59 protein-coding genes and 4 tRNA genes (1 of these 63 running past the window's edge) are annotated in these 57,671 nt (G+C 29.2%); 30 read left to right on the top strand and 33 right to left on the bottom strand.

What is annotated here, in order from left to right:
* The 3 genes from rpmI to HRT41_14490 form a co-directional block, all read right to left on the bottom strand.
* On the bottom strand, window positions 1–87 hold the 5' portion of the coding sequence (rpmI, locus tag HRT41_14500) for a 50S ribosomal protein L35 (protein NQY25230.1). The gene continues 111 nt to the left of window position 1, outside the view; the window shows 87 of its 198 coding nt (coding positions 1–87); it begins with the start codon at window positions 85–87; its stop codon lies beyond the left edge, outside the window.
* Between the two features lie 162 nt (window positions 88–249).
* Window positions 250–759, bottom strand: coding sequence for a translation initiation factor IF-3 (locus HRT41_14495; protein ID NQY25229.1), 510 nt, complete (start codon window positions 757–759; stop codon window positions 250–252).
* A gap of 26 nt (window positions 760–785) precedes the next feature.
* On the bottom strand, window positions 786–2,594 hold the full coding sequence (locus tag HRT41_14490) for a threonine--tRNA ligase (protein ID NQY25228.1): 1,809 nt from the start codon (window positions 2,592–2,594) through the stop codon (window positions 786–788).
* Window positions 2,595–2,714: 120 nt separating this feature from the next.
* On the opposite strand from HRT41_14490, the gene HRT41_14485 reads away from it, so the two are divergent.
* The 3 genes from HRT41_14485 to HRT41_14475 all read left to right on the top strand — a co-directional run bounded on the left by HRT41_14485 (window position 2,715) and on the right by HRT41_14475 (window position 5,182).
* On the top strand, window positions 2,715–3,230 hold the full coding sequence (locus HRT41_14485) for a hypothetical protein (GenBank protein ID NQY25227.1): 516 nt from the start codon (window positions 2,715–2,717) through the stop codon (window positions 3,228–3,230).
* Window positions 3,231–3,264: 34 nt separating this feature from the next.
* The gene (locus tag HRT41_14480; GenBank protein NQY25226.1) at window positions 3,265–4,596 is read left to right on the top strand and encodes a fibronectin/fibrinogen-binding protein; all 1,332 of its coding nucleotides are present in this window, start codon (window positions 3,265–3,267) and stop codon (window positions 4,594–4,596) included.
* 184 nt (window positions 4,597–4,780) lie between these two features.
* Entirely contained in the window at window positions 4,781–5,182 is a 402-nt protein-coding gene (locus tag HRT41_14475) for a hypothetical protein (GenBank protein ID NQY25225.1), read from the top strand.
* Window positions 5,183–5,517: 335 nt separating this feature from the next.
* On the opposite strand, the gene HRT41_14470 is transcribed toward HRT41_14475, so the two are convergent.
* From HRT41_14470 to HRT41_14425, 10 genes are all read right to left on the bottom strand, one after another.
* Window positions 5,518–5,925, bottom strand: a complete 408-nt coding sequence (locus HRT41_14470; GenBank protein ID NQY25224.1) for a hypothetical protein — start codon at window positions 5,923–5,925, stop codon at window positions 5,518–5,520.
* A gap of 160 nt (window positions 5,926–6,085) precedes the next feature.
* Window positions 6,086–7,297 (bottom strand): acyl-CoA synthetase, encoded by a 1,212-nt coding sequence (locus HRT41_14465; GenBank protein ID NQY25223.1) that lies wholly within the window; start codon window positions 7,295–7,297, stop codon window positions 6,086–6,088.
* Window positions 7,278–9,401: a hypothetical protein gene (locus HRT41_14460; GenBank protein ID NQY25222.1), complete on the bottom strand. Its 2,124-nt coding sequence runs from the start codon at window positions 9,399–9,401 to the stop codon at window positions 7,278–7,280. The genes HRT41_14465 and HRT41_14460 overlap by 20 nt, the downstream gene beginning before the upstream one ends.
* Window positions 9,388–9,855, bottom strand: coding sequence for a hypothetical protein (locus HRT41_14455; GenBank protein ID NQY25221.1), 468 nt, complete (start codon window positions 9,853–9,855; stop codon window positions 9,388–9,390). The genes HRT41_14460 and HRT41_14455 overlap by 14 nt, the downstream gene beginning before the upstream one ends.
* 1 nt (window position 9,856) lies before the next feature.
* Window positions 9,857–10,384: a hypothetical protein gene (locus tag HRT41_14450; protein NQY25220.1), complete on the bottom strand. Its 528-nt coding sequence runs from the start codon at window positions 10,382–10,384 to the stop codon at window positions 9,857–9,859.
* Entirely contained in the window at window positions 10,385–11,080 is a 696-nt protein-coding gene (locus HRT41_14445) for an SDR family oxidoreductase (protein NQY25219.1), read from the bottom strand. It abuts the gene before it with no gap.
* 9 nt (window positions 11,081–11,089) lie between these two features.
* On the bottom strand, window positions 11,090–12,610 hold the full coding sequence (locus tag HRT41_14440) for an aromatic amino acid lyase (protein NQY25218.1): 1,521 nt from the start codon (window positions 12,608–12,610) through the stop codon (window positions 11,090–11,092).
* Window positions 12,607–13,467, bottom strand: a complete 861-nt coding sequence (locus HRT41_14435; GenBank protein ID NQY25217.1) for a lysophospholipid acyltransferase family protein — start codon at window positions 13,465–13,467, stop codon at window positions 12,607–12,609. Before HRT41_14435 ends, HRT41_14440 begins: the two co-directional genes overlap by 4 nt.
* Window positions 13,468–14,172, bottom strand: coding sequence for a glycosyltransferase family 2 protein (locus HRT41_14430; protein NQY25216.1), 705 nt, complete (start codon window positions 14,170–14,172; stop codon window positions 13,468–13,470).
* Window positions 14,162–14,479: a hypothetical protein gene (locus HRT41_14425; protein ID NQY25215.1), complete on the bottom strand. Its 318-nt coding sequence runs from the start codon at window positions 14,477–14,479 to the stop codon at window positions 14,162–14,164. The genes HRT41_14430 and HRT41_14425 overlap by 11 nt, the downstream gene beginning before the upstream one ends.
* A gap of 116 nt (window positions 14,480–14,595) precedes the next feature.
* On the opposite strand from HRT41_14425, the gene HRT41_14420 reads away from it, so the two are divergent.
* The 14 genes from HRT41_14420 to HRT41_14355 all read left to right on the top strand — a co-directional run bounded on the left by HRT41_14420 (window position 14,596) and on the right by HRT41_14355 (window position 23,963).
* Entirely contained in the window at window positions 14,596–14,847 is a 252-nt protein-coding gene (locus HRT41_14420) for an acyl carrier protein (protein NQY25214.1), read from the top strand.
* Window positions 14,834–15,946 carry a beta-ketoacyl-[acyl-carrier-protein] synthase family protein gene (locus HRT41_14415; protein NQY25213.1) on the top strand — a complete coding sequence of 371 codons (1,113 nt, stop codon included), beginning with the start codon at window positions 14,834–14,836 and terminating at the stop codon, window positions 15,944–15,946. Before HRT41_14420 ends, HRT41_14415 begins: the two co-directional genes overlap by 14 nt.
* Complete coding sequence (locus HRT41_14410; GenBank protein ID NQY25212.1) at window positions 15,946–16,587, top strand: beta-ketoacyl synthase chain length factor; 642 nt, start codon at window positions 15,946–15,948, stop codon at window positions 16,585–16,587. Before HRT41_14415 ends, HRT41_14410 begins: the two co-directional genes overlap by 1 nt.
* Window positions 16,584–16,943 (top strand): hypothetical protein, encoded by a 360-nt coding sequence (locus HRT41_14405; GenBank protein NQY25211.1) that lies wholly within the window; start codon window positions 16,584–16,586, stop codon window positions 16,941–16,943. Before HRT41_14410 ends, HRT41_14405 begins: the two co-directional genes overlap by 4 nt.
* A gap of 10 nt (window positions 16,944–16,953) precedes the next feature.
* Window positions 16,954–17,721, top strand: coding sequence for a MipA/OmpV family protein (locus HRT41_14400; GenBank protein ID NQY25210.1), 768 nt, complete (start codon window positions 16,954–16,956; stop codon window positions 17,719–17,721).
* Between the two features lie 72 nt (window positions 17,722–17,793).
* Window positions 17,794–18,552, top strand: coding sequence for a phosphatidate cytidylyltransferase (locus HRT41_14395; GenBank protein NQY25209.1), 759 nt, complete (start codon window positions 17,794–17,796; stop codon window positions 18,550–18,552).
* The gene (locus HRT41_14390) at window positions 18,549–19,616 is read left to right on the top strand and encodes a 1-deoxy-D-xylulose-5-phosphate reductoisomerase (protein NQY25208.1); all 1,068 of its coding nucleotides are present in this window, start codon (window positions 18,549–18,551) and stop codon (window positions 19,614–19,616) included. The genes HRT41_14395 and HRT41_14390 overlap by 4 nt, the downstream gene beginning before the upstream one ends.
* Complete coding sequence (locus HRT41_14385) at window positions 19,606–19,884, top strand: hypothetical protein (GenBank protein NQY25207.1); 279 nt, start codon at window positions 19,606–19,608, stop codon at window positions 19,882–19,884. The genes HRT41_14390 and HRT41_14385 overlap by 11 nt, the downstream gene beginning before the upstream one ends.
* Entirely contained in the window at window positions 19,881–20,312 is a 432-nt protein-coding gene (locus tag HRT41_14380; protein NQY25206.1) for a DUF1566 domain-containing protein, read from the top strand. Before HRT41_14385 ends, HRT41_14380 begins: the two co-directional genes overlap by 4 nt.
* A complete protein-coding gene (locus HRT41_14375; protein ID NQY25205.1) occupies window positions 20,312–20,857 on the top strand; it encodes an alpha/beta hydrolase in 546 nt (181 codons plus the stop codon). Before HRT41_14380 ends, HRT41_14375 begins: the two co-directional genes overlap by 1 nt.
* 91 nt (window positions 20,858–20,948) lie before the next feature.
* Window positions 20,949–21,941, top strand: a complete 993-nt coding sequence (gene tsaD / locus HRT41_14370) for a tRNA (adenosine(37)-N6)-threonylcarbamoyltransferase complex transferase subunit TsaD (protein NQY25204.1) — start codon at window positions 20,949–20,951, stop codon at window positions 21,939–21,941.
* Window positions 21,941–22,261 carry a translation initiation factor SUI1 gene (locus tag HRT41_14365; GenBank protein NQY25203.1) on the top strand — a complete coding sequence of 107 codons (321 nt, stop codon included), beginning with the start codon at window positions 21,941–21,943 and terminating at the stop codon, window positions 22,259–22,261. Before tsaD ends, HRT41_14365 begins: the two co-directional genes overlap by 1 nt.
* A 17-nt stretch (window positions 22,262–22,278) precedes the next feature.
* Window positions 22,279–23,664 carry an NAD(P)H-hydrate dehydratase gene (locus HRT41_14360; GenBank protein ID NQY25202.1) on the top strand — a complete coding sequence of 462 codons (1,386 nt, stop codon included), beginning with the start codon at window positions 22,279–22,281 and terminating at the stop codon, window positions 23,662–23,664.
* Window positions 23,655–23,963 carry a divalent-cation tolerance protein CutA gene (locus HRT41_14355; protein ID NQY25201.1) on the top strand — a complete coding sequence of 103 codons (309 nt, stop codon included), beginning with the start codon at window positions 23,655–23,657 and terminating at the stop codon, window positions 23,961–23,963. The genes HRT41_14360 and HRT41_14355 overlap by 10 nt, the downstream gene beginning before the upstream one ends.
* Window positions 23,964–24,000: 37 nt before the next feature.
* Here HRT41_14355 and HRT41_14350 read toward each other — a convergent pair whose 3' ends face one another.
* The 3 genes from HRT41_14350 to HRT41_14340 form a co-directional block, all read right to left on the bottom strand.
* On the bottom strand, window positions 24,001–25,143 hold the full coding sequence (locus HRT41_14350; GenBank protein NQY25200.1) for an aminotransferase class V-fold PLP-dependent enzyme: 1,143 nt from the start codon (window positions 25,141–25,143) through the stop codon (window positions 24,001–24,003).
* Window positions 25,136–25,393: a hypothetical protein gene (locus HRT41_14345; GenBank protein ID NQY25199.1), complete on the bottom strand. Its 258-nt coding sequence runs from the start codon at window positions 25,391–25,393 to the stop codon at window positions 25,136–25,138. The genes HRT41_14350 and HRT41_14345 overlap by 8 nt, the downstream gene beginning before the upstream one ends.
* Before the next feature lie 73 nt (window positions 25,394–25,466).
* The gene (locus HRT41_14340) at window positions 25,467–26,366 is read right to left on the bottom strand and encodes a helix-turn-helix domain-containing protein (GenBank protein ID NQY25198.1); all 900 of its coding nucleotides are present in this window, start codon (window positions 26,364–26,366) and stop codon (window positions 25,467–25,469) included.
* A 210-nt stretch (window positions 26,367–26,576) separates the two neighbouring features.
* Here HRT41_14340 and HRT41_14335 point away from each other — a divergent pair, with 210 nt between their 5' ends.
* The 10 genes from HRT41_14335 (at window position 26,577) to HRT41_14290 (ending at window position 32,860) form a co-directional block, all read left to right on the top strand.
* Window positions 26,577–27,554, top strand: coding sequence for a tetratricopeptide repeat protein (locus HRT41_14335; protein NQY25197.1), 978 nt, complete (start codon window positions 26,577–26,579; stop codon window positions 27,552–27,554).
* 9 nt (window positions 27,555–27,563) lie between these two features.
* Window positions 27,564–28,244, top strand: coding sequence for a hypothetical protein (locus HRT41_14330; protein NQY25196.1), 681 nt, complete (start codon window positions 27,564–27,566; stop codon window positions 28,242–28,244).
* 639 nt (window positions 28,245–28,883) lie between these two features.
* Window positions 28,884–29,693 (top strand): hypothetical protein, encoded by an 810-nt coding sequence (locus tag HRT41_14325; GenBank protein NQY25195.1) that lies wholly within the window; start codon window positions 28,884–28,886, stop codon window positions 29,691–29,693.
* A gap of 145 nt (window positions 29,694–29,838) precedes the next feature.
* Window positions 29,839–30,177 carry a hypothetical protein gene (locus HRT41_14320; protein ID NQY25194.1) on the top strand — a complete coding sequence of 113 codons (339 nt, stop codon included), beginning with the start codon at window positions 29,839–29,841 and terminating at the stop codon, window positions 30,175–30,177.
* Between the two features lie 69 nt (window positions 30,178–30,246).
* The gene (locus HRT41_14315; GenBank protein NQY25193.1) at window positions 30,247–31,455 is read left to right on the top strand and encodes a hypothetical protein; all 1,209 of its coding nucleotides are present in this window, start codon (window positions 30,247–30,249) and stop codon (window positions 31,453–31,455) included.
* 1 nt (window position 31,456) lies between these two features.
* Window positions 31,457–32,356, top strand: a complete 900-nt coding sequence (locus HRT41_14310) for a DUF2817 domain-containing protein (protein NQY25192.1) — start codon at window positions 31,457–31,459, stop codon at window positions 32,354–32,356.
* A 147-nt stretch (window positions 32,357–32,503) separates the two neighbouring features.
* Window positions 32,504–32,581 (top strand) — tRNA-Pro (locus HRT41_14305).
* Window positions 32,582–32,596: 15 nt separating this feature from the next.
* Window positions 32,597–32,673: transfer RNA gene (locus tag HRT41_14300), tRNA-His, on the top strand.
* A gap of 24 nt (window positions 32,674–32,697) precedes the next feature.
* Window positions 32,698–32,774 (top strand) — tRNA-Arg (locus HRT41_14295).
* 10 nt (window positions 32,775–32,784) lie between these two features.
* Window positions 32,785–32,860: transfer RNA gene (locus HRT41_14290), tRNA-Lys, on the top strand.
* A gap of 350 nt (window positions 32,861–33,210) precedes the next feature.
* On the opposite strand, the gene ggt is transcribed toward HRT41_14290, so the two are convergent.
* The 10 genes from ggt to HRT41_14240 all read right to left on the bottom strand — a co-directional run bounded on the left by ggt (window position 33,211) and on the right by HRT41_14240 (window position 43,107).
* A complete protein-coding gene (ggt, locus tag HRT41_14285) occupies window positions 33,211–34,908 on the bottom strand; it encodes a gamma-glutamyltransferase (protein ID NQY25191.1) in 1,698 nt (565 codons plus the stop codon).
* Between the two features lie 175 nt (window positions 34,909–35,083).
* Window positions 35,084–35,911: a GGDEF domain-containing protein gene (locus HRT41_14280; protein NQY25190.1), complete on the bottom strand. Its 828-nt coding sequence runs from the start codon at window positions 35,909–35,911 to the stop codon at window positions 35,084–35,086.
* A gap of 134 nt (window positions 35,912–36,045) precedes the next feature.
* Window positions 36,046–38,520, bottom strand: coding sequence for an MMPL family transporter (locus HRT41_14275; GenBank protein ID NQY25189.1), 2,475 nt, complete (start codon window positions 38,518–38,520; stop codon window positions 36,046–36,048).
* Complete coding sequence (locus HRT41_14270) at window positions 38,520–39,086, bottom strand: ABC transporter substrate-binding protein (protein ID NQY25188.1); 567 nt, start codon at window positions 39,084–39,086, stop codon at window positions 38,520–38,522. Before HRT41_14270 ends, HRT41_14275 begins: the two co-directional genes overlap by 1 nt.
* Before the next feature lies 1 nt (window position 39,087).
* The gene (locus tag HRT41_14265; protein NQY25187.1) at window positions 39,088–39,891 is read right to left on the bottom strand and encodes a VacJ family lipoprotein; all 804 of its coding nucleotides are present in this window, start codon (window positions 39,889–39,891) and stop codon (window positions 39,088–39,090) included.
* Window positions 39,892–39,934: 43 nt separating this feature from the next.
* Window positions 39,935–40,630 (bottom strand): hypothetical protein, encoded by a 696-nt coding sequence (locus HRT41_14260; GenBank protein NQY25186.1) that lies wholly within the window; start codon window positions 40,628–40,630, stop codon window positions 39,935–39,937.
* Between the two features lie 40 nt (window positions 40,631–40,670).
* Window positions 40,671–40,976 (bottom strand): DUF59 domain-containing protein, encoded by a 306-nt coding sequence (locus tag HRT41_14255; GenBank protein NQY25185.1) that lies wholly within the window; start codon window positions 40,974–40,976, stop codon window positions 40,671–40,673.
* The gene (locus HRT41_14250) at window positions 40,960–42,210 is read right to left on the bottom strand and encodes a hypothetical protein (protein ID NQY25184.1); all 1,251 of its coding nucleotides are present in this window, start codon (window positions 42,208–42,210) and stop codon (window positions 40,960–40,962) included. Before HRT41_14250 ends, HRT41_14255 begins: the two co-directional genes overlap by 17 nt.
* A 5-nt stretch (window positions 42,211–42,215) precedes the next feature.
* Window positions 42,216–42,560: a hypothetical protein gene (locus HRT41_14245; protein NQY25183.1), complete on the bottom strand. Its 345-nt coding sequence runs from the start codon at window positions 42,558–42,560 to the stop codon at window positions 42,216–42,218.
* Between the two features lie 73 nt (window positions 42,561–42,633).
* Window positions 42,634–43,107, bottom strand: coding sequence for a hypothetical protein (locus tag HRT41_14240; protein NQY25182.1), 474 nt, complete (start codon window positions 43,105–43,107; stop codon window positions 42,634–42,636).
* 495 nt (window positions 43,108–43,602) lie between these two features.
* Here HRT41_14240 and HRT41_14235 point away from each other — a divergent pair, with 495 nt between their 5' ends.
* Window positions 43,603–44,604 (top strand): tRNA pseudouridine(13) synthase TruD, encoded by a 1,002-nt coding sequence (locus tag HRT41_14235; protein ID NQY25181.1) that lies wholly within the window; start codon window positions 43,603–43,605, stop codon window positions 44,602–44,604.
* 22 nt (window positions 44,605–44,626) lie between these two features.
* Here the strand turns inward: HRT41_14235 and nirD are convergent, their stop codons facing one another.
* From nirD to HRT41_14205, 6 genes are all read right to left on the bottom strand, one after another.
* Complete coding sequence (nirD, locus tag HRT41_14230; GenBank protein NQY25180.1) at window positions 44,627–44,935, bottom strand: nitrite reductase small subunit NirD; 309 nt, start codon at window positions 44,933–44,935, stop codon at window positions 44,627–44,629.
* Window positions 44,932–47,406, bottom strand: coding sequence for an NAD(P)/FAD-dependent oxidoreductase (locus HRT41_14225; GenBank protein NQY25179.1), 2,475 nt, complete (start codon window positions 47,404–47,406; stop codon window positions 44,932–44,934). The genes nirD and HRT41_14225 overlap by 4 nt, the downstream gene beginning before the upstream one ends.
* A complete protein-coding gene (locus tag HRT41_14220) occupies window positions 47,403–49,694 on the bottom strand; it encodes a nitrate reductase (GenBank protein ID NQY25178.1) in 2,292 nt (763 codons plus the stop codon). The genes HRT41_14225 and HRT41_14220 overlap by 4 nt, the downstream gene beginning before the upstream one ends.
* Window positions 49,691–51,277 carry a dimethyl sulfoxide reductase anchor subunit gene (locus HRT41_14215; GenBank protein NQY25177.1) on the bottom strand — a complete coding sequence of 529 codons (1,587 nt, stop codon included), beginning with the start codon at window positions 51,275–51,277 and terminating at the stop codon, window positions 49,691–49,693. The genes HRT41_14220 and HRT41_14215 overlap by 4 nt, the downstream gene beginning before the upstream one ends.
* A gap of 85 nt (window positions 51,278–51,362) precedes the next feature.
* Window positions 51,363–52,988, bottom strand: coding sequence for a protein phosphatase 2C domain-containing protein (locus tag HRT41_14210; GenBank protein ID NQY25176.1), 1,626 nt, complete (start codon window positions 52,986–52,988; stop codon window positions 51,363–51,365).
* Window positions 52,989–54,269, bottom strand: coding sequence for a NarK/NasA family nitrate transporter (locus tag HRT41_14205; GenBank protein ID NQY25175.1), 1,281 nt, complete (start codon window positions 54,267–54,269; stop codon window positions 52,989–52,991).
* Window positions 54,270–54,575: 306 nt separating this feature from the next.
* On the opposite strand from HRT41_14205, the gene HRT41_14200 reads away from it, so the two are divergent.
* Complete coding sequence (locus HRT41_14200) at window positions 54,576–55,550, top strand: acyl-CoA desaturase (GenBank protein ID NQY25174.1); 975 nt, start codon at window positions 54,576–54,578, stop codon at window positions 55,548–55,550.
* Window positions 55,551–56,058: 508 nt separating this feature from the next.
* Window positions 56,059–57,369, top strand: a complete 1,311-nt coding sequence (locus HRT41_14195; GenBank protein NQY25173.1) for a diguanylate cyclase — start codon at window positions 56,059–56,061, stop codon at window positions 57,367–57,369.
* 104 nt (window positions 57,370–57,473) lie between these two features.
* On the opposite strand, the gene HRT41_14190 is transcribed toward HRT41_14195, so the two are convergent.
* Window positions 57,474–57,671: winged helix-turn-helix transcriptional regulator (locus HRT41_14190; GenBank protein ID NQY25172.1), on the bottom strand; the 198-nt coding region annotated here is incomplete at its 5' end.

Genomic DNA, 57,671 nt, shown 5'->3' with positions numbered 1-57,671 from the left:
TCTAAAAGCAGATCCTCTTTTAATAGAACCATTTTTCTTTACTTTAAATCTTTTTAAAGCGCCACTATTAGATTTCATCTTTGGCATTTTAGCTTCCTTATTTAAATTTGCATTTTCCATATATTTAGAAAAAGTTTGTCATTGTACTTAAATTTAATTTAAAGAAAGGTTAAATAAAGAATATTTGTTAATTTTTATCAAACAGAGGCAAACCCTGTTTAATAAAATGAAGTAGTAAGAAGAGTAAAACTAGTTTTTAGTATTTTCGTCTTTTTTAGGAAGAGTAAGCATATTTACATATCTACCTTCTAATCTTGGCATTTTATCCATAGTAGCTAAATCTTCTACCATTGGCCATACTCTTTTAAGAACATCAACACCCGCTTGTGGATGAGCCATTTCTCTACCTTTTAAAAATACTCTAAACTTAACATGATGTCCAGCTTCTAAGAATTCACGTGCATGTTTAACTTTATAAGAAATATCATTGTCAGCAATTTTAACAGAAAGTTTAATCTCTTTTACTACGATCACTTTTTGGTTTTTTCTTGCTTCTTTTTTTCTTTTTTCTTGTTGGTATTTAAATTTACCGTAATCCATGATTTTTGCAACTGGTGGTTTACCATCTGGCGCAATTAATACTAGGTCTAAACCTTGTTCATCAGCAATGTTTAATGCTTCTCTTGTTGGAATAATTCCATAATTTTCACCATTATCACTTGTACATCTTACTTCTACAGCTCTGATGTCCTCATTCATTATTGCGTCGTTTTTTTTACCTCTACTCAAATTCTACTCCCGTTTTTTAATTCTTTTACTAAAGACATAAATTCATCTCTAGTCATGTTTGATTGTTCTCTGGTTCTTCTGTTTCTTAAAGCTATTGTTTTATTAGTAACTTCTTCATCTCCAAGAACAACTATCATTGGTACTTTTCTTTTCTCTGCCATTCTAACGCGCTTATTCAAACTTTCGTTCATAGAATAAATTTCGCCATCAATGTCATTGTAAACCAGTTCTTTATTTAACTCTTTCGCATACTCTACATGAGGTTCCGCGATTGGGATAAAAATAACTTGCGTTGGTGCAATAGGAAAAGGAAATTCTCCCGCACAATGCTCAGTTAAAATCCCAATAAATCGTTCAAAAGAACCTAAAATGGCTCTGTGAATCATTACTGGCTGTTCTTTTTCACCTTCTGCATTAATAAATTGTGCATTAAATCTCTCAGGTAAGTTCATATCAACTTGAACCGTACCACACTGCCATTGTCGTCCAATAGCATCAGTGATTTTAATATCAATTTTAGGACCATAAAATGCTCCTCCACCTTCATCAATACCATATTCAATATTGTTTTCAGTAAGTGCATCAATAATTCCAGCAGTTGTTTTCTCCCAGAATTCATCACTCCCAATTGCTTTTTCGGGTCTTGTTGAAACTTCAATTGAATATTTAAAATCAAACATCTTCATTAAAGCATCAACAAATTCTAACACTTCAATGATAACATCTTTAATTTGATTTTCCATACAAAAAATATGTGCATCATCTTGAGCAAATTCTCTTACTCTAAATAATCCATGCATAGATCCAGACATTTCATGTCTGTGAACTACTCCGTATTCAAAATATTTCATTGGTAAATCTTTGTAAGAAACCAATTTATTTTTGAATATTTGTATATGACCTACACAGTTCATAGGTTTTAAACCATATTCTTGATCATCTATGGTTGTAAAATACATATTTTCTTTATAATTCTCATAGTGACCAGATGTTTTCCACATATCAGATTTTAAGATTTCAGGTCCACGTACGGGTTGATACCCTCTTACTCTGTGGGCAGTATACAAAATATGCTCTAATTTAGAACGTAGTCTTGCACCATTTGGTAACCATAAAGGCAAACCAGCACCTATTTCATCATTGAAAGCGAATAATTCTAATTCTGTACCTAGTTTTCTATGGTCACGTTTTTTTGCTTCTTCTAACATTCTTACATAATCATGCATTTGTTTTTTATCAAAAAAAGCAATTCCATAAATTCGTGTAATCATTTCGTTTTTTTCATCACCACCAAGATAAGCACCAGCTACTCTTATTAGTTTGAAGGTTCGAATCATTCTTGTATTGGGTAAATGTGGTCCACGGCAAAGGTCTTCAAAATCACCTTGGGTATACATAGTCAATGTATCGTCTGTAATTCTTTTGATTACTTCTAGTTTTAATTCATCGTTAGCAAATTTTTCAAAAAACGTATCTCTTGAAATCTCTGAACGTGTAATAGGAAGTCTTGCATTTGCAAGTTCTTTCATTTTCTTTTCAATTTTAATTAAATCATCATCTGTAATTTTAGATTCAACTTTAAAATCGTAATAGAATCCTTCTTTAATTACAGGACCAACAAAGAATTTAGCATCTTTGTATAACTCTTTTATCGCTTGTGCCATTAAGTGAGCACAGGAGTGTCTAAGAATTTCGAGTGATTCAGGTGAGTTGTCAGCTCTTACTTCCTCTCCTGTGATGTTTAAAGCTTCTGCAGTTTGAAGATCATATATTTGACCTTCGCTTAAAATACCTATGGGTTCCAATCATTTCCTTTTTTATAATAAAATCTGTATATGTTATCTTAATTGGACTTAAAAGTATTATTAAGTGAATTATAATTCTTGAATTTATAGCACATAAAGTAAAAAATGCTAAAATCATAAATGATTTTAAACCTATCAAAAATAAAAACAGAAGCTTTATTATTGTTTTGTAAAGATTTAATACGTCATTATATTAATGAAAGACAAAATACCTTTGAGGTAAACGATGATATTCTTACTTATATGAGTAAAACTTCAAGTGAAATGCTTGTGCAGATGGAGTATATGACTTACCCCAATGATTATTATTTAAAAAATGCAAAAAACTTTAGAATTAAGGCTGTTTTAGCTGCTTATAATCTAATCAATAAAGAAGTAAGTAAAGTTTTGGAAAAAGAAAAAGAATTTAATCCTTCTATGTTTTATTTCTCACTTTTAGCTATGTGGTTCAAAGAATTGAATCATGAATCCAGGTCAAAAGAGTATATGTACTTTATTATTTATCCTTATTCTATAATATACGATAAATTATTAGTAAATATAGAAGATGAAAAATTTAAAGCTTTAAATATAAACATGTTAGAAGCAGCAGAAAAAGTAATACTACAACTAGAACAAATGTCCTTTCGACATTAAAACATATAAACATACAAATACATAAAGAATAAAAATGAAATATTACATATTAAAAGAATTGGTTACTTATTTAAAAGACAAGTGTACTGCTATTAAAGTGATTAAACGAATTGAAAACAATACAATTATAGTTGAGTTCAATAATCAAAATAACATTTTTTTTGATTTAACTAAAGGGAATTCTTTAGTATATAAAAAGAATGAACAACGTTACTCTAAAAAAGATTTTAATGCACCCTTCGATAATATCCTGTTAAAGCGTTTTTACAATGCTAAAATTAGAGATATCACTTTACACAATGATGATAAAATCATTCGTTTTTATGTGGATTCAAAATCTTCATATAAAGAAGAAAAAACAATGCTACAACTTGAGTTTACAGGAAAACATACGAATATTATAATAACAGATGAAAATCTTATTATTTTAGAAGCGCTTAGGCATATTGATGAGTTTTCTTCTTCTCGTGTTGTAAAAGTAGGGGAGAAACTAGAAGAAGTTCCAAAAGCATCTTACATTCCTAAAATTGAAGAAATAAAAGACTTAGAAGAACTTTTATACGAGACGTACTCAAAAAAAGAAGAACTTAATTTAAACAATTTAAAAAAAGTAAAACTTTCTGGCCTTAATAAAAATGCCAATAAAATGCAAAAGTTACTAAATACACTTGAAAAAGAAGAAGTTCTAGAAGAAAAAGCCAAGGCTTTGTATGAAAAAGGGAATCTTATTTTCTCAAACCTTCATTTGATTAAACCTTATGCAAAAAGTATAGAAGTATATAACATGCAAGGTGAGCTAACAACACTTGATTTAGATAATAATGAAGCAAGTCCAAGTGTATACGGAAATAAATTGTTTAAATTAGCAAAAAAAACAAAAAGAAAAGCTCAAAGCATTTCCATAGAAAAAAACAATATTGAAGAAAAACTTTCTTTTTTTAAACGTATGATTCTTAATATTCAAAATGCAAAAAATATAGATGAGTGTGAATTTTTATTGCCCAAAAAAGAAAAGAATCAAAAAAGAACAAAAAAAGAACAACCTTATGAAGCTTTCTTTTTTAATGGTTTTAAAATTATGTTGGGTACAAGTGAGAGAGAAAATATTTATTTACTCAAAAACTCAAAAGCAAGTGATTTTTGGTTTCACCTAAAAGACAGACCTTCCGCCCATGTTTTTGTACAAAACACCAAAAAAACCATCCCCGAAGAAGTAATTATAAAAGCAGCCCAACTGTGTGCCAAGTTTTCCCTAGATTATGAAGGAAGATATGAAGTAGATTACACCCAAAGAAGAAACGTAAAAATTCAATCTGGCGCAAATGTTTTATACAATCCTTACACAACAATAGTAATAAATATCTAATTTAGATATTTGTTTCTTTTCTTAGAAACTATTTATATCTTCACTTAATGTAGAAAAAATCGAATAAACCTTTAATCTTCGTTTAGTAAAATAAACAGTCTTTTACTTATCAAACTATAATAAAATTAATGACTTATATAGATTATTGACGCTACTATACGGTAATAAATAAAAAAGGCAAAAAATGAACAGTATTGTGAAATTAAATATTTTAGGCATTATCTTAAGTATCGTATTTGTTGGCTGTGGAGCTTCTTCGGTTTATAATGTAATGAAGTCCGAAATAAAACAAAAAGTTAGTCAAGAAAACGTATTCAATGCGATTAAAAAAGCCGGATATTCAAAAGGTTGGGTGGTGAAAAAAGTTGAGACAGGATTGGCTAAAGCAGTGCTTCATTACGAAAATAGCAAAGCCGTTGTAGAAATTCCTCATAGCTCTAATACTTTTTCTATTAATCATGTAAGTAGTGTTAATTTAGATCATAATAAAACAAAAGGAACGATTCACCCAAAGTACAATAAGTGGGTTCAAAAATTTGAGAATGCTATTAATCATGAATTAAAGTCAATCGCAAACAAAAAATAAAAATGTTTATAATAAGTTCCTTAAATACGAAACATATAGTGTGCCAAGTTTTCCCTAGATTATGGGGAAGATACGAAATAGATTACACCCGAAGAAGAAACGTAAAAATTCAAAATGGTGCAAATGTTTTATACACTCTGTACACGACAATAGAGATTACTATAGAATAAAAAAAATGAAGATATTCAGAACTTAGGTATTTTTGTATAGTAGTTGTAAGTTTGTTGTGTTAAATATTAGTCATATTTAACACAACAACACCTTTCAATTTTTTAAGTATAGTGAGTAAATCAAAATATGCTTAACTTACAAATGATAGATAAAATTTTATCTTATTATTTTGACATTATTTCAGAGTCTTTTTTCAGATGCTCATCAATACTACTTTCCAACTTTTGAACCCATTTATTATAATTCTCATGTATGGTACCTTCTGAAGGTTTATAAGATAAGTTTTGCCCACCTATATATGTAATACTATACTCTTTCTCATTAAAAGTGATTTTTACTTTTGCTTCATGTACTCGAATATAAAGTATTGCAATAGCTTCATTCTTTCCTGTTCTCTTTATCTGCCAGGTAAGAGATTCTGCGGCAGTTTCAATAGATTTATAAATAGAATCCATACTTTCAGTGGATTTTGTTATTTTACTTTTCTCAACATTATATATTGGGGCTGGACATCCAGTCATAATTAATGCTACTAAAACCAGAAAACTACTTAACTTCATTATTCTTTTCATTCTTACTCCTAAAAATTTTAAATTAGTAGTATTATAATAGGTAATTAATTATAATAATATTAATTTTTATTTAAAAAGTAAAATTACTATTCAAATTCTAAAATTATTGATGAAAAAAGTACATCTATCAAATCAATCTTGAATTAGATTTAAACTAAAACTAAAATACAAGTTTTTTCCCAAGCGAAGAAACTTGAATCTTGTCTACAAATTTTAATTCAATTGAAAATTTTATATTTGACAACTCATTTTTTAAGATTTGTTTGATTTCTTTTATTAAAAAACTTTTTTTACTCTCAAGAGTAATTACTAAACTCTCTCCTCTTAATTCTTCTTTTTGTGATTTTATAGTTACCAGTGCTTTATTTATACCTGGAGTATCTTCTAAAATATTTTCTATTTGTACTGTTGAGTATCTTTTTCCTGCTACTTTAAATATTTGTGAACTTCGTCCAACAAGTTTAAATTTATCTTCTTTAAATTCTACATAATCAAATGTTTGTATTTTTTGTTTTGTGTTTTTAAAACTATCTTCAAAAAGAATATTAGAAACAAAAGGCGAGTGTATTGTAAGTTCATTGTCTTTATTAGCACTTGTTATCACTTTTTCTAAGGGAGTCCACAATTCCTCATCATTGTATTTATAAGCTATTCCACCCGTTTCTGTTGAACCAAAGAGTTGAATAATATCACAAGAGAATTTTTTGTTAAATTCTAAAGCCGTATCTTTAAATAAAGGAGCAGTTGATGAAAGAAAAATAGATTTACTTAAATCCTTGCTTTGATTTAGTCTGTTTAAAGATTTAATGTATAAAGGGGTTGTAACAACCAAAGAGTTATCATCAATAAGATCAAGCAAATCATGAGGTAAAAAATGCTCTTTTAGAACTATGTCTATATCATTAATCAAAGGATACATAAAGCCCATTAGAGAGCCATAGAAATGAACAAAAGGAACGCTTACAATTACTCTTTTAATAGTGTATTTTTTAAAAAGTTTTGTTAATACCTCCAGTTCTTCTAAAAAGTTTTCTTTGTTTTTTAATGCGGCTATTGGAAATCCAGTTGTACCTGAAGTAAAGAATAAAAAAGAGAAATCATAAATATCAAAAATCGTTTTATTTTTTTTACTGTCTTCAAAATTAGAAATATTTAATGCTTCAATTTTTTTTGCAATGGATTTATTACTTTTGTCGTATAAAATGCTTTTTGCATTTGAGAAATGAGATTTAAACATATTAAGAGCATTTTGTTCTTTATTAGTAGAAGCAATATAAGAACATGTATTTTCTAAGTTTTTATCGTAAAAGTTTTCTTTATTTATTATGTGCTCTTGACAACTACCATCGTCGTTATAAACCTTCAGTATCATTAAAAACCTTTTTTGAATTGAGTAATAAAAGTAGTATAGAGACTATACCTACACTTGCCACTGTTCCAAGTGAATACAGTGCAGTAATATTAGAAAATACCAAGACTCCAAAACCACAAAAAGTGGAAAGTAAAGAATATACTATTGCTTTTTTTGTTGATGAACTTACTTGTTTAGAACTCATATAAATTCCAAAATCTATACCAATGGCTAGAATAATAAAAAGCATTAATAAATGTAAAATATTGAATAAGAAGAAAATAGAAAACAATAAACACATAGCTAGAGGAAAGAGTATGTAATTAATAGCAATAAAGTAACGTTTTTTTGCAGTAAAAACAAGCATAAGAAGAATAAAAACTAAGCTGCCTGCCCCTAAAAAGGAAAGTTCCGTATATACTCTTTTTAAATCTTTTATAAATAAGTGTTTAAGAGAAAGCTCATGATAAACAATATTAGCAGCTAACTCTTTTTTTATAGGACTAGGAAGATAAGCATAAGAGTAATAGGTATGCTTATAATAACGTACTTCAAGTTGCATCTTTTTTATGTCATTTTTCTCAAAAGTTGGAGCTTCTGTTTTTAAGATATAGGCCTTAGAAAAGAAGTCTTCTTGAAAACCTAAAAATAGTGCTTCTTTTTTTACTTGCTCTTTTAAACTCAGTAAATAATTATCTTTTAAAAAAGTCTTTTTTTCAATAAATTCTTGGGGACTTAAAACAATACTTAGGGGAATATAAGCTTGTGGGTAGGTTTGTTTTAGTGAATAAGCAATATTCGTAAGCTCATTTAAAGAACTGGCCTCAAATAATATGGGGCTTTGCTCTTTTGTATTTAATTTTTTTGCAAAAAAATCACGTTTTATATCCAAGCTTGTATTGTCTACATCTAAGTTTTTAATGTTTAGGTCAAATTCTATGTTGAATAAAGAAACACTTATAATCAAAAGTGAAAAGAATGTAATTAGAGAGGGTCTAAGATAGTGCTTTTGTGCATTCTGTTTAAAGGGAAGACCTTTGGCTCTTTTTTTAAATGTAATATATGGAAATAAAAATGTAAAGTGTAAATATGCAAAGAATAAAGAAAGTGCTGAAAAGATACAAATTTGTTTGAGCAAAGAAAAATCAACAAAAGAAAGAATAAGAAAAGCACCAATACTTGTTAAAAAGCCAAAGAAAACGGATTTATTGAATTTTTTCTTTTGATGATAATAATCATGCATGTAATGATGAAACATATAATCAATAGAAACGCTAGAGATTGAAACAGCAAAAACTAAAACAAAAATAGATATTTCTCCAAAAAGTTCTGTTGTAAAAAACAGGGCTAAAAGGATGGAAGAACTAAGAGTTAAAAAAGTATTAAACAAAAGTTTTGGACTTTTTAAGATGAATAAATATAAAGATAGGAGTAGTACAGAAGCAAAGAGAAGAATTTTATTTACATCTTCTTTTATAATTCTGGAATTTTCAACAAAATAAAAGATAGGAGAGAAAATAAGAGTATCATTTTTTATAATACTATGTATTTGATCATATACCCTTTCATATTCCTCTAAAGTATTAAGAGAAGAAGAAAGATTAAAAATACTAAAATAACCATAGTTTTCTAAGATTAAATGCTTGTTTTTAAGATTTATATTTTTTTGTATTTTAACTGCATATAAATTTAAGGGGTCTCTTTCTTGGGTGAAAAAATAAAAAGGATCTAAAAGCATCTGCTCTTTTATTGTAGAAAGTTTTTTATTAATGTTAATAGGCGAGAGAGCGTCTTTATTGATAGTATTTTTGTAAAAAGAATAGTCTTCTAAATGTTTTTTTAGTTTTAGCGCTGAGGTGTTTTTTGCTAAAGATAAACCCTTGATTTTTAAGAGTTCTTTTTCTATCTCTTGTATATTTATTAAGTCTTTTTCATCAAAACCTTTTATGCTCAGAAAAAGTTTTTTATTGTTTTTGAATTGATTAAATTCTTTGAGAAGTTCTTTTTTATGGCTGTTAGGAAGAACACTTTCTAGGTTAGTAGAAATATATGAAAAAGAATCCTTAGCAAGGAGGAGAGCAAAGATAAAAATAATTAGACATAAATAGTTTTTAATTTTCAACAATATTAATCCTATTTTTATTAACAAAATAAATATTCAAATATATAAGTTTTTTACCATCTTTTTTATATTCAATTTTTTTTATAATACCTTCTAAAAATTCCTTGGGTTGAAGTAGTATATGGGAATTTTTACTAAGTATAAAATTCTTTTTTAAGCTTTGTTCATCATCGTTAAAAATAGCTTGTATTAAAGATAAAAAAATACTTAGCTCTATTTTGTCTTGTTTATCATAAATAAAATCTCTTTTTTCTGTACTTATAATTATTTTACTAGGAGTTAAATGTACCGTTTTATTGTCATTTTCATAGTATAAACTCATTTTGTTTTTTTCAAAACTTAGCTTACCTTTACTTATGACTGTTCTATCAAAAGCACTTAAATATTTATTTTGAGTAAATTCAATGTTTTGTGAAAAAATATTTGTACATAAAAATAATAGTAAATACTTATACATTTTAATCCTTTTTTAAATAAAAAAATCTGTGTACTACTTGAAGTAAAGCAGCCGCTAAAAAAACAAAAATCCAAAGAAAACTTGAGTAAAAAAGCCAATAGTTTAAATTATTATGTTGAAGTACGAATAGATGTAAACTTATATTAATTACAGAAATAAAGCACCAGAAAAGTGTACATTTCTGTATATATTCTTTTTCTTTAGGCCCCACTTTTTTTTTAATTTTATCTAAAAAGATAAAAATGAAAGAATTTTTACTGTGATAAGAATAAAACATAAAAATAGAAATTAAAACAGAAATTATTAAGGGCAAAGCTTTTAAAAAATAAAAATGGTTAATAAAATAAGCCATAATAGAAACAAATAAATAAAATAATGGGAAGATAGTTTCTTTTAAAGGTTTTTTATAAAGGCTGATTAACCAAAGAAGAGAAAAGCTAAAAAGAACTAATGCTACTTTTTGTAATTCGAAATTTTGTAAAGCATAAAAAACAAAAGGAGCATATAAAATAGAAAATATTAGATTCATTTATCTAACCAAACCACCAGAAATATTTAAAACTTCTCCACTTACGTATGTTGCTTCGACCCCAATAAAGTAAGCACATTTAGCTACTTCTTGGGCTTTACCAAAACGTTTTAAAGGAATACTCTTTTTAAGTTCTTTTTTCTTGGGTAAGTTTTCTGTCATTTCTGATTCAATGATTCCTGGGGCCAGCGCATTAACTCTAATATTGTATCTTCCTAATTCGGCACAAAGTGTTTTTGTAAAAGCAATAACAGCACCTTTAGAAGCTGAATAATTGGCTTGTCCTTCGTTTCCAACTAAACCAGAGATAGAAGCAATATTTACAATACTTCCTTTTTTTTCCATAATCATATTTTTACTTAAAATTTTTGTTATATAAAACAAAGCATTTACATTAGTATGCATTACATCTTCAAAATCTTCATCTTTCATAAAAAAGAACAAACTGTCTTTTATAATACCTGCATTATTAATTAATACATCTACTTGAATATTTTCTAAGGCTATTTGAATGCTTTCTTTCTTTTTCATATCAAAGTACACAAGCTCTCCTGCTTCAATACTCTCAAGTAATTCTTGCGCTTTTTTTTGATTATTAAAATAATGAATATAAACAAAAAAGCCCTTATTATCAAATTCTTCTACAAGTTTTTCTCCAATAGAACCAGTAGCTCCTGTTATTAATACTTTTTGCATTTTTTTACTTTATATGAATTTTGCATTTTTAAGTAAGACTTTGATATTTTTAATATCAAAGTCCATACGTCTGTCTTCTAGTAAGGGTTCAATAATTTCTCTTATCTCATCATGTATATTTTTTAAATGGGGAGATACTTTTTCTTTTCCTCTAATATCAACTGCCTGGGCCATTCCAAGAAAAGCAATAGCTAACATATTATGTAAATCTGGCATCATTTTTGCAAAATCAAGTGCTGCTGTTGTTCCCATAGAGACTTTATCTTGATTCAGTGATTCAGTAGGTCGTGAATGAATAGAAGCAGCTGTTGTATTTTTAATAACATCAGCACTTAAAGAACTAAGTGAAATTTGCATGGCTTTAAATCCATGATAATATGGCTCTTTTGATAATTTAAGATTTTCTCCTAAACCTCTATTAAATTTATGATCAACTAAGAGTGCAAATTCTTTGTCTAATAAATCTGCCAAGTTAGCCGCACATATTTTTAAGGTGTCCATTGCATGTGCCACATAACCTCCATAAAAATTTCCAGAGGTATAAATTCGTTGATTTTCTCCATCAATTAAGGGATTATCATTTACTGAGTTGATTTCTGTTTCTACCCAGTTTTTAGAAATAAGAAGATTGTCTCTAATTACTCCTAAAACTTGTGGCGCACATCTCATAGAGTAGGTATCTTGAATATTTAAATCATTATCATTAAAAAATTTATCGTATCTGTCATCTCTTCCATGGGTTAAAGAAGAACCTTCAATTTTTCGTTTAATATTTTTTGCTGCCGCAATTTGTCCTGAAAAGGGTTTAGATTCATGCACAAAATCAGCAACAGGAGTGTCATCTCCTAAAAGTACTTCAAACATAGCTGCTACATAAGATTCCATGGAGTCTAAGATAATTTCAAATTCTTCTATAGCATTAAGTGCAATAGCACTCATAATAGTAGTACCATTCATTATTGCAAGCGCTTCTTTGGGTTTAAAGGTATAAGCAACAATATTAAGTTGGGCATAAACATCTATAACATCTCTTATCTCCCCTTTATAATAAACTTCTCTCTCGCCTGCAATAACAGCAGCTATATAAGATAAGGGCGTTAAATCTCCACTTGCGCCAACTGAGCCTTGAGAAGGAATTACAGGAATAATATCTTCTTTTATTAGCATTTCAAGTCTTTTTAATAAGTTAATACTAACGCCAGAACGTGCTTTACTTAAAGAAACAGTGCGCATTATTACCGCATATCTACAAACTTTTAAGGATAAATTATCTCCTATTCCACACCCATGAAAACGAAATAAGTTTTTTTGCAAGGTTTCACTGTCTTCATAAGATACATAGTTTTTCCCACTTGCGCCATAACCTGTAGTAATTCCATAAATAGGTTTACCATCTTTGATTTGATTCATTAAAAAATCATGGGTATGATTTATAAAATCTAAAAATTTCTTCTCTGCTGAAATATTGATTTCTTTTGCTTCTTTAATCTCAGTTAGGCTTACATATTTATTGCTTATTTCTAATCTCATTCTTCACTCCAAAAATTATAAAAATTAAACCATTGTTTTGGATGTTGTTTTAAAACTTCTTCAAAACTAAGGGCATAATTATTGATTGCTTTTTTAATAGCATCTTTTTCTTTTAACGTATAATCAAATTCTAATTCAATCACTTTGACTTCATAACATTGTTTTTTCTTATAAATAACAAAATATATTAACATGGGCGTGTTTGTTTTATAAGCAATTTTAAAAGGATTTTCATTAAATAATCCTTGTTCATTAAAAAAATCACTTTTATGCCTATTCTTTTTATTACTAGCTCTATCTGCCATTAGCGCTATGATCTCATCGTTACTTAGGGCATTTGCAATATCAATGGATACCTTAATGGCACCTTGATTTAAGTCTATAATATTTAAATTGTCTTTTTTATTAGGGATAGAATCCTCAATATCTTTAATCCCCTTCGTCATAACTTCTTGCATTACAATATTAATAGTATTATTCGTTATTGCTTTATTAGCAGCACTTGACCAACCCCCAAAATGAGAGAAAAGTAAAATTGTTTTGGAATCTAATTTTTTTCTTAGCTCGTCTTTATTTTCATAAATAAAAGTATAAGAATCTGGGTCATATTTAGAAATAAACCTATCTACCATAGTAATTGCGAACATTCTTAAATGTTGATAATAAAATAAAGAAGAAAAAGGAATTCCTTGTTTTTTATAATAAATTTTAAGAGCATCCTTGACATTTGTTGCAAATAAAAAATAAAAAGCGCTGATCAAATATATAAAATAATATATAAAATTATAACCAAAATATTTATATAAAGTAAATGCAAATTTAATACTAAAAGCAGAACCTCTTTGTTTCTTGCTCATTTATTTAAATCTTTTTTTGTAAAAGAACTTAATAGGCAATAATCTTAAGTGTACTACTACAATAGCAGCAGTATCCCAAAACTTTTTAAAATGACTTACTCTTTCTTGGGCACTTGGATAATAACACTCAATAATAATTTCTTTAATCACTCTTTTTTCCCAAGAATGTTTAACTAAAACTTCCATTTCCCAATCAAAGCGTGAAGTTTTAATATCTAAATCAAGAATTGAAGTAGGGTAAAGTCTAAAGCCAGAGAGGGAGTCTTTAATTTCTTGTCCCGTATCCCAACAGGCCCAGAAATTACTAAACCATCTACCAAACTTAGAGCCATTTGGAACATTTTTAATATCAAAATTTCGCGCACCTATAATGATTTGATCTTTCTCATTACAAGAAACAATTATTTTTTGAATTTGACTGGCTAAATGTTGTCCATCTCCATCAAAGGAAATAAAATACTCATAAGCAAGTTCACGTGCTTTTCTTGCCCCGCTTAAAATTGCTTCCCCTTTTCCAAGGTTTGTCTCATGCCTTAAAATTATGAGGTTTTCATGTTTAGAGAGTATGTTTTTTACTGGATTTCTATATCCATCATCAACTACAATAACTTTATATCCATGAACAATTACATCATTAACAACAGCTTGAATAGTTTTATCATTATCCAAAGTAGGAATAACTACTATTATTTGATCAGATTTCATATAGTATTTCACTCATTTTTTTATTTTCTTTGTATATTAGAACTTTGTATTTAATATTATCTTTACTAGTAATTCTAAATTCTAAAACATCTTCTGGTTTTATCAATGATAAAAATTTTGCTTTTTTAATTGAAATAATTTTATGGCACATAAGTAATGAAATAATATCTATTTGTAAGAACCCAGCTAACATTTCATTGCCTAAAAAATGTGCTTTAAACACAGGATGATTTTTACTTGCTAAGCTTAGGATATAGGTGTAGTCAGACTTTTCTTTTACTGTGAATAAATCTTTTAATAATTCCATTCTTTCTTGCCCTTATAATTTCCATAATACAAAAAACAATGTTAAAGCTAAATTATAAGATAGTTACAAGATGAATTTAACTATAATCGTGCTTAATTTTGATAAGGCTTTGAGATATGATAACAAGTGATGCGTTTAAACAAGTACTTATAAATGGCTTGAATTTAGAAGATATGAGTATTGATGAAATCTCTGATGAAGAAGAACTGTTTGGCGATGATGGTTTAGGATTAGATTCAGTTGATTCAATTGAGCTTGTATTAATGATCGAAAAAGAATATGGCGTAAAAATCACTAGTACTGAAAACTACCAAGATATTTTTTCATCTGTAAAAAACTTATTATCTTATATAAATGACAAAGTTTAATACGGTATATATCAATCATTTTGATTGTATTTCATGCGCGGGAGATAACTCATTAGATTTATTTGAATCTATTTGTTTAAACAAAAACACTCTTACTTTAGATGAATATTATGTTCCTTCAAAAATTTCCTGCATTGGTAAAATATCTACGAATAAAACATTTGATCAACTTTTATATGAGAAATGCTTAAATGTTTTGAATAATTCTTCATTACAAAATTTTGATGATACTTTATTAATTGTAGGTTCTTCTGTTGGAGGAATGCTACACACTGAAAACTCTTATTTAAAAAATAAAGACTATAAAAATATTGATTATAAAAAACATATGATTTCTTCTATTGCTGTATTTTTACAAGAGAAGTTTTCTTTTAGGGATGATGTCTCTTTTTCAACTGCTTGTACCTCAAGTGCAAATGCTTTGGCTTACGCTAAAGAAGTAATTAATAAAGGTATATATAAAAATGTTTTAGTCGTAGGGATTGATTCTTTATCTCATACCACGGTATGTGGGTTTTCTGGTTTAAGTGTTTTATCTTCTGAACCATGTAAACCTTTTGATAAAAATCGCAATGGAATGAATGTATCTGAAGCTATTGCTGTTTTATTATTACAAGATAAAAAAGAAGAAAATTCTCTTCTTTTTTGTGGAGTAGGTTACTCTTCAGATGCTCATCATATGACACAACCACATCCAGAAGGTAAGGGTGCAAAACGCGCGATGCAAAATGCACTTTTTAGTGGAAATATTGATATAAAAGACGTAGATTATATTAATGCTCATGGAACAGGAACAAAAGCAAATGATGCATCAGAAACTGCTGCAATACACAGTTTATTTAAAAATTACAAACCTTATGTTTGCTCAACTAAATCTATTACAGGACATACATTAGGAGCTTCTGGCGCTTTGGAAGCTATTATTACATGTATGGTTTTACAAAAACAAATTATTACTCCCAATAATAATCTAAATGAGATAGAAAATAATGAACTAAACTTTCCTCTACAAACAATAGAAAAAAAAGTTTCTTACGCTTTGAGTAACTCTTTTGCATTTGGTGGAAACAATACCTCATTACTTTTTGGACTGTGTTAATGAAGATTAATTTAAAAATTTTAGATGCCAGCTATTTATATGGTGAAAATGAAATAAGTTCATTAAATACAAAAAAAATTGTTCCAAAAATGATGCAAAGACGTCGTTTAACAAAAGCATCAAAGTTACTTCTTGAATTAATGAACAATATAAGGTTCACAAAAGGAAGAATTATTTATGGAACTGCTTTTGGAGAATTGTTAGCGACTTCAAAAATATTAAAATCTATTTTGAATGAAGAAACAGTTTCTCCTACTGATTTTCAAAACTCTGTTTATAATACAGCTGTTTCTTATGCATCTATTTTACATAACAATGAAGAAGAGATATTAACTATTTCTTCAGGAGATCGTACATCTTTGTCTGTGTTAAAGGTTGCAGCCGTAAAAGCTATGGATAATGATGAACTTTTATTACTGTGCAGTGAAACAATTAATATTGAAAATATTGATGTATTAAATAAGTGTCAAAATTACCTTGAATGTGCTGTTGCTTTAAGGGTTAAAATAACACAGGAAGAAGAAAGTTTGTTTTACAAAACAAATAAATCTGAAATTAATGTTCCTATTTCAATGCGTGCAATGCTAAATATTGCGATGAATTTTAAAAAAAGCGCTAATGTGATAGGCGTTGAAGTATGAACTTACCACATTTAGCACCTATGCTTTTTGCTAAAGAAGTATTAGAATTAAAAAAGAAAGAAGTACTTGTTAAATGTTCTTTTCCTTATGTTCCTAGTCTTGCTATGTTATGTGAAGCAGCGGCTCAAAGTAGTGCTGCTTTTTTAAATGAAGAGAAAGATAAGCCTGAGATAGGGTTTTTAATAAATATTAAAAATGTTTTGGAACTTAAAGTATTAAAAGAATGTGAATGTATTGTAAAAGTGATAAAAAATGTTGAACTTGAAAATATGAGTGAATATGATTTCGAAGTTATTTTTAATAATAGAATATATTCAAAGGGCACCTTAACAGTGGTAATCCCTTCTAAAATTTAAAAGGCATACAATGAAAAAAATACTTATACTTCTTATCTTTGCAATGAGTCTTTTTGGAAAAGAAACATCATCATTAACTTATGGATTAGGTCTTGGTTTTATCTCTGTTCCTTCGTATATTGGATCAAAAGAGCGTAAAAATCTTTTTTTGCCCTTTCCTTATATTGAATACAGAAGTGATAAAATTAATATTAATAGAGATGAAATCTATAGTGATTATTTTAAAACACAAAAAAGTAAAGTGCAACTTAGTTTAAGAGGAATGTTACCCGTTAAAAGTAAGGACAGTAAAAGAGAGGGAATGGATGATTTAGATGCCACTCTTGAAGTAGGGCCTAATTTTATATATCATTTAAAGCAAAATAAAATGAGCAGTCTTGATCTTGAGTTTCCTGTGCGTGCTGTTTTTTCTGTTGGCTCATCTGGTATTAGATATCAAGGATATTTGGCAAATGTAAACTTACATTATAAAGAAGAATTTTCAAATAATATAAAACTTACCCTAAAAACAGGTTTAGTGTGGGGTGATTCAGACTACCACAATTATTTTTATGAGATAAAAAAGAATGATGTTACTTCTAATAGAAGTGAATATCATGCAAGTAGTGGTTATGGTGGATGGCAGAATTCAATAGGTCTTAGTAAAAAAGATGATAAATTTTGGTACGGAATGTTTGTAAAATATTATAATTTAGACAAAGTCTCTTATTCAAAATCTCCTTTAGTGGAAACAAAATCTGCACTATTTTATGGGCTTGCTTTCTCTTATTTATTTTAAAATACTTAAAAGCAATATGTATAAATAGATTTGATATAATAAGTCTTAAAAATTAGATTATAAGGTTTATTAATGATTGATATTATAAAAGACAGTTCTACTAGGATTAAAACGGGGCTGATTCTATTTCTAGCTGCACTTATTATTGGTTATCTTGATTCCTATTTTATTATATGGTTGACTTTTGGGGCTTTACTTGTGATTGCTTTACAAGAGTCAATGAAATTATTTCAAATGAAAAGCCAAGAGGTTTATTATTATTCTGGAGCTCTTTGGTTTGTGGCTTATTTTTATCCTCATGCTGAAGATTTATTTTTCTTACTTTTACTTGTATATGCTTCTGTTCTTGCTTATTCTAAAAAACTAGACAAAAAGATTATTTTACCACTGCTATATCCAACTGCATCCTTTTTGTTTCTTCTTACTTTATATGCTGAGTTTGGAATTGAGAGTTTATTATGGTTATTAGTAATAGTTGCCGGAACTGATATTGGGGCTTATTTTGTAGGAAGATCAATAGGAAAAACAAAATTCTGTGAAACCAGTCCTAAAAAAACCCTTGAAGGGGTAGCTGGTGGTGTTGTTACTGCTGCTATTTTAGGAACTATTTTTGCTATTGAGCCTTTATCTTTATTTGGAGCTTTGGTTGTATCTGTAGCTGTTGCTCTTTCTTCTGTTTTTGGGGATTTATTTGAATCGTATTTAAAAAGAGAAGCTGGGGTTAAAGATTCTGGGGATATTTTGCCAGGTCATGGTGGAATATTAGACCGAAGTGATGGTTTCTTATTTGGGGCTATTATTATGTTACTTACTCTACGAGCTGTGATTTGATTTTATTAGGCTCAACCGGTTCTATTGGGGTTAATGCCTTAATTCTTGCTAAGAAGTTTTCTTTAGATGTTGAGGTTTTAGTAGCAGGAAGAAATATTTCTTTATTAAATGAACAAATAAAAGAATTTAATCCCTATTTTGTGGTGATTGCTTTAGAAGAAGATGTACATAAAGTAAATCATAAGAATGTACGGTACGGTGAAAAAGCAATTTTAGATGTCATTGAAGAAGCAAAATCAATGATGGTATTAAATGCTTTGGTTGGTTTTTTAGGGCTTAGACCTTCTTTAAAAACAATTGAGTGTGGTAAAAAACTTTCACTTGCAAATAAAGAATCTTTAGTAGTAGCAGGAGAGTTTGTAGATAAATCAAATTTAATGCCTATTGATTCTGAGCACTTTGGTTTATGGTACTTATTGCAAGACAAAAAAATAGATTCCATGACTATCACTGCTTCAGGAGGCTCTTTTAGAGACTATCCTTTAGAGTCTTTAAAAAATGTAAGCATAAAAGAAGCTCTTAATCATCCAAATTGGAGCATGGGAAATAAAATCACAATAGACTCAGCAACCATGACCAATAAACTGTATGAATTATTAGAAGCAAAATGGTTGTTTGATACTACAAAATTGGATGCTATTATTGAAACAAAGTCTTTAATTCATGCTTTGATTAATTTTAAAGATGGTAGTACAACTGCTCATTTTGCCCATGCAAACATGCAATTACCAATAGCTTATGCTTTAAAAACAAGAATAGATGAAAAAATATTAAAACCAGTAAATCTATTAGAAGTAGGTTCCCTGGAATTTAAAGAAATTAAAACAGATCGTTATCCTATTTGGGAAATAAAAGACTATATTTTAAACAATGCAAACTTAGGCGTGGTTTTAAATGCGGCGAATGAAATAGCGGTTGAAAAATTCTTAGCCTCAAAAATAGGCTTTTTGGATATCCCTAAAATCACCCTTGATGCTTTAAATAAGTTTTCACATGTAAAAGCGAATACTATTGACGATGTTTTTTTAATTGATGAAGAAGTAAGGAGTTATTGTGAGTCTTGATTTATTATTTCCTTTTGGAGTTTTATTGGCACTTGTTATTTATTTGATTTTTACGCGTAATGCTTTTGAGGGCAGAATGTTAAAACATTATGAAGACAAGTTTGATGAGTGGAAGAAGCATAATAAAGCAGCGCCTTCAAAAGACACACCAAAAGAACTGGTAGCTTTATTGTATAAAAAGAACTACAAGTATGAATTAGAAGTTTTTAAAAAAGAAGAATTAGAACTATTGAATATAAGTAAAATCAATATTAAGGAAATGACATGAAATTTATTTTATTAGTATTATCTTTTTGCATTTTTTTATCTGCAAAAGATACAGTAAGATTTTCAACTACGAATATAGTAAAAGATTTTAAAAATAAATTGATTTGGGTAGATGATAAAACTACGGTTACTATTAAACAATCGCATAAAGAAGCAGAACCTTATTGTGAAAATTTAGTGCATGCAGGTTTACGAAACTGGCGCTTACCCGATATTAAAGAGTTACAAACAATTGTTGATAAAAAGAACGATATTACTTATATAATAAAAGAATTTAAATATGCTTTACCTGATCAGTATTGGGCGATTAAAGCACATGCACGAACGTTTTGGTTTTATGCAGATTATATGCACTTTATTTCTGGAACGCCTTATTATGATAATAGAAATAAAAAAATCTATGTAAGATGTGTATCGAGTATGAAATAATGAGTAAAAAAGTACTGATTTTACATGGGTGGGGTGGAAGTTCTTATCCTCATTGGCAAGCGCATTTAGCTATGGACTTAATCAAAAAAGATTATACGGTTTCTTTTCCTTCTTTGCCTTGTAAAAATTTACCCAAACTAAATGAATGGATGAAGTATCTAAAAAAAGAATTAGAGCACTTTAAACCAGATATTGTAGTATGCCATTCTTTGGGAAATATTCTATGGTTTCAAATAGAAGAAGAATTAAACTTAAAAGTAGAAAAATTACTTCTGGTTGCCCCCGTACGAATTAATTGTGAGATAAAAGAATTGAATACTTTTTTTCCTTATTCTTATCCAAAAGATTTGAGAACAAAAGAAGCTTATTTAATTGCTTCAAGTAATGACCCTTATTTAAATGAAGAAGAAGCAAAAAACTTGCAAAAAGAATTAAATATTCCTATGACAATTCTAAAAGAGGCAGGGCATATTAATGCAGATTCTGGCTATGGGCCTTTAGAACTTGCTTTAGAGTTTATAACAAAAGAAAACAATAATGTATAAAAAAAATAATAAATGATTTTAAGTATGGTCCTCGTTCCTGCGGGATAAATCGCAAGCGATGTATGAATCAAGAAAAAAGGAAAAATAATAAATGATTTTAAGTATTGAATCAAGCTGTGATGACAGTTCTTTAGCAATTACTGACATAAAAACAAAAGAACTAATTTATCATAAAAAAATATCACAAGAACTACAACACTCAGCTTATGGGGGAGTAGTTCCAGAATTAGCAGCACGTTTACATGTAGAAGCTTTGCCTAAGATTTTAGAAGAATGCAAAGAATATTTTCCACAACTTAAAGCAATAGCTGTTACAAATGCACCTGGTTTATCTGTTACTTTAATGGAAGGTGTGATGATGGCAAAAGCTCTTGCTTTATCTTTAGACTTGCCTTTAATTGCAGTGAATCATTTAAAAGGACATATTTATTCTTTGTTTATAGAAAAAGAAAGTATTTTACCTATGAGCATATTACTGGTTTCAGGGGGACATACTCAAATTATTGAAGCCAATGCTTTAAAAGATATGAATATTATAGCTAGTACCATGGATGATAGTTTTGGAGAGAGTTTTGATAAAGTATCTAAGATGTTAGGTATGGGTTATCCAGGTGGTCCTGTGGTTCAAGACTATGCTTTAAAAGGGGATATTACACGTTTTGCTTTTCCTGTTCCTTTAAAACAAAGTCCTAAAATTGCTTTTTCGTATTCTGGGCTTAAAAATGCAGTGCGTTTAGCAATTGAAACTATTGATAAAAACAATGAACAAGACAGGGCAGATATTTGCGCCTGTTTTCAAAAAACAGCAGTAGATCATCTTATGCAAAAAATAAAAAAGCTTTTTAAAATCAAAGCTCCCAAAGATTTTGCAATTGTAGGTGGTGCAAGTGCTAATTTATATCTAAGAGGACAGTTAGAAGACTTATGTTCTCAATATAAAACGACCTTGCATTTATCTTCTTTACAATACTGTAGTGATAATGCAGCAATGATAGGAAGAGTTGCTTTGGAGCAATATAAAATAAATGATTTTGTAAGTATAGAAGATATAGATATACAATCACGAGTAAAGGATTTAGCATAATGTTTAGCATGGGCGCTTCTTTAGATGGCGAAAAGTATGATACAAAAAAAGAAGATAAGAAAAAACAGCCAAATAAAAGTATTCTACCTAAGAATCAACATCAGCTTGTTTTTACTTATGAAAAACGCAAAGGTAAGCCCGTAACCTTACTAGGGCGCTTTTACATAAAAGAAGAAGAGAAAAAAGCAGTCTTAAAACTACTAAAGAAAAAACTGGCTTGTGGTGGTGCTATTAAAGATGAGTGGATTGAACTACAAGGGGATGTAAAAGATAAAATAAAAGAAGTATTAACAAAAGAGGATTGGAAGTTTAAAAATTAAAAACTAAAAGGAAGAGCATGCAAAAAGTTTTTTATGAAGTGAATCAATTTGATCAGAAATGTTACGATGAATTTTTTTTAAGTGAAGACTTATTAATGGAACAGGCTGCTTTTTCTATGTGTACTTTTATTCAAAATAAGTTTTCTTCACATGAATCTGTTTTAATAGTAGCAGGTTCTGGTAATAATGGAGCAGATGGTATAGCACTTGCAAGAATGTTATACTCTTCTTATGATGTACGTTTATATTTACCTTATGATGCTAAAAGTCCTTTATGTAAACTACAACTCAAACGAGCACTTGCTCTTGGTATTGAGTGCTCTACTTATGTCTCAAAATGTGATGTAATAGTAGATTGTTTATTTGGAACAGGACTTAATAAAGAACTCGATGATATTTCAAAAACCATTATAGATAAACTAAACCGCCTAGATGCATATAAAATTGCCTGCGATATTCCAAGTGGAATAAATAAAAAAGGCCAAATACTCTCAAAAGCGTTTATAGCAGATACCACTATTACCATGGGTGCCCTTAAAACTTCTTTGTTTTCAGACCTTGCAAAAGATTATGTAGGTGAGATAACAGTATCAAATTTAGGAATACAGCGTGAGTGTTATGAAGGCTCTACTTCTGTATTTTTATTGGATGAAAAAGACATTCGTTTGCCCTTACGTACTAAAAAGAATGCTCATAAAGGAAGTTTTGGACATGCTTGTATTGTAATAGGAGAAAAAGAAGGTGCAGGAATATTATGTGCTGATGCTTGTTTTTCTTTTGGGGCGGGATTGGTTACCACAATAAGAGAAGAAAAACTAAGTCTTCCTTATCATATTATGCAAAAGAGTAAAATTCCTTCAAATACTACTGCTCTTGCTTTAGGAATGGGTTTAGGAAAGTATGGTAAAGATGAACTAAAAAAAATACTAAATCTAAATATAAAAAAAGTAATAGATGCTGATATGTTTTATGAAGAACTCTTAAAAGACTATTTAGATGAAAAACTAGTATTAACGCCTCATCCAAAAGAGTTTGTATCCTTATTAAAACTAACAAACTTAGCAAATATAAGCGTAAAAGAATTGCAAAACAATAGAATTCATTATGCACTGCTTTTCTCAAAAACGTATCCTAAAACAACACTTCTCTTAAAAGGTGCCAATACCTTAATTGTAAATGACGAACACTTATTAATCAATACCCTAGGAAATGTAGCTTTGAGTAAAGGCGGAAGTGGAGATGTATTATCAGGACTAATTTTGGCCCTCTTAGCTCAAAACTACCTACCTTTTGAAGCTGCTTATGTAGCTTCTTTAGCTCACAGTATTGCATCAAATAACTACAGTAAAAACAACTATTCTCTAAGTCCACAAGATTTAATAAATGAGGTAAAATGTATATAATTATTCAAACTACAACAAAGAATAAAAAAGAAGCTAAAAAACTGACAAAACTTTTAATTACTAAGAAACTAGCTGCATGCATACAAATAAGTAAAATAAACTCTTTTTATACCTGGGAGAATAAACTTTGTGTGGACAAAGAAAGACTCTTAAGTATTAAAACAAAACAAGAACATTATGAAGAAATAGAAAAATTAATAAAAGAAAATCATTCTTATGATACGCCTGAAATAATATCCTATGAACTAAATAATCTTTCAAAAGAGTATGCATTATTTATAAATGAAAATACACAATAGTTTTAATAAATAAGCCTGTCTCTCTAAGAGAGCAAACTTATTTGATAATTTCTTTTAAAGATAGGAGTATTTTATCAATATCCTCTACATTATTATAAAGATGAGGTGAGAAACGTATGTATTGTTGTCTCTTATGTGCAATGACGCCTCGTTTTTTTAATTCATTTACAACATAAGCTGTGTCTTTATTCTTGATGGTACACGTAATAATAGAGGTTCTTTCTTCTTTTTCTTGTGCGGAAGCTATTTTTGCATCCAGTGTGTTTAAGCCCTCTAAAAGTTTGTTCGCTAAAACCATATTGTATTCAAAAATTTTAGAAATACCTATATCAGTAAGATATTTAATGGATGCCTCTAGTCCTTTAATACATCCAAATGCCATAGTTGAGGATTCAAATCTTCTTGCACTAGGAGCATATGTTAGTCGCTGTGGATCTAAATCCCACATGTCTATATGTGATCTAAATCCCACAAAACCAGGCTGCAATTGTAATTGTAATTCGGGTTTTATGTACATTAAAGCAGCTCCAAATGGCCCACATAACCATTTATACGCCCCTGATATTATAATATCTGCCCCACTTAAAGGCGCATCAATAGGAATAGCACCCGCTGATTGAGTAGCATCTACTACTAATAAAGCTCCATGTTCATGGGCAGCATCTGCTAATTTTCTTAAATCATATACTTGTCCCCCTGTATATTCAACATGAGAAATAGATACAACAGAAGTATTTTTATCAATTTGTTTAATAATATCATCTATTTTCACGTAAGAATCTGTAGCTTTTACAAATCTCATTTCACAGGAGGTATGTGCAGCAATTCTAAGCCATGAAAAAGAAGTACTTGGAAAAACAATTTGTGTGCTAACCACATTTTGACCTTTTTGTGGCATTATGGCCCAAGCTACTGAGTTTAAGAGTTCAGAAAAAGAGGACCCGCCAGCAATATCTTTTTCATTGCATGAAAATAATTTCGCCCCTTCTTTTCTAAGGCCATCATATGCAGTTTCTTCGGCTACATCATTAAAATCCAAGCAACCATTAATGGCTACATTTTTTTGCCATGATGTAATGACATCACAAGCACTTAAGGGCATCAAAGAGACATTTGCCGCATTAACATAAGCTATGTCTTTTGTCAGTGGAAAGTCTTCTTTGTTTACAAGATTATTCATTTTTTTCCTTTGTATTTTTATTCTTTATATAAGTATATATTCCTAAAATTGAAAAAATTAACCAAAAAAACTCCATTAAAAAAGCAGATAGATTAAAATCAATAAGAAGAGAGATTAGAATGAAAAAAGCTCCAATAGCATTCAAAAGAGAATAGGATAAATCTTTGACATGAAGTTTCCCTAATTGCACTAAAGCATAAGCGATTAAAATCATAATAACACCTAAAATACCAATAATGTCATAGATCATATTTTTCCTTTTTTAAAGTATAACGGGTAAAAAGAATAAAATAAAGGTAAATTCTTCGTATTTATGTGCAAAACTACCTTTTTATGGCTTGTGATTGATATTTAAGTCTGTATTCTTTTAAGGTAATTTTTTCGTATTTTTTAAAAAATCTTCCTAAAGTTGAAATATCCTTAAAATTCAAATAAGAGCATATTTCTTTAATACTTTTATGTGAATAACACAATAAATACTGGATTTCTTTTATTATCCGCGTATGAATACAATAAAGGGCACTTTTGTTATGTGTATCTTTTATAATCTTACTTAAATATTTGGGTGTAATTCTTAGTATGAAAGCGTAGTCTTGCAAGGTTTTTTTTGTTAAGAATGACTCTTCTATTAAAGATAAAAATTGATTTGATAATTCTTCTTGCCTTGTATATACTACTTTTTTATTATTGAGTTTTTCTCTTTTTAATAAATACAGAATTTGTGTTAATAATACTTTAATGAATTCTATATAGTTTATGTCTTTCTTTTTAAATTCACAATCAATTTGTTTGTAGAGTTCAAGAACTTTATTAAAAGAAGTAGTATCTAAAAGAGCTAAGGCCTGATTTTTTCTATGAAATAAAATTAATTCTTTTATCTCTTTTGTTAAAAAGTTTTCATCAAATAAAATAATGTATTCATGGCTATTTTTTTCATATAAAAAGGAGTGCATATCTTTTGCTAGGATTAATTGTAGAGAACGGGGCAATATTTTATACTCAAATTGATTGATTTGACGCCTTGATGTACCCACAAGGGAAAGATTTAGTTCATAATAACCACACTTTATAGGTATGCCTTTTAATCCCTCCCCATTATTTTCCAGAACAATACAAGAATTAACTTCAAAATCTTTAGCATAAATATCCATACCAAAATAGGGCTTTTTTGCATAAAGGTTTTTATCAATTTCAAGACTTTTTTTAAGAGATACCAGTGACATTTTTACCTTTCTTTCTTATAAGAATATTAACATAAGATAGAGAAAAATAAAAATGCTAATATTCTAGATTTTTTTTGTTCTTAATTAGGACTAAAACTTCTACGTTTTATAAGATAGTTTTAAAACAGTTAGGAACTAATGTAAATGTATAATTATTATCTAATATCTTTTCAAATATAATTTACTTATAGCATTTAAAAAAGGACTCTTATGAGAAAAATTCTTCATACAATGACATTATTTATAATACTTGCTCTTTTTACAGGGTGTGCAATTACAAAAACAGTGGTAGGTGATTTTTATTTAGAACATAAAAAGTATGACAGTGGACAGAAGTATTTTAAAAATAAACTAAAAGAGAATAATAGCGACGCTTCTTCACAATACTATTATGGACGTTTTCTTTTGCTAAAAAAGAATGAAAAAGAAGCGCTTGTTCATTTGAAAAAAGCAGTTGCATTGGATAATAAAAATGCGGATTATCACAGTTGGTTGGCTATTGCTTATTCCAGACAGAAAGAATATAACAAAGAAAGAGAAGCTTATTTAAAAGCGCTTAAGATAAATAAAAATCATTTGCAGTCATTGACGTACTTAGCACATAACTATTATGAAGCTAAAGAATACAAAAATGCCTTAAAATACTATGCAAAATCGCTAAAACTTCAAAAATTTAATCATGCTTCTTTATATAACAGAGCTTTATCTTTAAACAAACTAAGAAGAATGCCTGAGGAAAAACTAGCATGGCTTGCGTATTTAGAATATTACCCTTCTGGCTTATTTGCCCAAAAAGCAGTTCGGTTTTTAAATACTTTGGGAAGTTTTGATTATAGAAATCATATTATAGGAATAAGAACCCTTACACTTAAAAATATACGTTTTGAAAACTTTGAAGCAACAATTGATAACTCTTCCAATAGTTCCTTAGATCTATTGGGCAAAATATTAAACAAAAAAACTAAAATTGACATTCATATTGTTGTATATCAACAAAACAATATTTTATTGGCCAAAGAAAAAGCAAAAAGTATTCAAAAATATCTTCTTAAAAAGTACCCAAATATTGACGCATCAAGATTAAAACTAAGTTGGTTTGATACAGCTAAAATACTTTTGATAAATAAAAGAAAATATATTCGGGGAGAACATGTCGATTTTATTAGCATAAATGAAAAAAAGAAATAGGAGAATATTATGAGAAAATTAGTATTAAGCGTTATTACAAGTAGCTTGTTACTGTGTGTAAATCCTTTGTTTGCTTTAGAGCATGAAAGCTCGGAACTTGGTTCTACCGCACAAGCACAAAAAGCTGAAAATCTAGCAAGCGCAGCACAAGAAAGCGCGCAAGGAGATATCGATACATCCCAAGAAGAAGTGGATTCCAAACAAAGTGAAGTAACTTCTAAAGAAGGGGACTTGCAAAGTGCGCAAGAAGCTTTTACAAACGATCCTACTCCTGAAACACAAGAAGCTTTAAATACTGCACAAGATGCTTTGTCCCAAGCACAAGAAGATTTAGAAACAGCAATTTCTTCTTTATCAGATGCTTCAGGTACGACAGTGGAAGAAATCAATGACATGAGAGAGCAAGGTATGGGTTGGGGAGAAATAGCCAAAGAAATTGGTGTACATCCAGGTACTTTAGGTTTGGGGAGGAATAAAGATAATGCACGAAATAGAGACAGCGAATCTTTTTCAAATAAGAATTCAAATAAAGCAGAAGGAAATAATAAGGGTTTATCCGGAAAAGCAAATAAAGAAAATGCTTCTGGAAATGGAAATACGGGTGGACAAGGAAACAGCGCAGGAAAAGGAAACAGTGGGGGAAATAACAATGCCGGAGGAAATGGAAAAGGTGGCGGCAAAAACAAGTAAGTTTAGTAATAAAACAAATACTAGTGCAGCTTGATTTATATATAAGATCAGACAAAAATCTTATATATAAATACGTAGAATCACTTTGTGAATTAAGTAAAAAAATAAAGCTATTTGATAAAACACTCAATTCCTATCCCACTACTTACCTCTTACTAAATAATAAGCTTTAAAGATACCTTCAATAACAAAAAAGTAATCAAATAATGGCATTCTCATTATATTCAATTAATTATTAGTATAGAAATAACAAAAATAATAAAAAGATATTCCTATTTTTAAAATTATTAGTAAGTAATTCTCAATAAAAATAATAAAAGTTTCTTATCTCTCACTACTTTTCTTTAATTATCTAAAATATTTTTTATATAAATACCATAAATAGGTATCTAGTTGTGATAAAAAAATATTTTTATAATTATAAATTAAATTTCAAAATAAACTATTTTTGTGACGCAAACTGTGACAGGTTTTGAGTATGATTATTAATATTTTAAATAAACAATTTTATTAAGTAATAATAATTATTATTTATATAAGAAAAAGATAAGTAAAGTTTCAGTAAACTCTCATGAAAATTATAAAAAACAATTTATTGATATTTATATAAAACAAAAGCTAATTAAAGGCATTACATAAATGAAAAATATAGTTCTTTTCCTTTTCCTTCTATCAAGTGTAAATTTAACTGGAAATTCAAGTAAGAAAGATTCACTTGAGACTAAAAAAAGAGAATTAAGTATTACTGGTACTTTAGATGAGAGATTAACGATTTCTTTACTTTCTTATTATGTAAGTAATAATGATGAAAATAAAGCTTGCGTTAGAAAAGACTTTAATACAGGTTCAAATAAAAAAATCTTAACCGTTAGAGGTCAAGTAATAAATAGCAAAACGTTTAATATAAAACTTCCTATAGATTTAGTTGATAAGTCTGCTTGTAAATGGGATTATAGCTCTAGCAAGATTAAGATATACAGAAAACACGATGATGGACAAAAGAATTCTTATTCTAAGTATGTTCTTTTAAGTGCCTTTAGTGCTTCTTATAATACCTTTGATAAAACAGGCATAACAGTTGCAGGTCATAGCCCCAAAGTTACAGCAGGGGGACATACCGGAGTAAAAGGTGTAGGAAGAGAATTTTATGAGGTACCTAATAAGTATTTTTTTCTAGGGAAAGCTATTGGTTTTAGATGTGAAACAGAATATTATTATTTTAAAAAATTAAAAAGAGAAGCAACTTATTTTTGGTGCTCTCCTACAAAAATAAAAAAAGCTCAAGGTTTAGATGAATTAAAAAGTATGAGTATTAACTTAGATATTTTTGTTGATGAAAGTAAGTATAAATTTGTACCGTATAAATTAAGCCGTTATGAGAAAATCAAACTATATCTAAATGAACTATTTGCTAAGAATAAATGGGGACAGGCACCTTTAATTAAATAAGTACAAAAATTTCATAAATTCCGGGAACAGTATAGATAATTAACTAGGTGTTAATTAGTCTAGAGTGCTTTAATAGAAACAAGTAGAAAACAACAATTTAAAAGGTAAGAAAATGAAAATAAGTATAGGTATAAGTACAACGTTAGTGTTAGGATTTTTATTTACAGGATGTACAAGTTATAGAACAGATTCAGGGTTAAGTATTCCAGCGAAGAATATGAAACCAGAAATATTAGTGACAACGTCTTCGTTAAAGGATATAAACTGTAAAAGTATAGAGGAAATAAGCGTAAGTATAAAAAAACTAACCGCTTTTCATGATGATCCAACAAAAGAACAAGTTGATTATGTTTTAGCTAAAAAAGGAAAAAAGCTGCATGCTAATGTAATAAGAAATGCGACATACAAATCAGGAGTCGGATTTACTACCTGGGGTTATATGGATGGTTTTGGTGAAGCGGCTAAGTGTGAGTTTGTAAAATAAACAGTGAATCTTAAATGTATTAAGCCTACTTAGAATAGAATCATGTAGAAAATTTTAAGAAGGTTTTTTATGACATTTAATGCACTTGCACGTGAGTATGTTTCTCTTGTTTTATCTCTTGGGAAACATCATGAATATTATATAGATGCGTATTACGGACCAGATGAATTAAGAAGTGATACTCTTATTTCTTTGGAGGATTTATTATTGTCTTTTAATACTTTAATAAAACAAGTAGATGCTTTTGTTATTGATGAAAAACAAGTACGGCGCAAAGAGTTTTTGTATCTTCATCTTTTGAGTGCACGAACTTTTCTTAAGATGATTCAAGGAGAAAAAGTTTCTTTTAATGAAGAATCAAAAGCTTTATTTGATGCCGTTTCTCCTGTTATAGAGGAAGATACACTAAATACTTATTTAGATGAGCTTTCTTCTTTATTATCCTTTCCTGCTTCTTTAAATACTGCTATGAATCATTTTATGCAAGACTTTATTATTCCAAGAGATAAATTGGATCTTGTTTTTAAAGCTGCCATGTCTGAGAGTCGTTTACGATGTAAAGAATATATAGACTTAGCTAGTAATGAAAACTTTGAGATAAAGTATGTGCAAGATCAAGTATGGAGTGCTTATAACTGGTATAAGGGAAATAACTATAGTGTGATTGAGCTTAATACGGATTTTCCTATGTATATATCCAGAGCCCTTGATTTAGCTTGCCATGAAGCATACCCTGGACATCATGTTTTTAATTCTTTAATGGAGAAACATTTGGTCAATGAAAAAGGTTGGATTGAGTACAGTGTATATACACTTTATTCTCCCTTATCTTTATTAGCAGAGGGAAGTGCTAATTATGGAATTGAACTGTGTTTTGATGAAGAGAGAAAAAGAGATTTTGAAGTGAATGTTTTATTTCCAATAGCAGGCATTTCTAAAAGCAAGGCTGAACTATATTATAAAGTACAAGAGGTAGTGAAAAAACTCTCTTATGCGGTAAATATGATTGCACAACAATATCTTGATTCACTTATTAGTGAAGAAAAAGCAATAGAGCTTTTAATGAAATATAATTTAAGCTCTAAAGAAAAATCCATACAGCGTTTGGCATTTATTAAAGCCAATCGTTCTTATGTGATAAATTATAATTTAGGAGAAGATATAGTTAAAGATTATATCAACAAACATAAAAAGAATGGAAGCGAAAAAGAAAAATGGGCTATTTTTCATGATTTATTAAAAAACCCAAAAACAGCTTCGATGATGCTAAGGACTTAAGATGTTAAAAAAATGGAACAATGAAGATAAAAAAAAGTGGTTTAATGAACAGAAGATACAACGCTCGTATAAGGATGAGGTGGTGTCAAAATTAAATGCCTGTACAAAGGATTTTAACATTACTACTTATGCTTCTTTGTTAGTAGATGATAAAAAATATGAATTCTATTCACTGGAATCAAAAGATTTTGATATTAAGAAAGATACGGTCTTAGTTACAGGAGGAGTTCATGGATATGAAACAAGTGGAATAAAAGGAGCATTAGATTTTTTGTTAAATCATAGCAAGGATTATTTACAGAACTTTAACTTTATTATTGTGCCTTGCGTAAGCCCTTGGGCCTATGAGAGTATTAATCGTTGGAATGCTAAAGCTATTGATCCTAATAGAAATTTTGTTCCCAATAGTAGCAGTGAAGAAGCACGTTTTTTATTTGAATACATCACTTCTTTAAAGCTTGAGTTTTTACTTCATGTAGATTTGCATGAAACAACCAACAGTGATAATACAATTTATAGACCTGCTTTAGCCAAACGTGATGGAATAGAAGTAAAAGATTGGGAAATTCCTGATGGGTTTTATTTAGTAGGAGATGTTCATGATCCTAAACATGATTTTCAAGAGGCCATTATTAAAGAAGTAAAAAAAGTAACCAAAATTGCTCCCAGTGATAAAAACAATAAAATCATTGGAGAAAGCATTTCACAAGAAGGCGTAATTAATTATGAAATAAAAGCTTTGGGTTTATGCACTGGTTTTACTAATGCAATTTTTAATACAACAACTGAGGTTTATCCAGATAGCAAAAACGTAAGTGAAGAAGAATGTATAAAAGCACAAGTAGTTACTATTTGCTCTGCATTAGAATATTTAATTAAAAATAAAAGTTATACTTTATAAATTTATTTTTTAGAATATTGGTCTTTTTTTTGATTTTTTTCAAAAGAAAAAGAATTTTGAAATTTGTCCTCAATTATCTTGACATGTAAGTACAATTCTTATATAATCCCTCTCACAAAACAAGACAAGCGTTTTTGTTTTTGTTGTCGGGGCGTAGCGCAGTCTGGTTAGCGCACCTGGTTTGGGACCAGGGGGCCGGAGGTTCGAATCCTCTCGCCCCGACCATTTTTAAATTTGTTGGTAGGTATAGCTCAGTTGGTTAGAGCATCGGTTTGTGGTACCGAGGGTCGCCGGTTCGAACCCGGTTACTTACCCCATTTTTTAAATACTTTAGTTTTAATGCTTCCATAGCTCAGCTGGATAGAGCAACGCCCTTCTAAGGCGTAGGTCGCACGTTCGAATCGTGCTGGGAGTACCATTTTATAAGTGACCCGTTAGCTCAGCTGGTAGAGCATTTCCCTTTTAAGGAAGTGGCCGATGGTTCGAATCCATCACGGGTCACCAGTTATATTCTTCAATTTTAAGTTACAATCAAAACATACATTCATATCAATATAAATAACACTTATCCTCCCTTTTATTAATCAAAAAAACAATTCAGATATTAATCCTATAAACTCTTCTTCTTTTAAAGAATAATAAGTAAAATAAACTTGTATTATAATCTATGATTAATTATTCTAAGTTCAAATATAAAAGGATTAATATATGAAGTGGTTTTTAGGTATCTTTGCAGTTATAGTTATATATTCAATAGTTACAGGAAATTTAGGTGGAGCCAAAGATGCAGCTAACAATTATTCAAAAGTAATGCGTGGAGATAAATAAAAGATGGACGTATCCACCTTTTATGTTTAAAATCCCAAAGCACTCGATGTACTTCTTCTTGGATCAGCCGCTCCATAAAACTTACCATCTTTTATCATGATACTTTGAATAGCGCCCATTGCTTTTTTCTGAACTACTTTATGACCTTTTTGTTCTAAAAGTTTAATAGTATCACTACTTAAACCTTCTTCTACTCGAATTTCATCTGGTAACCATTGGTGATGAATTCTAGGAGCGGAAACAGCTGCTAAAATATTAAGATTGTGATCAATTACATTAGAAATTACTTGTAGGGTCGTTGTAATAATTCTAGATCCTCCAGGACTCCCTGTTACTAAAAAGTTTTTACCGTCTTTTTTTACAATAGTAGGGGACATAGAACTTAACATTCTTTTATTGGGTTCAATTTTATTAGCTTCTCCTCCAATTAAACCGTAAGCATTAGGCACTCCTGGTTTACTTGAAAAATCATCCATTTCATTGTTTAATAAAAAACCAGCACCTTTAACTACAATTCCTGAACCATAAGAGAAGTTAATTGTATAGGTATTTGAAACAACATTTCCAAATTTATCAGCTATTGAGAAGTGAGTGGTTTCATTACTTTCATAAGGAAGAGGATTACCTGCTCTTAAATCTTTGGATACTGTGGCTTTATTGGTAATACTTTTTGTTAATTCTTTGGCATATTCTTTTGATGTAAGGCCTTTTAGAGGAACGCTTACAAAATCACTGTCGCCTAAATATTCAGCTCTGTCTACATAAGCTCTTTTCATTGCTTCTGCCATAATATGGATATTTTGCGCACTGTTATGACCCATGGCTTTAATATCGTAGTTTTCCATGATGTTTAGAATTTGGACTACATGTGCACCTCCAGAACTTGGAGGTGACATAGAGTAAATATCATACCCTCTATAGTTTCCATGAACAGGTTTTCTAATAGTAGCTTTATAGTTTTTCATATCATCCATTGTAATAAGACCGCCATGTTTTTTCATGTCTTTTACAAGTAATTTGGCTGTTTTCCCTGTGTAAAATTCTTTTACACCATTTTTAGCAATACGTTTTAAGGTTTTTGCTAAATCTTTTTGAATAAAAATATCACCTACTTTATAAGGAGAACCATCTTTTTTGTAAAATATTTTTTTAGTGGCTTCATAACGCTTGAGTCTTTTTTGTTTAGCAGTGGTTCCTTTATTAAATCTAGCACTTACTACAAAACCTTTTTGTGCCAGTTTAATAGCAGGTTTAAGAGCTTCTTTTAAGGTAATCGTTCCATATTGTTCAAGTGCCAGTGCAAGTCCTGCTACTGTTCCTGGAACTCCTGCTGATTGATGGGAAAATCGTGAGAGTTTTTTATCAACATTTTTGTTTTTATCTAAAAACATATCTTTATAAGCAGCAGCTGGAGCTTTTTCTCTGTAATCAATAGCAATTACTTTGTTTGTTTTTTCATTGGATACCAGCATAAAACCACCTCCCCCAATATTTCCAGAACGAGGTTGTGTAACAGCAAGTGCAAAAGCAGCTGTAACTGCCGCATCAATGGCATTTCCCCCATTTTTCAATACTTTTAGTGCTTCTTGTGTAGCTAAATAATGACTGCTTACTACCAAGCCATTTTGAGCTTCTACAGGTACAGATCTATCGCCTTCAAGTATACTTTGAGCAAAAATACTTTGCACCAATATTAGAAGTGTACATATTTTAATTTTCAACATATCTTCTCCTTGTAAATAATGTAATTAAGTATTTAATTATCTAATAAAAGAACAACTTATTTAAAATTAATACGTAATTACTAAAGAAAAGTTTAACGAAAAATTAATTAGTTTACAAATATTATAAATATAATTTAAAAAGAGTGATAAATAGGGAAAAAAAGTTTAAAGATAATTAATTAAATTTTTCTAAATATTCTTTGTTTTTCATTTTTTGCTTATTTTCATACATTCTTGCATCTGCTATTTCTAATATATCAGTAAAAGTATCCTCTTTTACAAAACTTGTAATTCCATAAGAATAAGAGAATTGCAAAGTATCAGTAATCTTTGATTTTAATTTTCTTTTAGCAAGTTTTTCTTGAATTTTATCTAAAAAATTAATGAGCCGGTCTTTTGGCAAATGATTATTAAAAACAATCATGAACTCATCTCCTGCATAACGAACCAAACTGGTATTGTGTCCTTTAATTTCATCTTGCAAATAAGTAGAAAGATATTTTAAAACCATATCTCCCATTATATGACCATAAGTATCATTAACATATTTAAAATTGTTTAAATCAATAAAAACAAGATATCCATCATCAATGAATTTTTCATCAAAAAGATAATAATCTAAAAACCATTTTCTATTTTTAGCTTTTGTTAGAGTATCTGTACAAAGTTGTTCTTGTAAAGACTCAATCTTTTTTTGCATTGCTACTATTTCCTTGTGGACAATTAAAAGTGCACTTGCATTTTTATTCTCAATTGCAAGTTTTGCATTAGAGGTTGTTTGATGAAGAGAACTAAGATTGGAAGAGGTTTCATTTGTAATATTTACTAATTCATCTTTATCTTGGAAAAGACTTTTTAGTACAATATCTTCTTCTTCTAAATCTAAATCACATTCTTTTGCATGCAGTGAGAACTGCTGTGAATAATCACCTGGTAGAACAATATCTTGTGCTTTGAAAGTTTTGATTGTTTTATATGTTACTTCTTTTAATAGATTTTTCATAAGAACCTTTTCTAAAATATGTTGCTATATCTTTTATTATAAATAGCATCCTAATAATTTTAAGTTAATTAAACAAAATATTTATAATTTAATAACAATTTAAAATATATTATATATTAAAAGTACAAATAATCCTAGCTTTTATCAAAAACTTTGAAATGAATAAGTAATTTTGGTAATAAAAGTAAAGCAGAAGCTAAAATACTAAACATTACTACTACCGTTAATAAACCAAAATAAATGGTTGGAATCAAGTTTGACAGTACTAAAATAGAAAAACCAAGGATGACAGCTAAAGAAGTGTAGGTCATTGCATAACCAATCGTATTATGGGATCTTTGCATGGCATTCACATATGATTTGTCTTTTTGAAATTCTTCTTTGTAACGATGAATATAATGAATGGTATCATCTACTCCAATTCCAATAGAAATAGCAGCAATAGTTATAGTCATAATATCTAAAGGAATGCCACCCAATCCCATAAATGCAAAAATAATACCAATGGGTACAAGATTAGAAAAAATAGCAATAAGAGCAATTTTAAAAGATCTAAATAAAAGTAAAAACATAAAAAATAAAATAAGTATTACTAAAAACATAGTTTTAATTTGCGAATCAAATAAAGACTGCAACATATTATTGTACAAAATCATAAGTCCACTTAATCGTATTTCATCATTGGGAAGTATTTTTTCTAAGTCTTTGTATATTTTTTTTATTAGTTCATCTCTTCTTAAAGAAGGATTTGAATCAATAATTCTGCTTGAAAAACGTACCTGATTGAATTGTATATTAATATAAGGACTTAAAACCAAGTCTTTGTATTCAAGTGGAATTTCATTGTAAAGCAAAGCCAATTTAAAACTATCAAGCTCTTCATTTTCATTAAGGAGTTTTCCAATTTGTAGTAAAGTAGCAAAAGATTGAACGAAACCAATTTCTTCTAAAGATGAAAGATAATTGTGAACTGCATGAATCTTATCCATTTTATCTTGGGTGAACCAATATTTATCATCTTGTGCTTCTTCTTCAAATTCTTCATCAAAAGAATCTTCATTCTCTTCAACAAAAGAATCTTCATTTTCTTGTTCAAAAGAGTCTTCATTTTGAAATGTTAAGATGATATCTAAAGGTGTTGTTCCCCCCAGTTTCTCATCTATTGTTAACATACTTTTATAAATTTGTGTGTCTTTTTTAAAATAAGAGATAAAAGAATTTTCAACAATAAGTTTGGATATACCAAAAAAAGAAATTAGGATAAAAAATCCTGTAAATAGATAAATTTTATAAGAATCATTTTGTACAAAATTAGCAGATGTTTGTATAAAAGAATACTTTTTTATACTGCTTTTAGTTTTACTTGTTTTTGGCAAACAAATTAAAATAGCAGGAAAAATAATAAAAGACAATAATAAAGATAAAAAAATTCCTACACTCATCATCCAGCCTAAGTTAATCACAGGTGCAATTCCAGAAAAAATCAAAGAAGCAAAACCAGCAATGGTAGTAATAATGGCAAAAAATGAAGGTTTAAATTTAGACAGCATGGTATTTAAAACAAGATTTTTTTGTGATGTTTTGCTGTATTTTTGTGCCAATTCATTGTACCTGACAATTAAATGCAATATTATAGAAATAGTAATGATTAATTGTAAAGCAATAAAATTAGAAGAGATTACGGTAATCTCCCAAGCAAAAAATCCCAGTGCCCCAGCACTTGCAATTACGGAGCACACACAAATAAGTATAGGAATAAGAACCCATTTTATTTCTTTAAAAATAAGGAATAAAACAATCATGAGTATAAGAATTAAAGCACTTCCATATACAAGTAAATCATTTTTTACAAAAGTGACTATATCATCAGCTATCATATTAACCCCACCTAAAAAAATGCGGGAATTATTTTCATATTTTTTTATAATGTTTCTTATCTCTTGGATATTCAGGTGTTCAATCTTTCTTATTTTATCCCTATAGGCTTTAAATGAAAAATTTAGGTTTTTAAGTTTTTCTTTTTCGATTCTGTTTAAATTTTGAGTGTATTGTTTCGCTTTTAGGGCATTTCTTTGTTCTAATAAGAAAAAATACTGCTCATCTTTTTTTAAATTAATAAGCAAACTTGTTGTTTTAAAATCAGTGCTAACGAGATTGTTTCTATATAAAGGAGAGTTTAAAAACTCTTTTTTTACAAGTGTTTTATCGCTTTTATTATCTTGGAGTTTTTTTATATCATTAAGTAAGTCTTTTAAACCTCTTACTGGGGATAATAACAAAGGCACATTTAAAATTGAAACAATACTTTCTACTCGTGGCAGTTTTAGTATTTCATCCGAAAGTGATTTTAAATCATCTAAGCTTGTTTTACTTAATAAATCTTCTTTAGGTTCATAAGTAATAACCAAAAAATCGCCTTTTTCATAGCGTTTTTTCATTTGTCTTGAAAATTCTAAATCTCTGTCATTTTGTAAAAGTAAGGTTTCAGCAGATGCATCTATTTCTAATTTAAAAGCATAGTATGAAAATACTAATAAAGCACAGAATAAGAAAGAAAGTACCCTTAAAGGGTATTTTAAAATGAGCTTAGAATAAAAATTACGTAACATTATAAAGAATTAATAAGTGCTTCTAAAGTATTATCTTTCAAATACGCAGAGAATTGTTTTCTATAGGTTTGAATAATACTTACGCCTATGATTTTAACATCATAAATCAGCCAATCATTGTTTTTGTTTTTATGAAACTTATAAATAATTTCAAAGCTTGCATCTTTTCCTAATAAATCAGTATAGAGTTGTATTCTATTTTTTTTCTTTTTAAACAACTCTTTTATAAGAACCTTTTCATCTGTATACAAATCGAGTTTATCCATATAAGAAAATTTTAGTTTCTTTTCAAAAGATTTAGCAAAAGCATCTTTTTGTTGAGATGAAAGTTTTTTCCAATTTTTACCAAGAGAAATTTTACTCATAGTTTTGTAATCAAAAATACTGTCTAATAGGTTAAATACTTTAGATGCAGTGGTTTTTTTGTCTAATTCTTTATTTTGCATAATTACTAAAATAGAATCTATTTGCGTTTTCATTACTTCTTTAATTTTGTTTTCTTCTATTGCATGTAGGCTTAAACTTACAGCCAATAAAATAAAAATTGTTTTTAATAATACTTTCATTTTATTCCTTTATCTCATGATTTCTTTTTTGTTCATATATTTCTTTTAAGAAAGGATATAAATCTATTGCATCTTTTTTAAGATTTTCATATTGACCTAATTTAAAAGAAGTAGAATTGACTGTTTCTAGTGTTTTAAGTCCTATTGATTTTTCTAAATTGTCTGGTATTTTCCAAGATTTTTTCTCTGTTGAAAAGGTAGGATCTAACATCCCATCAACAGAAAAACCAATTAAATCTCTTACATTAGAAGGTCCAAAAATAGGCAATACTATATGAAAACCAGAACCAACACCCCAATATCCTAAGGTTTGTCCAAAATCTTCTTTATGCTCTTTTAAATTAAAACCCTCACTTGCTGGATCAAAAAAACCTAAAAAACCTATAGTTGAATTGATTAAAAATCGTCCTGTTTCTTCTCCTGCTTCTTGAAACTTAAATTGCAGAACATTGTTTACAAAACGAATAGGGAACATCAAGTTTGAAAAGAAATTAGATACCATTCCTCTTACATCTTTATGAATAACATCTGCATAAGTACTAGCTACTGGGCTTAATGCATAGGTATACAATACATCATTAAATTGTGTCATAGCTTGGTTGTAGTATTTTAAGGGATCTAAATCCTCTTCTTCATTTGAAAATTCATCATCAAAATCATCTTCGTTTTCACTTATATCATTCTTGTGAAGTTCAATAACATCTTTGTTGGGATGTATCTCTTTTTTATTGCTACAGGCAGTAAACAATAATATTGTAAAAACGCATAGAAAAAGTATTTTCATTAAAAACCTTATTTTTGACATTATATAATAAAAATACATCATTTTTAATAAATTAATAAGTAATTTATATGGATTTTGTCCATCTTTTTAAAAAATCTTCACGAGAATAGATAATTGCACCCAATTTTTCTTTATAAGCCATGAGCGCGTGACCCAGATTCCAAAAATGGTATCCCTTCTCATTTAAATATTTTCCTAATAATACCAACTGAAGTGTTCCATAATTATTATAAGCTCTATTGCTATAACCACTTAAAGAAGTGTATGTTTTTCCTATGGTATAACCTATTTCACAAGCCATAAGCATTTCACCTTCATAAACCTCAAAACAATTTAAGCTAAAGTCAATGCTTTTATGTTTATAAGTGATTAATTCATAAAGAAGTTTTTTATATTCTTTTGTACACCAAGAATCTTTATGATAGGTTTCAAGTATTTCAATGACTTTTTTATAGTCATGATTGATTTTAAAGGTATAGGTATTTTTGTTTAATAATTTTTGTACTTTTTGGGATATATGTAAATTTTTGAAATCCAATACTGAATATTCAAACTGCATTTCACTTAAAAGAATTGTTTCATTCTCATTAGGGCTGGAAATACTAATAAAACCAAAATGTGCAAGTTCAATATAAAAATCACAAGAGAAATCATTGGACCAATAATAATTTAGCTCTTTATTGGGGTAAATATAGTTTTTTACAAGATCTTTTGTGCGTATATCATTTTTAGAAATAAAATAAATGCTTGTTTCTTGCATGATAATCTTTTTGCAAAGATTTTATCAGCTTATTATAAAATTAAGCTTGAGTTAGGGCAGATTTAACATGTTCTTGCGCCATAGAAATATTCCACACAGGTTCCCAAACAACCTCTACTTCAATATTTTGAACCTTAATAAGTTCTCTTAATACTGCTTCTTCAACCCATGTTACAATCATTTGGTGCAAAGGACAGGCTTTTGTTGATAAAGTCATAATAACTTTTGCCTGCCCTTCATCATTACAAAATGCATCATAAATTAAACCCATTTCAACTAAATTAAACTCAACTTCTGGGTCTATTACTGTGGATACTGCTTTAAAAATCTCATCTTTTGTGTACATGTGAAAACCTTATCATATAAATTAAATTGGCGCAAAAGTATAAACTTGCGATGACTAAAAAAGACGCACCTATTTTGAATAAACTAGAGGAAGATAATATTAACGCTAAAGCAGAAATATTTAAACCAATAAGCGCAAAATAGAATTGAAAATGGGCACTTTTTTGTGGAATTATGTCTTTTAACATAGGAACTTTTTCTTTTCCAACTAAGGGTGCAAATTTATCAAACCACACTAAAAAAGGTACAATTTTATAAATATGAGCAATAATTAAAAAAGCAAAAAAACCAAAAAACAATAAAAATCCGGCGCTTAATAAATACTGTTCTTTGTTTTGATAAAAGTAAATAATAAATAAAACAATGGAAACAAGTAAAGAATAAAAAGAAACAAATAAAAATTTGACATAAATATCAATATGTTTTTTCACACGTGTTTTATAAAGAATATAACATTGATAAAAAAAACTAAGTAAAGCTACAATACTTAAAGCATAAGCAAAAACACTTAAATATTCAAGATGAAATAAAGAAGCAAATACTAATACAAGAACTGCAATACTTAGTGAAGTTACCGCAAAATTAGTGGGTGTTTTACTAAAGTCATGTGATAAAGAAAACATAGGCATAAGTACCAGCGCTAAAGCCATAATTAAAATACAAACATAACCTAAAAGCAATAAATAAACATGGGCCTTTAAAAAAGAAAACATATCTATATTTATTAAACCAGCATAAGACAAAGCCAATGTTATTCCAATTAACAATCCAAAAAACAAAAATATGTGAGCAATAACTAAACTTTTTACAATATTATCAAACTTTTTTACTTTTTTTATAGTGGCAAAAAATTCAAATATAAACAAAGACATGGCTAAAAGTACAAATAAACCACCATAAGGTAAGAGAAAATGAAAAGAAAAACCAAAAACCATTAATACTGTGCCAAAACTTAATAGGGGATAAATAATGTAATACAGTTTCAGGCAATAATGTCCTACTTCAAGAGTCACTGGAATTAATTGTGCCATTGCGCCAAAAATAATCATCATCACAAAAGAGAGTAAAAACATATGCACCAGTGAGAGAATATTTGGATTTAAAAAGTGAAGTTCATTAATATTTATTTGAAACAAGTACAAAGTGCAAAATAAAAAAGAAAATACTCCAATAAGAAAATAGGGTACTATTAACTTAAATGGTGGTGCAAAATCTTGAGATACTTGCATAGTCATAGTTTTTAACCTGCACAGCTATTATCATTGAAATCAGTATTCTGACTTAAATCATTTTTTAATGCAAATACAACTTGAACCCCTGTATCCAAGGTTAGAATATCATAGGTAAAATCTTCTGCAATTCTTGGAAATAATCCACCTGGAGCTTGGTGATTTACCATAATCAAGCGTTGGCTTTTTTTCTTTAATAATTGCAAACCCAAAAGGGCATTAACCATTGGTTCTGGTGCTGAACACAAAGAAGTATCAAAATAAAAATATTCTACTTCATTAAGAGTAAAATTATAAAACTCAACACTGCTATCTTCTAAAATCATTTTTTTTGCGTCTTGTGGAATTTTTATCATTTGTTTATCCTATTTTTTGTGAAGTATAGAATGATTTGTATTAATTCGCATTGATTATTGTCAAGAGCAGTTTTTAGTTTCTTTTAATTTTGATGTGGTGACTTTTTGCTTCTAAAAATTCTAACTGATTGTTTTTAATCGCAAAATTTCCATAGGTTTTAATTTTGTTGTTTTTATAATAAAAGAACTCATAATTTTTTTTCTTATTGACTCTTAGATATTTATTGGCAGATATTATGATTTTTTTACTTTTTAGTGGTTTTTTGGATAAAAGAGCATCTTTTAATAAAAAAAGGATTTTATATTTGTCTTTTTTATATTTAATTTTTGAATTTTTATGTTTTAGGGAATACGAATCATTATGATAAATAAGGTATTTGTGTTTTATGATTTTTCGTAAAAGATAAGAAGTGATTTTGATTTTTATATAATTGTCTTTAATGGTAGAGAAAGTTTTTATCTCCCCAACTTTTGCTCCTGCATAAAATAAAGAATAATCTGCAAAAAGTGTTTGAGTAAGTAGAAGAAAAAATATAGAATATTTCATATTAAACCCTTTAAGGGGGAAAGAATAGAAAGAAATTGAAGAATAATTGTGCTTTAAAAAAAAACAGATTATAAATTTTATTTATATATTTTTTTTGTTAATAATTAAAAGATGTACAATATCAATATAATATAAAAAATTATTGTGTAATAAGTATATTTTACTACTTTTATGTGTTCTCATAATATTTAAAAAACAAAGAGTTAATTTATGGTTAACTTTTGATTTAAAAACAGTTAACACACAAGGAGTATAATTTTCCTATGAATAAGCAGTCACTGTTTATTTGTAAAGCAATTTTGTTATCATTCTCCTTTTGATAAACACTTTAAGACAGAGACAAATAGCCGCAAACGTCTCTTTCTATTTCCCATCTGAGCAGTTGGGAAAATAGAACTAACATTCAAAACAAAAATCACTTCATCATAATTCAACAATCATACAAATTTTTGTTATAATTCCCTAAGAAAAAGAAAACTATCAGAAAAGACAAACATGAAAAGAGTATTTTTACAAGACTACAAACAAATAGATTTTAAGTTTTATCAAAACGTTGATGATTTTATTGTAATAGAAGAGCCCATCCGTTTTACAGGTAAGGGAAATTTTATTATCTTAAAAATCAAGAAAAAGAGTTTAGGAACCTGGGATTTATTGGAGAAACTAGCAGATGGTTTAGGTATTTATGAAAATGAACTGGGTTATGCAGGACTAAAAGATAAAAATGCAACAACTACACAATATATTTCAGTGCCCAAAAAATATTCAAAAGATATTAAAAAATTCAAGCATCCAAAAATAGAAATCCAAGAAACTTTTTTACATAAAACGAAGTTAAATATTGGGGATTTAATTGGAAATTCTTTTCAGATTAATCTTCATGAGGTCAAAATTGAAGACTTAGGAATTATTGAAAAACGTTTAAAAGAAATTGAGAAAGTTGGGATGCCTAACTTTTTTGGTTTTCAACGTTTTGGAAGAGATGTTGAAAAAAATCTTGAAAAAGCGAATAAAATCATTTATGGGGATTTGACAATAAAAGACAGAAAACTTGAGAAAATGCTTATTTCTGCTTATCAAAGTGATTTTTTCAACAGATGGTTGGCCAAAAGAATTGAAGACTCACAAGATACTTTTAAGCTTTTAGGGGGAGATGTAATGCTTTCTTTAAAAGAAAATAAGTTTTTTACTCCTTCTTCTATAAGTGAAAAAACACAAAAAGACTTTGAAAATAAAGAAGTAGTTCCTACTGGATTATTATCAGGACGTGATGTTTTTAGGGCTAAAAATGAAGCAAGACTTATAGAAGAGAAGTTTGATGATACGTATATTCAAGAAAAAGGTTTAAGAAGAGCAGCTATTGTATTTCCTAGAAATGTATCTATGAAATACGATAAAACTAGCAATAAATGTAGATTACGTTTTACTTTGCCAAAAGCTTCTTATGCAACAGTATTAATTGAAAATATTTTAAATAAAAATTTAGGCTCTAAATAAACTATACACTTGTGTGTATAGTTTATAGAAGAATGTAGAGTATTTCTTCTTCTATCTTACTTTCATATACTTGCGTACATCCAGAATCACTACCAAGGGCTTCTCCTGTTTCTAAGTCTATATCCCAGTTATGTAAAGGGCAGGTTACACTCTTTCCGTGCACCATACCTTCACTTAGTTTTCCTTGTTTATGAGGACATACATTATTGAGTGCAAAAATCTCTTCTTTTCTGTTTTTAAACAATACAATTTCTTCTTCTTGGTATTGAAGGATTCTTGAACCCATTAGGGGAATATCATTAATATGTGTTATTTTTTTCCATGTTTTCATGCATTTGCCTTTTCATGTGCTTCATAAGAAGGAGAATCTTTTATGTCTAATATTATGGGTTGGAACTCTTTTGTAAAACCATCTTTTCTAGATTCTTCCCAAGGATCAATTTGAGCGTGTTTTTGAGATTCTATAAATCTTTTTTCATAGAATTCAATATTACCTTTGGTATTTAATAATACTTCTTTAATATATTCTAATCCAACTCTTTCAATCCAATGGGCAGTTCTTTCTAAATAATAAGCATCTTCTCTGTAGAACTGCATAATGGCTTTGATATAAACATACAATTCTTCATTGTTTTTAACCTTACATAAAAAATCAGTTACGCGTACTTTTATTCCACCATTTCCAGCAATATGTATTTCCCATCCAGAATCAACAGCAATAACGCCAATATCCTTAATAGTGGCTTCTGCACAATTTCTTGGACATCCCGAAACACCCACTTTAAATTTATGTGGTGTCCATGAACCCCAGGTGAATTTTTCAATATCAATACCTGTTTGCATTGCATCTTGTGTTCCAAATCTGCACCAAACATTTCCTACACACGTTTTTACCGTTCGTAATCCTTTTGCATATGCTTGTCCAGATACAAAACCCGCATCATTTAAATCTTTCCACATAGGTTCTAATTGCTCTTTTCTAATACCTAACATATCAAGTCTTTGACCTCCTGTAAATTTTACAGTAGGAACATCATATTTAACTGCAATATCCGCCATATCTTTTAATTGTTGTGCAGAAGTTACTCCACCCCAAATTCTGGGAACTACTGAATAGGTGCCATCTTTTTGTATATTTGCAAATACTCTGTCGTTTACTAATAAAGATCTTTTATCATTTTTGTATTTATCATCATTGTATTTAACCAATAAATAATAATTAATAGCAGGTCTGCATTTGATACATCCATCTTCATTTTTCCAAGCTAAGTTTTCAAATACTTCATAAACTGTTTTATATTCATTAGAATCAATGCAGGCTTTTATTTCTTTATGACCAACATCACAACAAGGACAAATACCTTCTTGCACATCACTTTGGTACTCATCGCCTAAAGTATGTACTAAAACTTGCTCCACTAAACCCAAACAAGATCCACAAGAAGCGCCTGCTTTAGTACACGTTTTTACGTCATTTAGTGTTTTTAAGTCTTGTTCTTTAATGGCACAAACAACGGTGCCTTTTGTAATTCCATTACATCCACATATTTCTTCATCATCACTCATAGCAGCAATATCATCACCCCCATGACCACTGTCACCTAAAGCAGATTTCCCAAATAAGATTTTATGTCTTAAATCACTGATATTTGTTTCTTCTTTTAAGAGTTTTAAATACCATGAGGCATCGCTTGTTTCTCCGTATAAAACAATACCAATAATTCTGTCTTGATAAATGACCAGTTTTTTATAAATACCATATTTTTCATCTAAGAGAATTAATTCTTCTGTTGTTTCATCCCCTAAATAATCCCCTGCTGAAAATAAATCAACACCAGATATTTTAAGTCTGGTTGATAAAGTAGAACCAGAATATCCATCACTGGGAACATCAGCTAATTTTTTAGCACAATATTTAGCTTGTTCGTATAAAGGTGCCACTAAACCATAGGTATTTCCTTTGTGTTCAGCACATTCCCCAATAGCAAAAATACTTTCATCGCTTGTTTGCAAATGATCGTTTACAAGTATTCCTTTTTTAATATCAAGGTTTGCCTCATGTGCTAGTTTAGTATTGGGAATAATTCCTGTTGCAAATACTACAATATTAGACTCAACACTTGTGCCATCTGTAAAAGAAACATTTTCAACACTTTCTTTTCCCGATATTTCTTCAATAGTTGTATTTAGTTTGAATTTGATTCCATACGCTTCAAGGTTTTTTTGTAAAAGTCTTCCTCCTGTAGAATCTAATTGTTGACTCATAATAGAAGCACTTCTGTGAACTAAAATAGTTTTAATTCCATGCATAGCTATGCCATAAGCAGCTTCTAGTCCAAGTAAACCACCACCTACAACTACAGCTGTTTTGTTTTTAGAAATAAGTTCTAATATAGTATCACTGTCTAGTTTATTTCTAAATCCAATAACATTTTTAAGTTCACTTCCTTTTGTTTTGGGAATAAAAGAATTAGAACCTGTTGCTATTAATAATTTGTCATAAGCTAAAACTTTACCACTCTTAGAAGTAACCGTTTTATTTTCTTTATCAATGAAGATGGCTTCATCCCCTTTATGTAAAGTAACATTGTTTTCATCGTACCAGGTTTTATGATTGATAATAGTATCTTCAAAACTTTTCTCTCCTGATAAAAGATAGGACAACATGATTCTATTATAGTTGTAATGAGGCTCATCGCCAAAAATAGTAATATCATATTTGTCTTTAGTGATATCAAAAAGATCCTCAATGGTTCTTAACCCACTCATTCCATTTCCAATGACTACTAATTTTTCTTTCATGTATATTCCTTCTTGGTATATTGATTTTGTTTTACAGTATTTAATAGTTCTAGGGATAATTCTTTTTTGTTATATTTAATTCCAGTAGGAACGTTCTTACTATGTAGTTGAACTGCACATTGTTTATAATTTGGCTCAAAAGATTTTGGGTCAAACTCTGCAATGGTTACTGCATTGATTAATTGTTTTGAATAATGAAAAGGAATGAATATATGACCACTTTTTATTGTTTGTGACTCTTTTACTATAATATCTTTTACTGTTCCTCTTAAAGAAGAAATACTTAATCTCTCACCACTTTTTACTTTTAGTTTTTTAGCATCATAGGGATTTATTTCTATCCAAGCCTCAGGACATAGGTCGTTTAATATACTTATCTCTTTGGTTTTTGTTCTTGTATGCCATTGTTCAACTGTTCTCCCTGTATTTAAAATCAAAGGAAATTCAGTACTTAGTTTATCTTGAAATGGTAACCAGTCGAGGGCCAATAATTTGGCTTTTTTATCCTTTGTCGGAAAATCGATTTTGTCATCATATAATCTTGCTTTTCCTTGGGGGAATTCTTTATTACAAGGCCATTGTATTCCACCTAGTTTGGCAATTAATGAATAAGACATTCCTGTATAATCGCATAATCTTCCCTCTGATATTTTTTTCCATTCATTAAATGCATCAAGTGGTTCGCTCCAAGAAGGAAATAAACGCTCATTTACTCCTTCAAAGTATTTTGAGAACTCTAAAACAATATGAAAATCACTTTTCGTATTTGCTCGTGGTTCAAGAGCTTTTTGTGCATAATTGCAACGACGCTCAGAATTGGTATAAGTACCTTCTTTTTCACCCCAGGTAGCAGCAGCAAAAACAATATCCGCCACTTGTGTCGTTTCACTTTTAAAAGCATCTTGTACGACTAATAATTCTAATTTATCAAAAGCTTCTCGAAGTTTTATTTGATCTGGAAAAGAAACCAAAGGATTGGTAGCTACTATATATAAAGCTTTTATTTCACCTGCATTAATAGCATCAATTATTTGAGGATAAGAATATCCTCTTTTTGTAGGTACATCGCAATATGGAACATTTGCAATTTTTGCATACTCTTCTCGATCTTTTTTTGATGCAAAGTTTCTATACCCTGGGATTGAAGATGTAAAACCAACTTCTCTCGTTCCCATAGCATTACACTGTCCCGTGATAGATAAAGCAGTTGCTCCTTTTCTTCCTAAGTTTCCTGTAATTAAAGCAAGATTACAAATAGCACTTACAGTATCAGTACCAATTGAACTGTGATTTACTCCCATAGTCCAAGCAGACATTGCTGCTTTCGCACTTGAATATGTTTTTGCAAGCTCATATAAATCTTCTTTTTTTATTCCAATAATTTCACTTGTTTGTTCGGGAGAATAATTGTTTAAAATATGTGTTTTAAAGTTTTCATAATTCGATGTTTTTTTACTAATAAATTCTTCATTAATCCAATTATTTTCAATGATAATATAGGCCAGGGTATTCATTAATGCTAAATCCGCTCTTGGATTTAAAGGAACAAAAATATCTGCCATGGAAGCTGTTTTTGAATATCTTGGATCAATGACAATAATCGTAGGTTTTTTCCCTGTTATTTGTTCATTTTTTTGAATATGCAATTTTAAGATGGGATGATTATCCGCAATATTTGCACCAATTAACATAATTACATCGGCATATGAAAAATCTTCGTAAGCCCCAGGAGGTCCATCACTTCCAAAGGTTTGTTTATATCCCATAACAGCAGATGCCATACATAAAGTTGTATTTCCATCATAATTTGTGGTTTTTAAACCCATTTGCATGAATTTTCCAAGGGTATAAAACTCTTCGCTTAATAATTGTCCTGTTGAAATACAAGCCAGAGCTTGATTTCCATATTTTTTTTGAATCTTTTTAAAGGAATCACTTGTTTTTTTAAAGGCTTCATCCCAAGAAACCTCTACAAGTTTCCCGTCTTTTTTAATCATTGGTCCATCGTATCTGTTGCTACTCGCAAGTGTTTCATGTTCACTTAAACCCTTAGGGCATAAAGTTCCCATATTAACAGGATGAGCTGGATCCCCTTTTGTATAAACAGCTTTATTATTTTTAACTCCAATATACAAGCCACAACCAACCCCACAATATCCACAAGTACTTCTTACCCATTTAGTAGGTGCTTTTTCTTTGGCTACTTTTCCAAAAGTACTATCATCAACTAGAGCAAATTTTTCCATTTGCACATCAACCCCTAGGAATTTTTTAATTTTATTGATCATCGTTGATTTCCTGCAAAAAAGTGACCCGCAAGACCATGTGCAACAGCTGTTTTATAGAACAATGAACGTTCAATTATTTCTGACACAAAAGCACTTACTGTACTTATGGCTGCTATTGTTCCTGCTATTAAGTAATATTCATTTACTAAAAGAATGAGTACTATTAAGGTAAAAGTAATACTTATATTTAATGTAAGAGCTCTTATTTGTGAATGTTTTTTAAACATACCTTCATAAAGTTTTTTTGTTTTATTAAGTTGATAAAAGTTCTTATTTTCTTCTTCTAAGTTTTTATAAAAAGTCTCTTTTTTCTTGAATAATAGTTGTTGATAAATACTTAATATTAAAGAGAATGAAAATACAAGGGATGAAAGAAAATAAACTTCATTAATTAACAATGATAAAGCTATCAGTAAACTTCCAATATAACCTACATTAAAGAAGTTATATGTTGTTTCTTTTTTATTCCAAGAAGGTCTTGCTTTTATTCTATAAATCATAGATTGTGCATAAATACCATATATTCCAAGTGCTAATACAAAAATATTGTTTATTAATAAATAAGGACTTTGTAAATACGATAAAACAATGCTTGCACTTAAGGCTCCTGTAAATAAACCTAAAGCCAAAGCTTCTCTACTTAACCATGATGTTTTAATATTTTTCATGGCGGTTAGTGCTAAAATAGGGCGACCTAAGTGTAAAGCTGACAAAGGTAAACCTAAAGCTGCTGGCAAAAAAGCCAGAATATACATACGTGTTGTAATATTTACGCCTATAAAAGAAAAATAGTTTAATGTTTCTAATAAAAATAAAATGCTAAAAGCACCCAAAGACATTTGTGTTAATACTGTCATAAAAACCAAAGGCCATTCTGCATGATTGGCTTTTAAAATATGATCATCGGCTGGTGTTTGAATACTTTTATTTAAGTCTTCATTTAAAGTATATCTCGTAGTAGGTTTTGTAATATCAACATCACATAAATGCGGTGCAATCCCTTGTGTATACATGTCTTTTTCTAACCATTCTTTTGTATTCACAAGTTCTATTTGAATTGCACCGCTGGGACAGGCTTGGACACAAGCAGGTGTTTGACCAATGTCTAATTTTTCATGACACATATGACACTTGGTTACTATTCCTCTGCTCTCATCAAAAACAGGTACTTCATAGGGACAATTCCATGTACAATACTGACAGCCAATACAGCTCTCATCATCGTGAAAAACAATGCCATTATCAAATTTTATATAAGAATTAGTAGGACAGCCTTTTAGACATTCGGGATCAATACAGTGATTACATGACATAGAATTAAAATGGCTTGAAATAGCAGGAAAGGTTCCACTTTGAGTTTCTCCCACTCTTCTCCATTTAATAGCTGCATCATTATTATTTTGTTCATTACAGGCAACTTCACAACAATGACAGCCAATACAAGCAGTTGCATCAAAGTGAAATCGGTATTGTTCATCTTCTTTGGGTTTTTTTATATCAATAGAATAATTACCACATTGATTATGAGTATTTGTTTTATAGTTTATAAAACTATCAAGAGGGGTAGTGAAATTGTTTGACACTATAAACTCCTTAATTTTCTTAAGGATATTTTATCATTATCTGTATATTAATTATGTATTATACTGTATAATTAATATACAGTATTTATAATATATTAATTAAAAATATAAAATTAATTAATAATAAGGTGTAAAAGCCAATTTTATAAAACTTTACGGGGTCTTTTTCTAAAAAAGGAGTATTTTTATCAAAATAAGGAATCACTTTTTCGGGATTCTTTAATTCAAATAAAACATGTGAATAAGAAGAATATCTGTTATTTGCATCTTTGCATAAACAATGCAATAAAAACGATTCAAACCAAACAGGAATATTTTTATTAAAGTTTTTTGGACGTTTAAGAGAATTAAAACTAGGACTTGAAAAAGCTTCTACTTCTCCATAAGGATATTTATTACAAAGAGCTTCATATAAGGTTACTCCTATAGAGTAAATCTCAGTGCTTTCGTTTAAAGCAGCGCCATGAAAGCGTTCAGGTGCAATATAAGAGGGTGTTCCTGCATTTGTTTGCAAAGAGTATATTTCTGTAATAGAACCAAAATCAATAATTTTAAAGCTTTTTGTATTGTTTATTTGAGTAATCATAATGTTTTCTGGTTTTATGTCTGCATGCACTAAATCATTGTTTAATAAATATTGTGACATTTTTAGTAAAACTTTTGTCAGTTCAATTGTTTCTTCTATACTTAATACAGAGTTTTTCAGATGTTCTTTTAAATCTTTTCCTTCAATTTTATCCATCAGATAGTATCTGTATGTTCGATTAACGGGAAGATAGGTTTTTGGAAAAAAATCGCCTTCTAATCTTTTGGCATTCCATATTTCTTTTATAAAGGTATCAAATTCTTGTGGGTTTTGCTCCGCATTAAGAGGAGGAAATTTTATGATATATTCTACATTTTCTTTTTTACATATCCATGTTCTCTCATCTTGAATTAAAGATTTTACCAGGGTATAATCATCAATTACATCGTTTACTGATAGTTTTGAAGCAATTTTTAAATTTAAACTTTTAAGCTGGGCCAGTTCATCTTTTTTATTAATATTTAAAATTAATGCGCTGCAATCATCTTCTAATAAATCATCTACTTTTGCACTGGCTTTTTTAACCAAAGAATAAGCACCAAAAGCAAGCTGTTTTATTAATTCTTCTTCACTTAAACCTTTGTACAATCCATCTGTACATAAAAGAATTTTGTCTTCTTTTTCTAGGGTATTTTCAAAATAATATAAATCACTTTGTTCTTCCATTCCTACAGCCAAAGTAAGAACATCTTCATAACCTTTTTCATTCATAACATGATCGCTTGATAATTGAGTAAGAATGTTTTCTCTAAGCAGATATATTCTCGTATCTCCAATATTTGCTCCATACAATCTGTTGCCATGAATTACAACAATAGCTAAGGTAGTTATCATTTCAACACGTTGATAATCTTGCATAGAAGAAGAATATAAAATATTGTTAATATTATTAATAAAGGTTTTTAGACATTTTTCAATACTCCACGCTTTTGGTCTGCTTTTAAAAGAGTCCATAAGGTATTGACATGTTTTTTGTGCTGCTTGTCTTCCTTCTTTTGCGCTTCCAACTCCATCACACATAATGGCAATATTCAAATTATCAAAACTTTGAATATCGGAAAAATCATCAGATAGTAGATTTTTCCCTTTTGCAAGAGAAAAAGAAGAATTTGATATGTTCTTCACTTATATTATTCCTCCCGCTTGTACTCCCCAAGTTGTTCTCCATCTTGTTTTTACCATACTTAATCCTACAATTGCAACAATTAGTACAAGAGCAAAGATTAAAAATCCAACGCTATACCCATCAAAAGTACCTTTTGACCATCCAAGCGTTTGAATAAGAGCAGTTCCTCCTAGTCCTCCAGCACAACCAACAATACCAGTCATTATTCCGATATCTTTTGCGAATCGTTGAGGAACAAGCTGAAATACTGCTCCATTTGCCATACCTAGGTTTGCCATCATTAAGAATAATACCACAATAGAAGCGTAAAATGGCAAATCTATAACAGCCGTAATTATCACTAATATAACAACAGCTGTATAAAAAAAGTATAAAGATTTAACGCCGCCAATTCTATCTGCTGTACTTCCTCCATAAGGTCTTAATATTGCTCCTGCAAAAATACATAAAGCTCCAAAATACCCAGCAATTACTTTTACATTGTTTTCATTCATTATTTCTGTTCCAAATGTTGCCATGTCTGCTGAATACGTATTCATTAAATAAACTTTCATATAACCAGCAATTCCAACAAATCCACCAAAACTAATAGCATAAAACAATGAGAACCACCATGTATCTTTGTCTTTTAATAAATTAACATAATCTTTAAGTCTTTTGGGATTCTTTTTATAGACATGGGAAGGGGCATCAAAAGCAAATAAAACATAAGCAATAAAAACAACAATTGCCATAAAAGCGCCTACTCCAAATACCATATTCCATCCCCAAATTTCGGCAATTTTTGGTGCAAATAAGAAATCAATAACAACACCTATATTACCAGCCCCAGCAATTCCTAAAACAACACCTTGTAATCTTGGTGGATACCACTGACCTGCTTGTGGTAAAGCAACAGCAAAAGAAGCCCCTGCAAAACCTAAACCAAGAGCAACAATTAACAATTGATTATATGAAATATCACTTCCCATAAAATAGGCGCTTAAAAGAGCAACAATTACAATAAGTTGTGAAATAAGTGCAGTAGTTTTAGCACCAAGTTTATCTACTCCAAAACCCAATATAATTCGTAAAATAGCACCGGATAAGATAGGCAAAGATAAAAGTGTAGCTTTTTCACCAGCACTCATAATATGTCCGCTTAATGCTAATGCCTCAGAAATTTCAGTACTTAAAGGGCCCAACATTGTCCAAACCATAAAACTCATATCGAAATATAAAAAGGCCATAAACAGTGTAGGTGTATGTCCTTGTCCTTTTAAATCTTTTAAACTTGCCATATTCTCTCCTATTATTATTCTTAGAAGTATATAATTATTATATATTTTTTATACTATGTAACTGTATATTAAATATACAATGTACAAAAATCACTCAACAATTATAAAATATATAAAGTACTTTAATGATTTAAGAAAAATTTTATAATTATTAGCCTATTTTTGATGAATATTGCGTTTAATTTGCGTTGATTCTAAGTAAAAGTCCCCAATATCACAAGTTTAAATCAAAAATAATTATTAAGTAGTGACAATTTCCGTCTTAAATGGTACAATTCAAATATAATTACAAAAAAGGGACGTCTAATGGAGAATACAAACAAAGCAACAGCTTATCCAGATGTATTTGCAGAACTAAGAGCAAGTGTAAGAGAAGCAGGCTTACTAAAAAGAGTACCTATTCGAGGATCAATAGAGATGATTGCAATACTTGTTTCTTTTGTCATCGTATTTACAACAATTGCACTATGGAATCCAATACTTCTAGGTCTGTTTATGGCTCTTTTATTTACAAGATCTGTTTTTGTATCTCATGACATACTGCACTTACAATACTTTAAAAGTAAAAAACTCTCACTTCTTTTGAGTTATCCTTTTTCAGCTTTAGCTATAACAAACTCATCTTCATGGTGGATTTTTAAACACAATGAGAACCATCATACTTATTGTAATGTTCCTGAAAAAGATGAGGATATAAGAGCAATGGATGGGGCTTTTACTCCTAACAATAAAGGAAATAACAAAACACTTAGATTCTTAAAATATCCTGTATTTTGGGGTGCTATGTTTTTTATGTATCCTGCATTTATTGCACAGTCTTATTCTTATGTTATAAAAAATAAACATTTTGGTGAACTTGCTTTGATGCTTTTGCATTGGCCAATAATTTGGGGTTTGGTATTTTATCTTTTACCTCTAGGAAGTGCACTTATTACTTTTGCAACCTTATATGTAAGTCTTTCTGCTTGGTTGTCTTTTGGTTTTATTACCAATCATTTGGGCTGTGAAGTATTTACTAATAAAGAACGAAAAGAAATGACTTGGTTAGAATTTCAAATGAGAACGAGTAGATCTTTAAAAGGCGGAGCTATTGTACATTGGTTTTATGGAGGTTTAAATACTCAAATTGAACATCACTTATTTCCTCATGCTCCAAGATTTTCTTTACTAAAAGTTCAGAAAATGACAAAAGATATTGCCCAAAAATACAATATGAAGTACTTTGAAACTACGCCTATTGAAGCTTATCTTCAAATTAATAAAGCACTTGGTAAGTATTAAGATACTAAAAAACTAAAAGAGACAGTGGAAATATAAAATTCACTGCTTCTTTATATTTGTAAATTTGCTTATGAATCAAAACTCTACTTAACTATTACATTTACAAAAAAACATTTTCATAATAAAAAAGATTTTATCGTAGGTTTTTATGTTGACAATGATTTGTTTGTGTAGATATTTAATTGTTATTTTATTCTTTAAACTACAGAACACTTCTTTTAAATTTTCCCAATATATCTTTCCTCCTCGTAAATAATTAAGACTAATTGCTACTACATAATGCTTTTAAATATTGAAATAAACAAAGTTTAGATTTTTTCTAAACTTAAAATTATTATTAATATAATTATTAATTTTATAAATTATGTGTTATTGTCTTATAAATGTTAATATTGCAGTGATATAATACTGATTAATCATTCTTATATCAAATAATTAAGAGTTTGTAAGTTAGAAGAATACGCAATATATTAAATACTATAACACTTACATTTACAGGAGAATTCTAATGAGTATACGCTTACGATTAACATTATTATTAGGTCTTTTATTTTTTTCTTCCATTGGAAATATAGTTTTTACTTTTATATTAGAATCTTATGGGGAGAAAAAATTGGCATGGGTAATTCATACACATGAAGTTATCTCCGTATCAGATAAATTGTTAAGTACAATGACAGATACTGAAACAGGGCAGAGAGGTTTTCTCTTAACCAAAGATACTAATTATTTAGAGCCTTATTATTCAGGTGTTACAAAAGCTCGTGCGTACTTGGACGAATTACTTGAAATGACATCAGATAATCCTCTTCAACAAGAACGTTTACTAAAAATTGAAGAGTCAATGATACTAAAGATTAAAGAGTTAAAACTTACTATTGATTTAATGCAAAGCGGCGAAAGTGATAAATCTTTAGACATAGTTTTGAAAAATACTGGAAAAAAATACATGGATGATATTCGTGAAGAATTAGTATCTTTTAATCATGCAGAACGCCTTTTATTAGAAAAAAGAGATGGTGACTTTAGAGAAAGTAGAGCACAAATAACTACTTTAGTAATATTTGAATTTTCAGTTTTTATATTTTTAGCTGTAATAACATTTATGTTTGTTAAAGGAAGTTTATTTAATCCTCTAAAATTGCTTCTTGCAAGTACTGCGAAAATGGAAAGAGGGGAAGTCCAAGATGTTTCTGCTTTATTACCCAATGATGAAATGGGTTATTTACTTTCTCGTTTTTACAAAATGAGTGAAAAAGTTTTAGAAAAAAATGCATCATTAACATATAGTGCTACTCATGATGTACTAACGGGTCTTAAAAACAGAGTTAATATACATAAAGAAATTAATGACTCAATTAGTTACTTGGAAAAATCGAAGAGTAAAATGGCGCTTTTATTTATTGATTTAAATGCATTCAAAGTACTTAATGATACTTTTGGTCATGATGCAGGGGATTTAGTACTAAAAGAGACTTCTATACGTCTTGAAGAATCTGTACGTTCTGGTGATTCTGTATTTCGTTATGGAGGGGATGAATTTATTATTTTGATTAAAGATATCCATAATGTATCTCAAATAGAGAAGATTGCTTGTGAAATCTTAAAGAGATTTAATGTACCTGTACTTTTTCGTGGTCATTCTATAGATATTTCATTGAGTATGGGAATAGCTATTTCACCAGATGATTCAACCAATAGTGATAATATGATTAAATATTCTGATATTGCTATGTATGATGCAAAACGAGATAAAAAGGCCAATCATAAGTTTTTTTCTAAAACCATGGTGAAACGTTGGAATGATAGCGTGGAATAATACTTCTTAACTTAGGAAATTTTTTTTCGATCATTGACTTTTACTTAGTTTATCACGTAAAGAAAAAAGTAAGATTCTTTCCTTAGAGTGTAGATAAAAGGAAGTTATTTAGAACAGTGCCCTTCACCTATCTTTCCACCCATTTCTTTTGCATACTGCAAACCCCATTTCTCCATTGCCCCAAATACTTCTAAAAGTTTTTCTCCATGAGAAGTTAAAGCAAACTCAACTCTAGGTGGAACTTCTGGATATACAATTCTTTTTATCAAAGATACTTCTTCAAGCGCATTTAGTTTACGACA

Source organism: Campylobacteraceae bacterium (assembly GCA_013215945.1).
In the GTDB taxonomy this organism is placed as follows: Bacteria; Campylobacterota; Campylobacteria; order Campylobacterales; family Arcobacteraceae; genus NORP36.
Note: the sequence above shows the minus strand (reverse complement) of the source record. Positions and strands in the feature narration are given on the sequence as shown.

Bases quoted from the DNA above. Each gene is read 5' to 3' on its own strand.
- HRT41_14240 (NQY25182.1), bottom strand. From the start codon at position 43,107: ATGAAATATTCTATATTTTTTCTTCTACTTACTCAAACACTTTTTGCA.
- HRT41_14365 (NQY25203.1), top strand. From the start codon at position 21,941: ATGTTTAGCATGGGCGCTTCTTTAGATGGCGAAAAGTATGATACAAAA.
- HRT41_14410 (NQY25212.1), top strand. From the start codon at position 15,946: ATGAAGATTAATTTAAAAATTTTAGATGCCAGCTATTTATATGGTGAA.
- HRT41_14450 (NQY25220.1), bottom strand. From the start codon at position 10,384: ATGAATCTAATATTTTCTATTTTATATGCTCCTTTTGTTTTTTATGCT.
- HRT41_14280 (NQY25190.1), bottom strand. From the start codon at position 35,911: ATGAAAAATCTATTAAAAGAAGTAACATATAAAACAATCAAAACTTTC.
- tsaD (NQY25204.1), top strand. From the start codon at position 20,949: ATGATTTTAAGTATTGAATCAAGCTGTGATGACAGTTCTTTAGCAATT.
- HRT41_14495 (NQY25229.1), bottom strand. From the start codon at position 759: ATGAATGAGGACATCAGAGCTGTAGAAGTAAGATGTACAAGTGATAAT.
- HRT41_14345 (NQY25199.1), bottom strand. From the start codon at position 25,393: ATGATCTATGACATTATTGGTATTTTAGGTGTTATTATGATTTTAATC.
- HRT41_14395 (NQY25209.1), top strand. From the start codon at position 17,794: ATGATTGATATTATAAAAGACAGTTCTACTAGGATTAAAACGGGGCTG.
- HRT41_14330 (NQY25196.1), top strand. From the start codon at position 27,564: ATGAGAAAATTAGTATTAAGCGTTATTACAAGTAGCTTGTTACTGTGT.
- HRT41_14420 (NQY25214.1), top strand. From the start codon at position 14,596: ATGATAACAAGTGATGCGTTTAAACAAGTACTTATAAATGGCTTGAAT.
- HRT41_14455 (NQY25221.1), bottom strand. From the start codon at position 9,855: ATGTATAAGTATTTACTATTATTTTTATGTACAAATATTTTTTCACAA.
- HRT41_14270 (NQY25188.1), bottom strand. From the start codon at position 39,086: ATGAAAGTATTATTAAAAACAATTTTTATTTTATTGGCTGTAAGTTTA.
- HRT41_14380 (NQY25206.1), top strand. From the start codon at position 19,881: ATGAAATTTATTTTATTAGTATTATCTTTTTGCATTTTTTTATCTGCA.
- HRT41_14315 (NQY25193.1), top strand. From the start codon at position 30,247: ATGACATTTAATGCACTTGCACGTGAGTATGTTTCTCTTGTTTTATCT.
- HRT41_14350 (NQY25200.1), bottom strand. From the start codon at position 25,143: ATGAATAATCTTGTAAACAAAGAAGACTTTCCACTGACAAAAGACATA.
- HRT41_14325 (NQY25195.1), top strand. From the start codon at position 28,884: ATGAAAAATATAGTTCTTTTCCTTTTCCTTCTATCAAGTGTAAATTTA.
- HRT41_14220 (NQY25178.1), bottom strand. From the start codon at position 49,694: ATGATCAATAAAATTAAAAAATTCCTAGGGGTTGATGTGCAAATGGAA.
- HRT41_14440 (NQY25218.1), bottom strand. From the start codon at position 12,610: ATGAGATTAGAAATAAGCAATAAATATGTAAGCCTAACTGAGATTAAA.
- HRT41_14205 (NQY25175.1), bottom strand. From the start codon at position 54,269: ATGGCAAGTTTAAAAGATTTAAAAGGACAAGGACATACACCTACACTG.
- HRT41_14445 (NQY25219.1), bottom strand. From the start codon at position 11,080: ATGCAAAAAGTATTAATAACAGGAGCTACTGGTTCTATTGGAGAAAAA.
- HRT41_14265 (NQY25187.1), bottom strand. From the start codon at position 39,891: ATGTCAAAAATAAGGTTTTTAATGAAAATACTTTTTCTATGCGTTTTT.
- HRT41_14275 (NQY25189.1), bottom strand. From the start codon at position 38,520: ATGTTACGTAATTTTTATTCTAAGCTCATTTTAAAATACCCTTTAAGG.
- HRT41_14195 (NQY25173.1), top strand. From the start codon at position 56,059: ATGAGTATACGCTTACGATTAACATTATTATTAGGTCTTTTATTTTTT.
- HRT41_14470 (NQY25224.1), bottom strand. From the start codon at position 5,925: ATGAAAAGAATAATGAAGTTAAGTAGTTTTCTGGTTTTAGTAGCATTA.
- HRT41_14405 (NQY25211.1), top strand. From the start codon at position 16,584: ATGAACTTACCACATTTAGCACCTATGCTTTTTGCTAAAGAAGTATTA.
- HRT41_14425 (NQY25215.1), bottom strand. From the start codon at position 14,479: ATGGAATTATTAAAAGATTTATTCACAGTAAAAGAAAAGTCTGACTAC.
- HRT41_14485 (NQY25227.1), top strand. From the start codon at position 2,715: ATGATTTTAAACCTATCAAAAATAAAAACAGAAGCTTTATTATTGTTT.
- HRT41_14200 (NQY25174.1), top strand. From the start codon at position 54,576: ATGGAGAATACAAACAAAGCAACAGCTTATCCAGATGTATTTGCAGAA.
- HRT41_14225 (NQY25179.1), bottom strand. From the start codon at position 47,406: ATGAAAGAAAAATTAGTAGTCATTGGAAATGGAATGAGTGGGTTAAGA.
- HRT41_14360 (NQY25202.1), top strand. From the start codon at position 22,279: ATGCAAAAAGTTTTTTATGAAGTGAATCAATTTGATCAGAAATGTTAC.
- HRT41_14400 (NQY25210.1), top strand. From the start codon at position 16,954: ATGAAAAAAATACTTATACTTCTTATCTTTGCAATGAGTCTTTTTGGA.
- HRT41_14375 (NQY25205.1), top strand. From the start codon at position 20,312: ATGAGTAAAAAAGTACTGATTTTACATGGGTGGGGTGGAAGTTCTTAT.
- HRT41_14430 (NQY25216.1), bottom strand. From the start codon at position 14,172: ATGAAATCTGATCAAATAATAGTAGTTATTCCTACTTTGGATAATGAT.
- HRT41_14245 (NQY25183.1), bottom strand. From the start codon at position 42,560: ATGATAAAAATTCCACAAGACGCAAAAAAAATGATTTTAGAAGATAGC.
- HRT41_14415 (NQY25213.1), top strand. From the start codon at position 14,834: ATGACAAAGTTTAATACGGTATATATCAATCATTTTGATTGTATTTCA.
- HRT41_14465 (NQY25223.1), bottom strand. From the start codon at position 7,297: ATGATACTGAAGGTTTATAACGACGATGGTAGTTGTCAAGAGCACATA.
- HRT41_14435 (NQY25217.1), bottom strand. From the start codon at position 13,467: ATGAGCAAGAAACAAAGAGGTTCTGCTTTTAGTATTAAATTTGCATTT.
- HRT41_14250 (NQY25184.1), bottom strand. From the start codon at position 42,210: ATGACTATGCAAGTATCTCAAGATTTTGCACCACCATTTAAGTTAATA.
- HRT41_14340 (NQY25198.1), bottom strand. From the start codon at position 26,366: ATGTCACTGGTATCTCTTAAAAAAAGTCTTGAAATTGATAAAAACCTT.
- HRT41_14355 (NQY25201.1), top strand. From the start codon at position 23,655: ATGTATATAATTATTCAAACTACAACAAAGAATAAAAAAGAAGCTAAA.
- HRT41_14255 (NQY25185.1), bottom strand. From the start codon at position 40,976: ATGTACACAAAAGATGAGATTTTTAAAGCAGTATCCACAGTAATAGAC.
- HRT41_14310 (NQY25192.1), top strand. From the start codon at position 31,457: ATGTTAAAAAAATGGAACAATGAAGATAAAAAAAAGTGGTTTAATGAA.
- HRT41_14235 (NQY25181.1), top strand. From the start codon at position 43,603: ATGAAAAGAGTATTTTTACAAGACTACAAACAAATAGATTTTAAGTTT.
- HRT41_14475 (NQY25225.1), top strand. From the start codon at position 4,781: ATGAACAGTATTGTGAAATTAAATATTTTAGGCATTATCTTAAGTATC.
- HRT41_14260 (NQY25186.1), bottom strand. From the start codon at position 40,630: ATGCAAGAAACAAGCATTTATTTTATTTCTAAAAATGATATACGCACA.
- HRT41_14480 (NQY25226.1), top strand. From the start codon at position 3,265: ATGAAATATTACATATTAAAAGAATTGGTTACTTATTTAAAAGACAAG.
- nirD (NQY25180.1), bottom strand. From the start codon at position 44,935: ATGAAAACATGGAAAAAAATAACACATATTAATGATATTCCCCTAATG.
- ggt (NQY25191.1), bottom strand. From the start codon at position 34,908: ATGTTGAAAATTAAAATATGTACACTTCTAATATTGGTGCAAAGTATT.
- HRT41_14335 (NQY25197.1), top strand. From the start codon at position 26,577: ATGAGAAAAATTCTTCATACAATGACATTATTTATAATACTTGCTCTT.